The organism is Leucobacter exalbidus (genome assembly GCF_017834145.1).
Taxonomy (GTDB): Bacteria; Actinomycetota; Actinomycetes; order Actinomycetales; family Microbacteriaceae; genus Leucobacter; species Leucobacter exalbidus.
In genome coordinates, this window is the sequence record NZ_JAFIDA010000001.1 from 114,383 (window position 1) to 170,735 (window position 56,353).

57 protein-coding genes, 2 tRNA genes and 1 pseudogene (2 of these 60 cut by a window edge) are annotated in these 56,353 nt (G+C 63.4%); 32 read left to right on the plus strand and 28 right to left on the minus strand.

Annotated features, from left to right (window positions below; genetic code table 11):
* The 3 genes from JOF28_RS00540 to JOF28_RS00550 form a co-directional block, all read right to left on the minus strand.
* Nucleotides 1–78, minus strand: partial view of an NADP-dependent oxidoreductase gene (locus tag JOF28_RS00540; RefSeq protein ID WP_209703990.1) — the start only. It extends 918 nt beyond the left edge of the window; the window shows 78 of its 996 coding nt (coding positions 1–78); the start codon lies at nt 76–78; the stop codon falls past the left edge of the window.
* Nucleotides 79–161: 83 nt separating this feature from the next.
* Entirely contained in the window at nt 162–614 is a 453-nt protein-coding gene (locus tag JOF28_RS00545) for a hypothetical protein (protein WP_209703991.1), read from the minus strand.
* A 73-nt stretch (nt 615–687) separates the two neighbouring features.
* Nucleotides 688–1,452: an alpha/beta fold hydrolase gene (locus tag JOF28_RS00550; RefSeq protein ID WP_209703992.1), complete on the minus strand. Its 765-nt coding sequence runs from the start codon at nt 1,450–1,452 to the stop codon at nt 688–690.
* 73 nt (nt 1,453–1,525) lie between these two features.
* Between JOF28_RS00550 and JOF28_RS00555 the strand changes: the two genes are divergently transcribed.
* Nucleotides 1,526–2,215, plus strand: coding sequence for a helix-turn-helix transcriptional regulator (locus tag JOF28_RS00555; RefSeq protein WP_209703993.1), 690 nt, complete (start codon nt 1,526–1,528; stop codon nt 2,213–2,215).
* Between the two features lie 118 nt (nt 2,216–2,333).
* Nucleotides 2,334–2,966: an alpha/beta hydrolase gene (locus JOF28_RS00560; RefSeq protein ID WP_209703994.1), complete on the plus strand. Its 633-nt coding sequence runs from the start codon at nt 2,334–2,336 to the stop codon at nt 2,964–2,966.
* Nucleotides 2,967–3,089: 123 nt separating this feature from the next.
* On the opposite strand, the gene JOF28_RS00565 is transcribed toward JOF28_RS00560, so the two are convergent.
* The 5 genes and pseudogenes from JOF28_RS00565 to JOF28_RS00580 all read right to left on the minus strand — a co-directional run bounded on the left by JOF28_RS00565 (nt 3,090) and on the right by JOF28_RS00580 (nt 7,586).
* Nucleotides 3,090–3,713: a CueP family metal-binding protein gene (locus tag JOF28_RS00565; RefSeq protein WP_209703995.1), complete on the minus strand. Its 624-nt coding sequence runs from the start codon at nt 3,711–3,713 to the stop codon at nt 3,090–3,092.
* 107 nt (nt 3,714–3,820) lie between these two features.
* Nucleotides 3,821–4,873 (minus strand): annotated as a pseudogene (locus JOF28_RS00570) (asparaginase).
* An 81-nt stretch (nt 4,874–4,954) separates the two neighbouring features.
* Nucleotides 4,955–5,455, minus strand: coding sequence for an MFS transporter (locus JOF28_RS14760; protein WP_342452033.1), 501 nt, complete (start codon nt 5,453–5,455; stop codon nt 4,955–4,957).
* The gene (locus JOF28_RS00575) at nt 5,416–6,315 is read right to left on the minus strand and encodes an MFS transporter (protein ID WP_342452034.1); all 900 of its coding nucleotides are present in this window, start codon (nt 6,313–6,315) and stop codon (nt 5,416–5,418) included. The genes JOF28_RS14760 and JOF28_RS00575 overlap by 40 nt, the downstream gene beginning before the upstream one ends.
* Before the next feature lie 74 nt (nt 6,316–6,389).
* Nucleotides 6,390–7,586, minus strand: a complete 1,197-nt coding sequence (locus tag JOF28_RS00580) for a M20 metallopeptidase family protein (RefSeq protein WP_342452035.1) — start codon at nt 7,584–7,586, stop codon at nt 6,390–6,392.
* A gap of 112 nt (nt 7,587–7,698) precedes the next feature.
* On the opposite strand from JOF28_RS00580, the gene JOF28_RS00585 reads away from it, so the two are divergent.
* The 4 genes from JOF28_RS00585 (at nt 7,699) to JOF28_RS00600 (ending at nt 11,819) form a co-directional block, all read left to right on the plus strand.
* Nucleotides 7,699–8,691: an Lrp/AsnC family transcriptional regulator gene (locus JOF28_RS00585; protein WP_209703996.1), complete on the plus strand. Its 993-nt coding sequence runs from the start codon at nt 7,699–7,701 to the stop codon at nt 8,689–8,691.
* A gap of 95 nt (nt 8,692–8,786) precedes the next feature.
* Nucleotides 8,787–10,073: a serine hydrolase domain-containing protein gene (locus JOF28_RS00590; RefSeq protein WP_209703997.1), complete on the plus strand. Its 1,287-nt coding sequence runs from the start codon at nt 8,787–8,789 to the stop codon at nt 10,071–10,073.
* Nucleotides 10,074–10,254: 181 nt separating this feature from the next.
* Nucleotides 10,255–10,545 carry a helix-turn-helix domain-containing protein gene (locus tag JOF28_RS00595; protein WP_209703998.1) on the plus strand — a complete coding sequence of 97 codons (291 nt, stop codon included), beginning with the start codon at nt 10,255–10,257 and terminating at the stop codon, nt 10,543–10,545.
* Between the two features lie 110 nt (nt 10,546–10,655).
* Nucleotides 10,656–11,819 (plus strand): type II toxin-antitoxin system HipA family toxin, encoded by a 1,164-nt coding sequence (locus JOF28_RS00600; protein ID WP_245189810.1) that lies wholly within the window; start codon nt 10,656–10,658, stop codon nt 11,817–11,819.
* Between the two features lie 123 nt (nt 11,820–11,942).
* Here JOF28_RS00600 and JOF28_RS00605 read toward each other — a convergent pair whose 3' ends face one another.
* The 3 genes from JOF28_RS00605 to JOF28_RS00615 form a co-directional block, all read right to left on the minus strand.
* Nucleotides 11,943–12,419, minus strand: coding sequence for a hypothetical protein (locus tag JOF28_RS00605; RefSeq protein WP_209704000.1), 477 nt, complete (start codon nt 12,417–12,419; stop codon nt 11,943–11,945).
* Nucleotides 12,420–12,495: 76 nt separating this feature from the next.
* Entirely contained in the window at nt 12,496–13,041 is a 546-nt protein-coding gene (locus tag JOF28_RS00610) for a GNAT family N-acetyltransferase (RefSeq protein ID WP_209704001.1), read from the minus strand.
* Between the two features lie 65 nt (nt 13,042–13,106).
* Nucleotides 13,107–15,302: a copper-translocating P-type ATPase gene (locus JOF28_RS00615; protein ID WP_209706643.1), complete on the minus strand. Its 2,196-nt coding sequence runs from the start codon at nt 15,300–15,302 to the stop codon at nt 13,107–13,109.
* 524 nt (nt 15,303–15,826) lie between these two features.
* On the opposite strand from JOF28_RS00615, the gene JOF28_RS00620 reads away from it, so the two are divergent.
* The gene (locus JOF28_RS00620) at nt 15,827–16,459 is read left to right on the plus strand and encodes a hypothetical protein (protein ID WP_209704002.1); all 633 of its coding nucleotides are present in this window, start codon (nt 15,827–15,829) and stop codon (nt 16,457–16,459) included.
* 80 nt (nt 16,460–16,539) lie between these two features.
* On the opposite strand, the gene JOF28_RS00625 is transcribed toward JOF28_RS00620, so the two are convergent.
* The 4 genes from JOF28_RS00625 to pepN form a co-directional block, all read right to left on the minus strand.
* A tRNA-Arg gene (locus tag JOF28_RS00625) sits at nt 16,540–16,615 on the minus strand.
* A 114-nt stretch (nt 16,616–16,729) separates the two neighbouring features.
* Nucleotides 16,730–17,188, minus strand: coding sequence for a globin (locus tag JOF28_RS00630; RefSeq protein WP_209704003.1), 459 nt, complete (start codon nt 17,186–17,188; stop codon nt 16,730–16,732).
* A gap of 20 nt (nt 17,189–17,208) precedes the next feature.
* Nucleotides 17,209–18,144, minus strand: a complete 936-nt coding sequence (locus JOF28_RS00635) for a mechanosensitive ion channel family protein (RefSeq protein WP_209704004.1) — start codon at nt 18,142–18,144, stop codon at nt 17,209–17,211.
* Nucleotides 18,145–20,706: an aminopeptidase N gene (gene pepN / locus JOF28_RS00640; protein ID WP_209704005.1), complete on the minus strand. Its 2,562-nt coding sequence runs from the start codon at nt 20,704–20,706 to the stop codon at nt 18,145–18,147.
* Nucleotides 20,707–20,924: 218 nt separating this feature from the next.
* Here pepN and JOF28_RS00645 point away from each other — a divergent pair, with 218 nt between their 5' ends.
* The 3 genes from JOF28_RS00645 to JOF28_RS00655 all read left to right on the plus strand — a co-directional run bounded on the left by JOF28_RS00645 (nt 20,925) and on the right by JOF28_RS00655 (nt 23,227).
* On the plus strand, nt 20,925–21,533 hold the full coding sequence (locus tag JOF28_RS00645; protein WP_209704006.1) for a mycothiol-dependent nitroreductase Rv2466c family protein: 609 nt from the start codon (nt 20,925–20,927) through the stop codon (nt 21,531–21,533).
* Nucleotides 21,534–21,598: 65 nt separating this feature from the next.
* Nucleotides 21,599–22,090, plus strand: a complete 492-nt coding sequence (locus tag JOF28_RS00650; RefSeq protein ID WP_209704007.1) for a ribose-5-phosphate isomerase — start codon at nt 21,599–21,601, stop codon at nt 22,088–22,090.
* Nucleotides 22,091–22,222: 132 nt separating this feature from the next.
* Nucleotides 22,223–23,227 (plus strand): Fpg/Nei family DNA glycosylase, encoded by a 1,005-nt coding sequence (locus JOF28_RS00655; RefSeq protein WP_209704008.1) that lies wholly within the window; start codon nt 22,223–22,225, stop codon nt 23,225–23,227.
* A 47-nt stretch (nt 23,228–23,274) separates the two neighbouring features.
* On the opposite strand, the gene JOF28_RS00660 is transcribed toward JOF28_RS00655, so the two are convergent.
* Together JOF28_RS00660 and JOF28_RS00665 are read right to left on the minus strand one after the other, a co-directional pair.
* Nucleotides 23,275–23,934, minus strand: coding sequence for a response regulator transcription factor (locus JOF28_RS00660; RefSeq protein WP_209704009.1), 660 nt, complete (start codon nt 23,932–23,934; stop codon nt 23,275–23,277).
* A gap of 3 nt (nt 23,935–23,937) precedes the next feature.
* Complete coding sequence (locus JOF28_RS00665; protein ID WP_209704010.1) at nt 23,938–25,368, minus strand: sensor histidine kinase; 1,431 nt, start codon at nt 25,366–25,368, stop codon at nt 23,938–23,940.
* 111 nt (nt 25,369–25,479) lie between these two features.
* Here JOF28_RS00665 and JOF28_RS14405 point away from each other — a divergent pair, with 111 nt between their 5' ends.
* Nucleotides 25,480–26,697, plus strand: coding sequence for a phosphotransferase (locus JOF28_RS14405; protein ID WP_209704011.1), 1,218 nt, complete (start codon nt 25,480–25,482; stop codon nt 26,695–26,697).
* 83 nt (nt 26,698–26,780) lie between these two features.
* The gene (locus tag JOF28_RS00675; RefSeq protein WP_209704012.1) at nt 26,781–27,266 is read left to right on the plus strand and encodes a hypothetical protein; all 486 of its coding nucleotides are present in this window, start codon (nt 26,781–26,783) and stop codon (nt 27,264–27,266) included.
* A 33-nt stretch (nt 27,267–27,299) separates the two neighbouring features.
* Here the strand turns inward: JOF28_RS00675 and JOF28_RS00680 are convergent, their stop codons facing one another.
* A complete protein-coding gene (locus tag JOF28_RS00680) occupies nt 27,300–29,432 on the minus strand; it encodes a RecQ family ATP-dependent DNA helicase (protein ID WP_209704013.1) in 2,133 nt (710 codons plus the stop codon).
* Nucleotides 29,433–29,631: 199 nt separating this feature from the next.
* Here JOF28_RS00680 and rplS point away from each other — a divergent pair, with 199 nt between their 5' ends.
* From rplS to JOF28_RS00710, 6 genes are all read left to right on the plus strand, one after another.
* The gene (gene rplS, locus JOF28_RS00685; protein ID WP_209704014.1) at nt 29,632–29,979 is read left to right on the plus strand and encodes a 50S ribosomal protein L19; all 348 of its coding nucleotides are present in this window, start codon (nt 29,632–29,634) and stop codon (nt 29,977–29,979) included.
* A 158-nt stretch (nt 29,980–30,137) separates the two neighbouring features.
* Nucleotides 30,138–30,884, plus strand: a complete 747-nt coding sequence (gene lepB / locus JOF28_RS00690; RefSeq protein WP_209704015.1) for a signal peptidase I — start codon at nt 30,138–30,140, stop codon at nt 30,882–30,884.
* Complete coding sequence (locus JOF28_RS00695; RefSeq protein ID WP_209704016.1) at nt 30,884–31,537, plus strand: ribonuclease HII; 654 nt, start codon at nt 30,884–30,886, stop codon at nt 31,535–31,537. The genes lepB and JOF28_RS00695 overlap by 1 nt, the downstream gene beginning before the upstream one ends.
* Before the next feature lie 39 nt (nt 31,538–31,576).
* Entirely contained in the window at nt 31,577–32,416 is an 840-nt protein-coding gene (murI, locus tag JOF28_RS00700) for a glutamate racemase (RefSeq protein ID WP_209704017.1), read from the plus strand.
* A 93-nt stretch (nt 32,417–32,509) separates the two neighbouring features.
* Complete coding sequence (gene rph, locus JOF28_RS00705; protein ID WP_209704018.1) at nt 32,510–33,259, plus strand: ribonuclease PH; 750 nt, start codon at nt 32,510–32,512, stop codon at nt 33,257–33,259.
* Between the two features lie 2 nt (nt 33,260–33,261).
* Nucleotides 33,262–33,879 (plus strand): non-canonical purine NTP pyrophosphatase, encoded by a 618-nt coding sequence (locus JOF28_RS00710; protein WP_209704019.1) that lies wholly within the window; start codon nt 33,262–33,264, stop codon nt 33,877–33,879.
* A 171-nt stretch (nt 33,880–34,050) separates the two neighbouring features.
* On the opposite strand, the gene JOF28_RS00715 is transcribed toward JOF28_RS00710, so the two are convergent.
* Together JOF28_RS00715 and mgtE are read right to left on the minus strand one after the other, a co-directional pair.
* Nucleotides 34,051–34,644, minus strand: coding sequence for a LysE family translocator (locus JOF28_RS00715; RefSeq protein ID WP_209704020.1), 594 nt, complete (start codon nt 34,642–34,644; stop codon nt 34,051–34,053).
* Nucleotides 34,641–36,011, minus strand: coding sequence for a magnesium transporter (mgtE, locus tag JOF28_RS00720; RefSeq protein WP_209704021.1), 1,371 nt, complete (start codon nt 36,009–36,011; stop codon nt 34,641–34,643). Before mgtE ends, JOF28_RS00715 begins: the two co-directional genes overlap by 4 nt.
* Nucleotides 36,012–36,367: 356 nt before the next feature.
* Here mgtE and JOF28_RS00725 point away from each other — a divergent pair, with 356 nt between their 5' ends.
* Complete coding sequence (locus JOF28_RS00725; RefSeq protein ID WP_209704022.1) at nt 36,368–36,943, plus strand: hypothetical protein; 576 nt, start codon at nt 36,368–36,370, stop codon at nt 36,941–36,943.
* A 37-nt stretch (nt 36,944–36,980) separates the two neighbouring features.
* Here JOF28_RS00725 and JOF28_RS00730 read toward each other — a convergent pair whose 3' ends face one another.
* Nucleotides 36,981–37,961 carry a sugar-binding transcriptional regulator gene (locus tag JOF28_RS00730; protein WP_245189812.1) on the minus strand — a complete coding sequence of 327 codons (981 nt, stop codon included), beginning with the start codon at nt 37,959–37,961 and terminating at the stop codon, nt 36,981–36,983.
* Between the two features lie 122 nt (nt 37,962–38,083).
* Between JOF28_RS00730 and JOF28_RS00735 the strand changes: the two genes are divergently transcribed.
* From JOF28_RS00735 to JOF28_RS00755, 5 genes are all read left to right on the plus strand, one after another.
* Nucleotides 38,084–39,802 (plus strand): glycerol-3-phosphate dehydrogenase/oxidase, encoded by a 1,719-nt coding sequence (locus JOF28_RS00735; RefSeq protein ID WP_342452036.1) that lies wholly within the window; start codon nt 38,084–38,086, stop codon nt 39,800–39,802.
* An 11-nt stretch (nt 39,803–39,813) separates the two neighbouring features.
* Nucleotides 39,814–40,566 carry an MIP/aquaporin family protein gene (locus tag JOF28_RS00740; RefSeq protein WP_209704023.1) on the plus strand — a complete coding sequence of 251 codons (753 nt, stop codon included), beginning with the start codon at nt 39,814–39,816 and terminating at the stop codon, nt 40,564–40,566.
* A gap of 75 nt (nt 40,567–40,641) precedes the next feature.
* On the plus strand, nt 40,642–42,153 hold the full coding sequence (glpK, locus tag JOF28_RS00745; protein WP_209704024.1) for a glycerol kinase GlpK: 1,512 nt from the start codon (nt 40,642–40,644) through the stop codon (nt 42,151–42,153).
* A gap of 107 nt (nt 42,154–42,260) precedes the next feature.
* Entirely contained in the window at nt 42,261–42,527 is a 267-nt protein-coding gene (locus JOF28_RS00750) for a DUF4031 domain-containing protein (protein ID WP_209704025.1), read from the plus strand.
* A 9-nt stretch (nt 42,528–42,536) separates the two neighbouring features.
* Nucleotides 42,537–43,343: an aspartate dehydrogenase domain-containing protein gene (locus JOF28_RS00755; protein ID WP_209704026.1), complete on the plus strand. Its 807-nt coding sequence runs from the start codon at nt 42,537–42,539 to the stop codon at nt 43,341–43,343.
* A 17-nt stretch (nt 43,344–43,360) separates the two neighbouring features.
* Here JOF28_RS00755 and JOF28_RS00760 read toward each other — a convergent pair whose 3' ends face one another.
* The 5 genes from JOF28_RS00760 to JOF28_RS00780 all read right to left on the minus strand — a co-directional run bounded on the left by JOF28_RS00760 (nt 43,361) and on the right by JOF28_RS00780 (nt 47,538).
* The gene (locus JOF28_RS00760; protein ID WP_342452037.1) at nt 43,361–43,999 is read right to left on the minus strand and encodes a TetR family transcriptional regulator; all 639 of its coding nucleotides are present in this window, start codon (nt 43,997–43,999) and stop codon (nt 43,361–43,363) included.
* 194 nt (nt 44,000–44,193) lie between these two features.
* Nucleotides 44,194–45,699: a hypothetical protein gene (locus tag JOF28_RS00765; protein ID WP_209704027.1), complete on the minus strand. Its 1,506-nt coding sequence runs from the start codon at nt 45,697–45,699 to the stop codon at nt 44,194–44,196.
* Nucleotides 45,696–46,418 (minus strand): ABC transporter ATP-binding protein, encoded by a 723-nt coding sequence (locus JOF28_RS00770; RefSeq protein WP_245189813.1) that lies wholly within the window; start codon nt 46,416–46,418, stop codon nt 45,696–45,698. The genes JOF28_RS00765 and JOF28_RS00770 overlap by 4 nt, the downstream gene beginning before the upstream one ends.
* 95 nt (nt 46,419–46,513) lie before the next feature.
* Nucleotides 46,514–46,822, minus strand: a complete 309-nt coding sequence (locus tag JOF28_RS00775; RefSeq protein WP_209704028.1) for a hypothetical protein — start codon at nt 46,820–46,822, stop codon at nt 46,514–46,516.
* A gap of 86 nt (nt 46,823–46,908) precedes the next feature.
* Nucleotides 46,909–47,538 (minus strand): trimeric intracellular cation channel family protein, encoded by a 630-nt coding sequence (locus JOF28_RS00780; protein WP_209704029.1) that lies wholly within the window; start codon nt 47,536–47,538, stop codon nt 46,909–46,911.
* A 467-nt stretch (nt 47,539–48,005) separates the two neighbouring features.
* Here JOF28_RS00780 and JOF28_RS00785 point away from each other — a divergent pair, with 467 nt between their 5' ends.
* The 6 genes from JOF28_RS00785 (at nt 48,006) to JOF28_RS00810 (ending at nt 53,298) form a co-directional block, all read left to right on the plus strand.
* Nucleotides 48,006–49,424, plus strand: coding sequence for an HNH endonuclease signature motif containing protein (locus JOF28_RS00785; RefSeq protein WP_209704030.1), 1,419 nt, complete (start codon nt 48,006–48,008; stop codon nt 49,422–49,424).
* A gap of 423 nt (nt 49,425–49,847) precedes the next feature.
* Complete coding sequence (locus JOF28_RS00790; protein WP_209704031.1) at nt 49,848–50,093, plus strand: hypothetical protein; 246 nt, start codon at nt 49,848–49,850, stop codon at nt 50,091–50,093.
* A 588-nt stretch (nt 50,094–50,681) separates the two neighbouring features.
* On the plus strand, nt 50,682–50,945 hold the full coding sequence (locus tag JOF28_RS00795; protein WP_245189814.1) for a hypothetical protein: 264 nt from the start codon (nt 50,682–50,684) through the stop codon (nt 50,943–50,945).
* Nucleotides 50,942–51,145, plus strand: coding sequence for a DUF378 domain-containing protein (locus tag JOF28_RS00800; protein WP_209704032.1), 204 nt, complete (start codon nt 50,942–50,944; stop codon nt 51,143–51,145). The genes JOF28_RS00795 and JOF28_RS00800 overlap by 4 nt, the downstream gene beginning before the upstream one ends.
* Before the next feature lie 270 nt (nt 51,146–51,415).
* Nucleotides 51,416–51,934 carry a TspO/MBR family protein gene (locus JOF28_RS00805; RefSeq protein ID WP_209704033.1) on the plus strand — a complete coding sequence of 173 codons (519 nt, stop codon included), beginning with the start codon at nt 51,416–51,418 and terminating at the stop codon, nt 51,932–51,934.
* A 281-nt stretch (nt 51,935–52,215) separates the two neighbouring features.
* Nucleotides 52,216–53,298 carry an integrase core domain-containing protein gene (locus tag JOF28_RS00810; RefSeq protein WP_209704034.1) on the plus strand — a complete coding sequence of 361 codons (1,083 nt, stop codon included), beginning with the start codon at nt 52,216–52,218 and terminating at the stop codon, nt 53,296–53,298.
* A 53-nt stretch (nt 53,299–53,351) separates the two neighbouring features.
* On the opposite strand, the gene JOF28_RS00815 is transcribed toward JOF28_RS00810, so the two are convergent.
* Together JOF28_RS00815 and JOF28_RS00820 are read right to left on the minus strand one after the other, a co-directional pair.
* Nucleotides 53,352–53,433: transfer RNA gene (locus tag JOF28_RS00815), tRNA-Leu, on the minus strand.
* 32 nt (nt 53,434–53,465) lie between these two features.
* Complete coding sequence (locus JOF28_RS00820) at nt 53,466–54,272, minus strand: TIGR00645 family protein (RefSeq protein ID WP_209704035.1); 807 nt, start codon at nt 54,270–54,272, stop codon at nt 53,466–53,468.
* A 306-nt stretch (nt 54,273–54,578) separates the two neighbouring features.
* Here JOF28_RS00820 and JOF28_RS00825 point away from each other — a divergent pair, with 306 nt between their 5' ends.
* On the plus strand, nt 54,579–55,604 hold the full coding sequence (locus JOF28_RS00825; protein WP_209704036.1) for a TerC/Alx family metal homeostasis membrane protein: 1,026 nt from the start codon (nt 54,579–54,581) through the stop codon (nt 55,602–55,604).
* 210 nt (nt 55,605–55,814) lie between these two features.
* On the plus strand, nt 55,815–56,353 hold the 5' portion of the coding sequence (gene leuC, locus JOF28_RS00830) for a 3-isopropylmalate dehydratase large subunit (protein WP_209704037.1). The gene runs 979 nt beyond the window's last position; the window shows 539 of its 1,518 coding nt (coding positions 1–539); it begins with the start codon at nt 55,815–55,817; its stop codon lies beyond the right edge, outside the window.

The following is a 56,353-nucleotide window of genomic DNA, read 5'->3' on the forward strand; positions in this document are numbered from 1 at the left end:
GAGGTCGCCGACCGTGGGCTCGGCGACCTCAGTCTCGTGGAGATCACCCTTGTAGGCGTCGATGGTGAATGCGCGCATGATGGTTCCTCTGCGGTAAATGACTCGCAGCAAGCCGCGACTGTACTCATTTATGAGTATAGTCATAAATTGTGACAGCGGGGCTATTTATCAAACGGCGGCGTGACAGCCTCGCAGGTCACCTCTTCGCCGGGGCCTCCCGTCTCGGCGGCGATCTCACGCTCGCCATCGAGCAGAATGCGGCAGTGCGCCGTGACCGTGGCCGGGGGAGTCGCACTGACAGAAACCTTTGCCCCGGTGAGCGCAAGCGTGTCGGTCTGCCAGCTGGCGGTGTCTTCGGCCGCTGTCGGCTGCGCCAGGGCCTCGTCGAGGGTGACGGGCGCGACCTCGACCGCGCGGGTTTCTTGATCGAGATAGGTCACCTGCTGCAGCGGAGTTGCTGCCTCAGTGTCGGTGCTGACCTCGTAGGTCACCGCCCAGGCATCGGCGCTGGTCTTCTGAATATCTTCAATAAAGGCGCACCCGGTCAGCGCCAGCAGAGCGAGGCCACCGGTCACGACAGATGCGGCCAAACGAAGATGTGTGTTCTGGTTCATGCTCTCCAGCATGCTCGCATTGGGAAGGATCCGGATCGTGCTGCGGTACCGGGCCGTGGAACCTGGGTACGATTCATGCCCCGGCGGCCGTGGCGCCCTCAGCACCCTCGGCGCGAGCGGCGGTCTTGGCGAGAGTAGCGGCGAGATCCACGGGCCTGCTCCACATCGGCCAGTGCCCGGTAGGGAGATCCACATAGTTGAGACGAGTGAGCGTCGCGGTCTCGGCCATCATTGGGTGCCCCTCCCTCGTCATCTGTTCGAGTACCTGGGCCGGAAACGAACAGGCGATGATCGTGGAGGGCACGTGCCGACGCAGCGGATTATGTAGGGACACTGATTCGCGCATGATGCCTGCCGGCTGGGGGACCGCTCGCTGCCTGAATGTCTCGAGGTCTGCTTCGCTGAGCCCGTCGAGACTTGCGGCGAGCTCATCGAATGGCGGCAGCGCTACCTCGTGCAGCTCGGGGTCCAGCGAACCATCAAAGGCAGAGCCGTCGGCCACAGGCCCGCTGTCGACGTAGATGATGCGTGCGACCGCAGCGGGATGCCGGTCGAGTAGCAGCGAAGCCGGGGCGCCCGCACCGCTGTGCACCACGAGCGTCACTTCGGTGCCGTGTGCGTCAGCGGCGTTGACTGCCGTGAGTAGCGCTGCGGCCTGATCATCGAGGGTGCGGGTGGTGCGCTGCCGATCGAGCGGGTCGAGGCCGGGAAGAGTGACGGTGGTGACGTGATGCCCGAGGCACCGTAGCTCGCTGGCGACGGCATCCCAGGCCCAGCCGCCAAGCCAATACCCGGGAACCAGCACGAACGAGGTGAGAGCTGAGGAATGTTTCTGCATAGGTCCATAGTGGAGTGGGAGGTGGACAGCCCTATGTCACTAATCGCTTCACTATTTCTGAGATAGTGGGCATGTGAATCGAACTGAGCGCCTACACTCCCTCACCGAGTCGCTGCGGCGGGCGGGTCAGCGGGGCCGAACGGCGCAGCAGCTCGCCGACGAGTTCGAGGTCACCGTGCGTACGATCAAGCGAGACCTTGCCGCGCTCGAAGCGGGAGGCCTACCGGTGTGGGGGCGCACCGGGCCCGGCGGAGGCTACGGCCTGACAGAAATCTCGTCGCTGCCTCCCGTGAATCTCACGGCGGCGCAGGCGCTGGCTCTCAGTGCCGTGGTCGCGGCGAGCCCACAAACACCGTTCTCAGACTCGGCTCGTGCGGCTATGAGCAAGGTGTTCGATGTTATGGATCCGGCGACGCGCCTACGAGCTGCTGAGCTGTCGCAGCGAGTCTGGGTCAACGTGGGGGCCACGGTTTCGCGCCGTGTGCTCTCGGTGCTCGAGCAGGCCATCATCGACCAAACCACCGTCAACCTCACTTACCTCGACGCGAAACACCATGAGACTCAGCGCGAGGTGGAGCCCATGATCTTCGCGCTCGCCGAAGACCGGTGGCGATTGATTGCCTGGTGCCGGTTGCGTGATGAGGTGCGCTGGTTCAACCTCGAGCGTATTCAGCGGGCAACCGCCACACGCACCCCGTGCGCGGGGCATCACATCGATGAGATCGGCACCCCGCCAGATCGAGCACGCCCCGTGGGCATGTGACGACAGCGCCGAGGGGAATATTTCGCTCACCCCCTCGGTTGCAGGTGCAACGAAGACCGCGAGGCCTGCGCACTCCGCGCGGCCGCACCGCATCACTACGCCAACGAGAGAGCGCACCATGACCCTGCACGCCATCACCTCACCCAATTGGAACCTCGAGAATGATGCCCCCGTGGCCCTGTTCTTGCACGGATTTGGTTCGAATGAGCGCGATCTCGAGCCGCTCGCGCAGGTGCTCCCCGCGGGCATGCGGTGGGCCACGCTGCGGGCGCCCGTCGAGCTCGGTCCCGGATCGTACGCCTGGTTCCACATCACCTCGCCGGGCAACCCCGATCCGGCCGCCGCCGACGCCGCGACGAGCGAGATCTGGGCGTGGGTTGACGCCGAGCTGCCCGCGGGCACCGTGGTCGTGCCGATCGGGTTCTCGCAGGGCGGCCTGATGGCCTCGCAGCTTCTGCGTTCGCAGCCCGCTCGGGTCGTCGCCCCGGTGATTCTGGGAGGTTTCGTGATGGGCGGGGAGCAGCCCGCTGACGCCCAGCTGCGCGAGTCGCGCCCCGCGGTATTCAGTGGCCGTGGCGCCGAGGACCAGGTCATTACGGCGGCCGCGGTCGAGCGCACCAACGAGTGGCTCCCCGCCCACGCGACCCTTACCTCGCAGGTGTACCCGGGCCTGGCCCACGGCATCAACGGGCAAGAGCTCGCTGACGTGCAGGCATTCCTCGCCCAGCAGCTCACTGCGGTCAGCAGCTAACGGCGGCGCTGATCGGGCGATGTAGCTGCGCCGGATCAGCCGTCATAGCCAGTCTCGTGAGCCTTGGCTCAGCGGGGCTCAGCGCTGGGCAGGAGCGCGCTACCGCGTTCCTGCCCAGCGCGGTTACGTGAGCTGGAGCGTGGTGATGCAGGTCGGGTCGTCTGTGTTCATGGTTGAAACCTGCGCGGTGCCCGCCTTGCCATCAACTTCAATGGTGAGGGTGGCTTCGAGACCACGCGCAATCCAGAAGCCGACGAAGCCGTTATCGAATGTCTGCTGCACCTCATCGACGAGCACGTCGCCGGTGGCATTGTCGGTGAGCGTTACCTGTACCTCAGTGTTCGCGAGCTCGCCCAGGCACGTCGTCAGGCTGTGAAAATAGCAGTCGTGGGTCTGCGTTTCAAAGGGCGCCACCGAGATATAGACCTCATCGGCCGGCATCGCCAGCTGAGTTTCGCGCCCCTGGGTGTCGGCGAGTACGAGCGCTGCCGGCTGTACCGACGCCGTGAGATCAGTGGGCCGGTCGGCCACCGGCATGGTGTCAAGCTGCTCGATAATCTGAGCCGCGTCGAGGCCGTCAAGATTGTGATCAGCTAGGAACGCGTCGGTCGAAGACTCGGTGCTTGACGTAGTCGGTGCAGTCGTTGATGCGGGTGCAGCACAGGCCGTAAGGGTGAGCCCAGCGATGGCGAGGGCGGCGACCGCGGTGAGCAAACTTCGGGTGGAAAACGCAGAGCGACGGCTCATCAAGGCGACCTTTCGGAAGGAGTCGGGGCAAAGCAAAATCTGCGGCGCGATGGCCGCAGATTCCGCTCTGCCTCAGTCTACGATCGGCCCGCTGAGAAAGGCCGCGATCACTTCGCGCCGGTCTGGGCCGCAGCCGAGCGGGTGAGCTCCTCCAGCACGGCCGTGGCTGCTGCAGTGGCCCGCAGCTCACCGACGGGGCGCCCGCCACCGAGGATGTTGGTCGCAGGGAGTGTAGCGAGAGCGTCTGCAGGAACCCCGAGGGCGCGCAGTATTCCTGCCGAGATGGGCAGGCGCGCACGGTCGCCGCCGTCTGAAATCTTCACGGCCACGCCAATGCCCACGCCATTCACCTTGAGACCCATGAGCTGCACCGCTTCGGCGCCATCCTTCGCGACCAGACCGGGCACCGCGCGCATCATCGCCGTGACGTCTCGATCCTCGCCGCCCACCAGATCCGGGTGCGCCTGCATCGCCGCAGCCACTCGCCCCTCAGGTGACTCTGGCGCCGCAGCTACCAAACGCGCATATGACAGCGCGGTCGCACGCAGCGAATATGCGAACAGCGGGGTGCCACAGCCATCAGTCGTGGCCGCAGCAGACGATTCACCGGTCAGCTCTGCGATCGTGGATTCGATCAACTGCTGCAGGGGGTGCGCCTGATCAAGATAGTCCTCGGTGCTTCAGCCGTTGTGCGCGCACGTGGCCACCATGGCCGCGTGTTTGCCTGAACAGCTCTGCGCCAACTGCGACGGGGCGCCACCAGCTCGGAGATGTGCGTTTCTTTCTGTGGCACCGTAGGGGAGATCGACTGTGTTTCGTAACGCCGACGGGCCGTGCCCGTGCAGCGCGAGAATACGAGTCGCGCCCTCCTGATGCACCGGGGCTCCTGAATGGCTGGCGGCGCTCAACGCCAGCAAATCTTCAGGAAGCTCGAGACCGGCACGCAGCATCGCCACCAGCTGCAGCGGCTTCAATGTTGACCGCGCATACATCGGCGAGGCAATATCGCCCGCGCTCGCTAGCACCGTGCCGTGCTCATCAACGATCGCAAAAGATCCGAAATGCGTGCTCTCGATGATTGGGCCGCGCGTAGCTTCGACGAGCGGCACCGGATCAACGGGGGAGGCGAACTGATCATGGTGCGGAACGGGGTGAGACATCTCGTGCTTCTCTCTTCAGGGTGTGCTGGAACGCTGATTGGGGGTGATCGGATGGCTTCCCATCCGATCACCCCCAAGTCATTACTTCGTTGCCGAGGCGGGAGCCACGGTTTCAACGCTGGCGGTCGGGTGCAAATCGATGCCCTTCGTCTCGCGCAGGGTGTAAGCGGTGAAGGCGCCAACGATCAGTAGCAGTACGGCGTACAGACCGAAGACCGTGGGGCCTGCATCTCCGAACCACGCCGCAAAACCGGCCTGCAGGTACGCTGCCGTGCCGCCGAAGACTGCGACGCACAGCGAATACGGAATAGCGACGCCCATGGTGCGCAGTGAAGTGGGGAAGAGCTCGGGGAACACCGCGGGGGTGACGGCCGCAAGTGCGCCCACGAAGATCAGCATGACGATCATGGCACCCGCGAGGCTCCAGATGGATCCCTGGATCATCCAGGTCGCGGGGAAGTACATCACCGCAGCGCCGATGCCGCCGATGAGCAGCACCGGGCGGCGCCCGATGCGGTCAGAGAGCTTGCCCCAGGCGAGAATCACCGCGATGAAGGCAACGTTGGCGATGACGCCGGCCACAGCGCATCTGAGGGTGACATGCCCAGTACGTTGATCGCGTAGGCGGGGGTCGAGACGCTCCACACGTAGTACACGACGGTGAAGCCGACGGTCAGGCCAATGATCTGCAGTGCTGAGCGCCTGTTCTCCATGAACTCAGAGAACAAGCTCTTCTTCTCGAACGTGATCGCGGCGGTCTCAGCCTTGTTGATCTCGAAGGCCTTCGACTCGCGCATCTGCAGTCGCTGAATTAGCGCCACAACGCCGAGCACAGCGCCAACGATGAACGGGATGCGCCAACCAAACGAATTCATTTGATCAGTGGAAAGCGTGACCGTGAGGATCGCTCCGAGGAGGATGCCGATGACCGTGCCGGTGGTGCCAGAAACGTAGATCAGCGAAGCCCACAGGCCGCGCTTCTCAGCGGGCGCCATCTCAGAAAGATAAGCCTGCGCGTTGGGCGTCTCGCCGCCGTGCGCCAGGCCCTGCACCAGGCGGGCAACGAGCAGCAGCAGCGATGACCAAGCTCCCCACTGATCGAAGCTGGGGGCCAGACCGATGGCGAGCGAACCGAGCGACGCGAGTGCGACGCAGAGCGTCATTGAGGTAGTGCGGCCGACGCGGTCGCCGATCCAACCGAACAAGAACCCGCCAAACGGGCGTGCGACGAAACCGACCGCGAAGATCGCGAGGGTCGCGAGGAACGCACTCGTGGGGTCTTCGTGGCTGAACAGCTGAGCCGAGAGGTAGGTCGAGAACGTGGCATAGATTGCCCAGTCGTACCATTCGACGGCGTTGCCGGCGCCAGTACCCAGCAGGGTGCGGATCGTGTTGCGGCGCTCGGCGCCGGTACTTCTGGTGGGGGTGTTGGTAGCAGTCATGATGTCTCCTTTGACTTGGTCGGAGTGCGTGCCGATGAACGAGGGGCACGCGAGGTTTTCGTATGTAGCTAGAACTACCGGTTCAGACGATCGATGGCCAACCGGGCATACAGCGCGGCGCCATCGGTGAGAACGTCATCGGCAAAAACGGCATAGGGGGAGTGGTTGAACGCTGCCGCGTCAAGATCTGCGCCCTCGGGAGCAGCAGACAAGAAGAGGAATGCGCCGGGCACCGCATTCAGAATGCGAGAGAAATCCTCTGATGCCGCAAGCGGATGGGCCGCCGCGCGATACCGATCGTCGCCGAACAGCTCGATGGCGGTGCGCTGCGCAAACTCATGCTCGGTCACGTCGTTGATCAGCATTGGATACTGATCTTCATAGACCACATCGGCGGTCATGCCGTGTCCGATCGCAATTGATTCGAGTAGGGTTGCTAGCGCCGTTCGCAGGCGAGCTTGCGTCTTGGGGGAAAAGGAGCGCACGGTCGCTTTGAACATTGCGGTTTCAGGGATGACCGTTGCTGATGAGCCGGCCTGAATGGTGCCCACCGTGATCATGGCGTGGATCGAGGAAATCATTTCGGCGGCGACCGAGATCGGGTCCTTCGCCAGGTGCGGGGCAGAGCCGTGACCGCCGCTGCCGAGCACGGTCACGTGCAACGTGTCGGCTGCGCCCATGGCCGTTCCCGGCTTCGAGAACACCGTGCCGCCTGTTTCAAGCCCGCTCATCACGTGCATGCCGAATGAGGCATCGGGAAGGTGCCCTGAGACATTCAGAATGCCTTCACGGACCATCACTGATGCACCGTCGAGGCCCTCTTCGCCGGGTTGAAACATGAGCACGACGTCGCCGGCGAGATCTGCCTGGCGGGCGCTCAATACCTTCGCGGCACCCAACAGCATCGTGATGTGCAGGTCGTGCCCACACGCGTGCATTGCGCCGTCGATCAGCGATGCGTACGGCATGTTAGTGCTTTCTTGTACCGGGAGCGCATCCATATCAGCGCGCAGCAACACCGTTGTGGGGTTGGCGTCGTCGCGCTTGCCGCCGCGAAGTACGGCGGCGACTGACGAGAGCTCGGTGCCGAGCGTGATTTCGAATCCGAGACCGTCAAGTTCTGCCAGTACGACTTCTTGTGTGCGGGGCAAGTCCAGGCCGATTTCGGGGAACTGGTGCAGTTTGTGCCGCAGGTGCGCGAGGTCTGCCGCCATCGCTCCGGTCTCATCGAGCAAAGCCACCGTAAGGTCGGCTGAAGTTTTCGTATCCACTGGCAGCCCTTTCTGCTGTAGGTTATCCTCCATGTTTAGAGCAACCGCGTAGTCAGCGATGAATACTTAAAGAAAAATTGCTAAATGAACGCTAAATTCCAAGGAAAGCTGCATGAAACTTTCACTCAGTGAGCTCGAGCTCATCCACGCACTGCAAATCGCTCCCCGGGCCAGCTGGAAAGACCTGGGGGAAGTCTTGGGTGTGCATCCCGTGACCGTCGCCGAGCGCTGGGCTCAAATCCGTGCTGCGGGTCATGCCTGGGTGACGGGTTACCGAGGTTTTTCTCCGACCAATGGTGCGCTGGCGTTCGTGGGGTTGCAGTGTGCACACGGTACCCGCGATGCCGTGCTCGAACGAATGTGTGCCATCAGCCAGGTGAGTCACGTCGAAGAGACCACCAGAAACTGGGACTTTCGCCTCACGGTCATGGCCAATGATTGGCACGAGATTTCGCACACGGTATTTCCGCAGGTGCGGCAGGACCCCGATGTCGTGCGTACGCACCTCGCGGTGGCCACTCGAAATATTGCCCTCGGGCACGAGTGGCGGTTGGATGTTCTTGATCCGGCGCAAGAGCGTCGCCTCAAGGCCTTACATCCCGTGACGCCTCGTGATTCAGCGCCTATTCCGCATCTCGACCAGATGCTCCCGTTGCTCGCGCAGAATGGACGCGTGAGCGCGGCCGAGGTCGCAGAAGCCATCGGCGTGCATCCGACCACCGCCGCGCGATATATCCGTCTCGCGCTCGAAACCGGTGCGCTCGTGATTCGATGTGAGCTGGCGCAGCAATACTCGGGGTACCCGGTCGCCTGCGAGTGGTGGGCTCGGGTGCCGGCGGGGGAGCTGGCCGAAGCCGAGAAATATTTGCAGTCATTTCGGTCGCTGCGCTTGGCGGCGGTGACTACCGGTGATGCCAACCTGAACTTCTATATTTGGCTGCGCCACCTGGCCGAAATTGAAGAGGTCGAGCTGGGGCTGCAGCGGGCCGCGCCTGGTACGCAGATCTTGGAATCTGAGATTGGGGTACGTACGCACAAACGCATGGGCTGGCGGCTCGGGCCAGATACGACGGCGACGGGGGAGTTCACGATTCCGCGGCGTTGATGCTGGCCCCCACCTGGGCCAGCCCCGTACGTGCTGCGCGGTTGGGGACCTAGGTCCCCTGTCTCGCAGGCACGCGCGTGGGTACTCTGAGCCCCATGAGCTCTCGTCTTACATACCTCTCGTCTTCGCACCGCCGTCGAAGCGTTGGTGTGCTTGGCGCGCTCGCCTCGCTGACCATATCGCTGCTGATTGCGGGGTGCGCCGTCGCGCCAAGCACCGGCACCGCCGCGACGATCCGGGCCAATGCTGAGGAGCACGCGGAAGTCGGCGCGCTCTTGGGAGAACTCGCCTCACAAGAATTCGAAGACAAGAAGCTCACGTCGCTCGTCGCCCAGGTCATGATCGATGGCGAGTCCGTTGACACCGTGGCATACGGCGAGGCGATGACCGGGTTTCCGGTGACGGCTGAGGGTAGATTTCGCAATGGCGCCGTTGCCATCATGTACGTTGCCGCCACCATGCTTGCGATGGCTGACGCAGGCCTGATGGACATCGATGAACCGATTTCGCGCTGGCTGCCCGATCTGCCTGACGCAGATCAAGCCACACCCCGCATGCTGGCCTCGATGACCTCGGGATACCCCGACCATCTCGCGAACGCCGACTTCTTGGCCGCCCAAGCCCAGAACCCGTTTCGAGCGTGGACCGAAGACGAGCTCCTCGCTTATAGCGCCGAGAGCCAGCGGCTCTTTGCCCCGGGCGCAAACTGGGATTACTCGCACGCAGGCTACATTATTCTCGGCCACGTCCTCGAAGCCGCGGGCGATGCGCCGCTCGAAGACCTGATTTCTCAGTACGTGCTCGACCCGTTGAAACTCGAGGGCACCGTCGCAGGTGTCACCGCACACGTGCCGAGCCCGGTCGTGCATGGTTTCACCGCAGAGCGGGGGATCTTTGAAGATTCGACCTACTGGAACCCGTCATGGACCCTGCCGCACGGGGCTATCGAAACCACCACGATCGACGATATGACCACGAGCTTTGACGCGATCGTCGGCCGCGGGGAACTGCTGACGCCCGAGTCATACCAGGCACTCATTTCCACTGACCTCATCGGCTTTGGCGCCCCGCTCGAGGGCTGCCGCAGCTGCCACACCCTCACCTCGGAATGGACGTATGGGCTGGGGGTTTTCTTGCGCGATGACTGGGTGATGCAGACGCCGCTCTTTGGCGGATATCAGGCGGCTGTCGCCACGCTACCCGAGGCGCAATCGCCGATGGGAGCGGTCACGATCTCGGTGTCGATTGTGCCCGGGCCGCAGAGCTACAGCACGGCCGAGTGGGATGGCGCCCTCGCAAACTACGCAGCCAATCTAGCGACCGAACTCGGCCGGCAGATTGTGCCGCAAAACCCGCCGCCCGTGCCCACTCCGGCGCACTAATGCCGAGACATTACTACTCGGGCGACTGTGAGCGCAGCCCGCTTGAACTGCCTTGCTGGTCTCATGGAGGCGCTTTGTGTCGCCGCGCTGGCAGAGGCTATCGTTTTAGTGTTGACAGCTATAAAGGTCAGTTTCGTGCTAAAATGCCATTGTTGCCTGCCAGTTTAGAGGGAGATTTATTATGGTTCGCCGATCATCGCCTGCTCGTGAGCGTCGGCTGTTGAGCCTGGGTAAAAACATTACGTCGTGGCGGAAACTGCAAGGGATGAGCGCCGCTGAACTGGCTCGCCGGGCTCACGTGACCCGCGATACTTTGCGCGCAATCGAACACGGGACGGGTTCACCCAAGATCGAATCGCTTATGTCCGTAATTACTGCGCTTGGCTTTGCTGACCACTTTGTGTCGGGCACTGACCCATTCAAAACTGATTCAGGACGAGCTTTGGCTCTCGAAGTGATCGGTAAAAAGTGAAGCTCCACGACAGTTTGGATGTCTACGTCGACATAAACGGAAGCACTGTGAAAGCGGGGCGTTTGACGGCCTCTTTTGGTAGCGGCCGGTCGCTGGGGGGCAGTGGATTCTTGTATGACCAGAGCTACTTCCAGGCAGCGGGCGCATATGAACTCGACCCTAAGCTCACTAGAGGCAGAGGGCAGATCTACTCTGGAGAGGACCAGCGACTATTTGGAGCATTTCAGGATCTAACCCCTGACGACTGGGGCCGCCGCGTTATTGATGCTGACCTCGCTAATGCTCGACAAAATGACCGCAACATTCCGCGCTCAATTGACGAATTTGACTACCTTGCGCTGGCGGCTGACGAAACGCGGCTTGGAGCGATTCGCTTCCAATGTGATGGCGGAGGCGAGTGGCTGGGTCCCTCACAAGTTATGGATCTGAGGCACTACGGACTGGATGCATACGCTGAGGCTGCGGCGCGTCTCGAGGCACATGAAGCGACTGCGGAGGACCTTGAGCTATTGGGTGCACCTGGTACATCGGCCGGGGGAGCGCGGCCGAAAGTAAGCGTCTATATAGATGAACACCTCAGGCTCCTTAAGCTCCCATCTGAACGCGATCGCCAACGTGACGGGGAAGCCTGGGAGTACGTAGCTATCGTCCTGGCCGGTAAAGCAGGCATTAATGTGCAGCGCGGGGATCTTCTAAGAACTTCGGATGGGAAGTCTAGTCTTGCGCTACACCGCTTTGACCGTGGCCCTCACGGTGAACGCATCGGGTACATGTCGGCGGCCACGGCCATGGAGTTGGGGGAACAGGGTCATAGCGGAGTAACGTATGAAGATTTTGCTGATATTACAGATGACGTGACCGGCGGCGATCGCGCCCAGCTCAAGGATCTGTTCAAACGGGTCGCGCTAAGTGTGCTCATCTCCAACGATGATGATCACTGGAAAAACCATGGGTTTCTGCGCGCTGCAGGAGGTTGGACATTAAGCCCAGCTTTCGATATCAACCCCTCGATCGGCGGCGGAAGAATCAATTCGAGGCCGATTTCATCCACCGACGACCCGCGCCAGCGAGACATTCGAAACCTCATCGCTACCGCTGACAGCTACGCCCTCACGAGAAAGGAGGTCGGCACCGCACTGCACGAAGTGGTGGATGCTGTAACAGACTGGCCTGAGGTGGCACGGGCTGCAGGGATATCAAGCGGAGAGATCGATCTAATGGCTGCAGCATTCCCGGAGGAGCAGCAGGCTTTTGCTCTTAAAGCAGTGTCTTAGACAAGCAGCAGGAAAGATTCGCACCTGCGGCTGTTGCTGGGAAGCGTTATGGCCGCGCGCTACGAGTGGCGCAAGTTGCCAGGAATCGCATGAGCGGGGTTGTCTCCTCGATGCCATCAGTGCTCACCAATCCTTCGTGATCTCTCGGGCCACCGCGGTGAGCCCCAGGCCGTGCCCGTCCAACATCGTTTGAATGGGTGAGGCAAAGGATATTTGCAGGGCGATGAATGCGTCGATAAATGTCTCTGACGGCGCATGTGCGACGATGAATCCTGCTGGTTGATAGCCCGCGGTCTCCCGAAGCTCTGCCCCGAGATGCTCCGACACTTCATCGTGATGCTCTGCCCAGATGATGGTGGGCCCAAGTATCGACAGGTCAAGTAAATTCTCCGCTGCCGGAGCGCCAGAGATGATGTACTGGCCGTGACTCGTGCCCGCCTCTGCAACCACATACTCAGGGGACTCGAGGCCGAAACGAAAGAATCGTGTCAACCATTTCTGCACGCCGGGCCTGACGGCTACATTCATCTCCGGATCAAAAAGCACCCGTGCGGCGACAGTTGCGTCAGCATCACCAGATGGGCTGAACGTGGTATCCATGCGAAAGATGTACCATCTGCGATACGACGTACCGTTGGCGGTACGTCTATGGCTGGTGCTGTCTGTACCTGAACGCTCAGCCGATCTTGATCTGCGGCAGCGGGGGACCCTCTGGAAAATCGGACCGCGTCAGATCCATGAAGAGCGCGTCTTCCATGTGTCCGCCGGGCCGCAGCTGATAGTCGCGCAGCACTCCGATGGTCTTAAAGCCCAGTCGTTCATAGCTGCGGATAGCGCCGGTGTTATGAACATTAGGGTCAAGGGTGATCCGCGTAATACCGTCATTGAACTCGTGTCGAATGGCTAACGCCAGACTTTCCTCGCCAATTCGTTGCCCGCGAAATTGGGTTCCAAGGAAGATGTGCATGATCGTGGTGGGGTACTCGGGGTCGGTGCTGCGAAGCACCACCACTGCGCCTGCCACCGCGCCCTCCAACTCGATCACCCGGGTGGATTCTGGCTGTTCCAAGAAGTCAGCCCGCACACGAGCCTCATCAAAACCGACCCACCAAAGCGACACCTCTGGCTGCTGCAGAATCGCGAGCAGAGCCGAGACGTCGCTCTCTTGCGGATCGCGGAGAGCGACGCGGGGTCCGACGAGAACGGGCTGCTGGGAGGTCATGAAGATTCCTGTTCTGGGTTGCAGGTTGCATCGATAACCGAGTGGTCATCGGTACAATTTTGCTTTCAACGACCGAGGATCGTCTGGGTGCTGTTTGCGGGGGTGAGATCGAGACGGCGTAGTAATTGGGCATTGAGTGCGACCACAACGGTAGACAGCGACATCAAGATCGCGCCAATTGACATCGGTAATACGAAGCCGATGGGGGCGAGCACGCCAGCGGCGAGGGGGACCGAGATGAGGTTGTATCCCGCTGCCCACCACAGGTTCTGCTTCATCTTGCGGTAACTGGCCCGAGACAGTTCGATCACCGACAGCACCGAGCGCGGGTCAGAACTCGCGAGGATCACCCCCGCCGAGGCAATCGCCACATCAGTGCCGGCGCCAATAGCGATACCGACATTAGCCTGAGCGAGAGCCGGGGCGTCATTCACGCCGTCACCCACCATTGCGACTTGCTTACCTTCGGTCTGTAGCTCAACGATTTTCGCAGCTTTGTCCTCGGGGCGAACGCCGGCGAACACTCGATCGATGCCCAGCTCTTTACTGACGGCTTGAGCGACAGCGTCGGCGTCGCCCGTGATCATGACCACTTCGACGCCGAGTTTGTGCAGAGCATCGACGGCGTCGCGAGACTCGGGCCGAATTTCATCGGCAAGCTTGAGCCCACCGATAACCACCCCATCCTGGATGACGTGGAGAATAATTGCTCCTTCGCCCCGCCAGGTTTCAGCCGCATCGATTTCGAAGACGCCCTCTTCATGGAGGAGGTGTGGCCCGCCGACGCGAATCTTTTCGCCGTGAACGGTTGCGGTGACACCGACGGCCGGAGACGAAGAAAACCCCGTAGCTTGTGCAATCGTGAGGTTACGATCCTGCGCGGCGCGCACGATGGCCTGCGCAAGTGGGTGCTCGCTGTCGGCCTCGGCAGCAGCCGCGAGTGCGAGCACCATTTCGGGTGTGCGATCACCGACAGCCGCGACACCGGTAACGGTTGGTTCGCCCTTGGTGAGGGTGCCGGTTTTGTCGAACAAGACAGCGTCGATGGTGCGCATGCTCTCGAGGGCAAGCCGGTCTTTGATGAGCACGCCACCGCGTGCAGCGCGCTCGGTAGCAATCGAGACGACGAGGGGGATGGCGAGCCCGAGCGCATGGGGGCAGGCAATAACGAGGACGGTGATCGTGCGGATGACGGCGGCGTCAGGGCTGCCGACCGCCGACCATACGATCGCGGTGATCGCGGCCGCGGCCAGCGCAAACCAGAACAGCCAGCCCGCAGCTTTGTCGGCGATTCGTTGCGCTCGAGAAGTGGAATTCTGGGCTTCGGTGACGAGCCTCTGAATACCTGCGAGGGTGGTGTCATCACCGATGGCGGCAACCTCTACTCGCAGACCTGAATCAGTGGCGACCGTACCGGCGGTGACGGTATCGCCGATGCTGCGAACAACAGTGCGGGATTCGCCAGTGACCATGGACTCATCCATGTCAGCGCGCCCGTCGACGATTGTTCCGTCGGCGGGTACGCTTCCGCCCGGGCGAACCACGACCACGTCACCCACGGCAAGGTCTGTCGGTGCGACCTTCACAATGAGGTCGCCTTCGACGCGCTCTGCTTCATCGGGTAGCAGTGCTGCGAGTGAATCAAGTGCGGTGGTGGTCTGAGCGAGCGAACGCATCTCGATCCAATGCCCGAGCAGCATGATTACTACCAGCAGGGCGAGCTCCCACCAGAACTCGAGTTCGTGATGAAGTAGGCCAAGTGTTGCGCCCCAAGAGGCAAGAAAAGCAACTGTAATCCCAAGCGCAATGAGCAGCATCATCCCGGGTTTGCGGGCGCGAATCTCGCTGACTGCTCCGGAAAGGAATGGTCGCCCTCCCCACACATACGTCACCGTTCCGAGGACGGGTGCGATTAGATTTGCCCCAGGGAACGAGGGGAGGGTATAGCCGAGCAACATCGCAAACATGCCTGAGAACCCGACGACCGGAATAGCGATGATCAGGTTGATCCAAAACAGCTTTCGGAACTGCGCAACGTGATCAGCGCCGTGCCCCGCGTGTCCACCGTGGCCGCCGTGGCCAGCATGGTCGTCATGCGCGTCATCGTCGCTCAGATGCCCCGAGTGCTCCGCATGCAGTGCGTGCTCGTGCGGGGAATGATCGATTCTGGTGTGATCAATGGGCGCAGGAGCTATGGAGTGCTCGTGTGATCCGGTCGTTGCACCAGCGTCGTGGGCAGTGTGATGGGCTGCTGACGGCATGTGATCTGCGTGCGGGTCTTTCAACGGGAGCTCCTCTGTGCCTGGCCGTTGTCAGGACCAGGCGGTGTGTGCGTAAGCATCGGGATTGCGGCAGCTGCCGTTCTCACGGCCTTCGTGCGCGTCTTCATGCTCGGTGCCCAACGGATATCTTCTTGACTCATTTGAGAGCATGAAGCTCGCAGGTTCCGCAGGTTATTCCGTGGTCATGCCATATTCAATTGTGAACATCATGCTGCCCGTACATGGGTCTATCTCATAGGGGCGTTACGGCTGATCATATACCCCCGGGTGGTATGCCCTCAAGGGTGCCCCAAATGGGTGGTAGTCAGGTGAAATGGCCAAACTGGCGGGTACGCAACGAAAGGAGCGGTGTTGAGAAGCGTGTGGCTTCGGAAGGGGAAACGCTAGGGGCCAGTTCATAACTTTTACCTGGCTTTCTCATTGTGCCTACTTGAGTCACTTAAGAGTCTTGGTAGGCTGCGGGGAATCATCCGACCGTGCAACACCACCGGAAATGAGGCGCTGTGAACAAGAAATATCGTGCATTGTCGAGGATTTTTCTAGTGGCGGGAGCACTTCTGCTTGGAGGCTCGCTCAGCGGATGCATCGCGATCGGCTCGGTCTCACAAACCACGACCGAAGACGGCGGATCATCGAGCAGCGCAGAGCGCGAGATCACACCAGCTCCGGTGCCGCGCGAATCAAAGCAAGACGAAGCCCGGCCTGAGGTGCAGCAGAAGGTGACCGAGTCGAACTGTCTGGACGGAACTGAGCGCCGCCGCTTACAGCTGAACGGCTCACAAGACTCTGCGGTTTGGGTGGGGGATATCGTTGAACCTCATGGCGCAAGCTATCGCCTCAGAACAGTACTCAAAGATGACGGCTGCTTGATTTCTGGTTCCTTCGAATACCAAGGTTTGAACTGCAGCGGCATTTGGGAGGCACCCAAGATTGTCGAAATGAGTGAGCCGAGCAACGAACCACAAACGATTAGGGTGCACTTCGTGGAGCGTGTGAATCACAACCCCGATGGTGCGTGCGCCGATGTGGCTGAGGTCTCGATTCTTAGCGGGCCAGGCGGTATGTTCTATTCCTCGACTTGGGCGCGAGACGACGGCGAAGTAACCGCATCGCGTACGCTCTTGCAGCCTGAATAGGGATACGGGGCGAATTGCTCCCTGAGAAACACGAAACCGCGACACACATCAACGTGTCGCGGTTTCGTGTTTCGTGAATCTGGTGCCCCCGGCTGGATTCGAACCAGCGACCGACAGATTAGAAGGCTGTTGCTCTATCCCCTGAGCTACGAAGGCAATATCTCCAGCGTACTATGCGCGCGCGGTGCCGCGATACAGGCGCGGCACTCGCGCGATTCGGGGAGCTGATGCCTGATGATCCGGATCACACACCAGCCGCCCCACCCCGCCTTATTCGAGCTTGTTCACCAGAGACTGCGCTGCGCGGTCGATGTAATCGCGGAAGGCGGCGTCGTGGATGGGGGCGAGTGCTACCTCGTCGAGCGCGGCATTCATGTGGAAGAGCCACCGGTCGCGCGCCGCCGGCGTGATGGGAAACACGTTGTGGCGCATGCGCAGCCTCGGGTGGCCGCGCTTCGCCGAGTACGTTTTGGGCCCGCCCCAATACTGCTCGAAGAACGCGCGCAGGCGCCAGATCGCGCCCTCCCAATCGTCTTCGGGGTACATGGGCGCCATGATCGGGTCTTCGCGCACGCCGTCGTAGAACTTGCGCACGAGCCGCTCGAACGTGTCGGTGCCACCCACCTGTGCCCACAGCGACGCGGGGTCGACGGGGGTGGGCTCTTGCGGAGCCTCGCGGTCAAACACCTGCGGGGTGGTTGATGCCGCGGTGATGTGAATCTCAGGCATGTTTGCCTCCTTGCTGTGCATTAGGCCGCCCCACCGGGGAAGTCGGGCATTTTGTCTGCGAGCTTGATGTCGTTCTTGGCGAACTCGCGCATCAGGGCCGAGCGCAGGGCGCGCTGCACCGCCCACTGGGCCTCGGGCCGGGTGCGCATCGCGAGGCGCAGGGTGGCACGGTCGCCGAATGCGCTCTCGACGCCCCACACCTCGGGCTCGCCCGTCACCTTGCGTGCGATGTCGTGGTCGGTGAGCAGCGACTTGGCAGCGGTCATCGCGGCCTCTTCGACCTTCGCCATATCGTTGTCGGTTGAGACGGTCATATCGAGCACCGCGCGGCCCCAGCCCTGCGACGCATTGCCGAGGGTGAGGATCTCGCCGTTGCGCACGAACCACAGGGTGCCATCGAGCGCGCGCACCTGGGTGACGCGAATGCCCACGTCTTCGACGGTGCCATTGATCTCGCCGACCGTGATGACGTCGCCCACGCCCAGCTGATCCTCAAACACCATGAAGATGCCGTTCAAGATATCTTTCACGATGTTCTGCGCGCCAAAGGCGAGGCCGGCCGCGACGATACCGGCCGAGGTGAGCAGGGCGGCGAGGTCGACGCCGAGCTGACCCAAAATGAGGATCAGCGCGACGACGACGACCGCCCAGGTAATGACCGCACGCCCGACGGTGCCGAGCGTGCGGGTGCGCTGCACCGCGCGCGCCTTGATGTACGTCGAGACGTGAATCTCAGACGTCGTATCAACGTCTTGCGCCTTCTTCACCCCGCGCACGATCTGGGTCACTGCGCGCATCAGCAGCCTGCGCAGCACCCAGTTGATGGCGATCGCCGCGACGATGATGATGATCACGGTGATGGGGGTTTGGAACGTCACGAAGAAGTCACTCACCGCGTTACTTGCGACGGTGGCGACGGTGACCTCCTCAGTGACCTCTTCGGTGACGTCGTCCATTTATGCCTCTGCGTCGACCTTCTGTGCGTTGATGGCGCGATCGACGCCGGCGAGCAGCTCGATCACGAGGCGACGTAGCGCGGGGGCCGCATCCTCGTTCGCGGCGAGCCAGTCACGCGACGCGGTGGCGAGGGCGTCACCTGCGAGCGGCGACGGGTAGAAGCCCTCGACGAGCTCTTCGACGATCGCGTGGCTGCGTGAGTTCCACACGGGCACGAGGGCCGCGAAGAACTGTGGCACGAACGGGGCGAGCAGCGAGCGATCGTGCACGTTCGTGAAGCCGAGGCCCGTGGCGCGCACAATGGCGTTGGGCTGATCGCTGGCCTCGAAGACCGATGCCCACGCTGCCTGCTTACCCGCTGCCGTCGGGATCGCGGCGCGTGCGTGCGCCGCGGCCTGGTTGCCGGTCGCGGTGCGATCTGACTCCTGGCGTGTAGCGATCTCGGTCTCGCCTGCGCGGCCGCCCGCGACGAGCGCGAACAGCAGCTCCCAGCCGAGGTCGGTGTCGAGGGTGAGACCCTCAAGCGCCTGCGAACCGTCGAACAGGGCCTGCACGGCGTCAAGCTGCGCGGGCGTCGACGCGAGGTGCGTGAAGATCTTCACGAACTGGAACTGACGATCTGATCCGGCCTCGGCTCGCTGCGCCAGTGCCCACAGGGCGTCTGCGGTGCGTTCGATCGCGGCCTGCTGGCGCTCGGGCGCGACGTAGCTTGCCGCCGACTGCACGAGCTGGTTCAGCAGCGTGCGCAGCGTCGTCGACGCATCCTCGTGCTCAATGTGCGCGAGCACGATGTCGATGAAACGCGATGCGGGCATCTCGCCGTCGCGCGTCGCATCCCACAGCGTGCCCCACACGAGCGCGCGGGCGAGCGAATCACTCATGCTGCCCAGGTGCTCGGCGACGGTCGCGAGCGACCGCTCATCGAGCCGGATCTTCGCATACGTGAGATCGTCGTCGTTGAGCAGCAGCAGATCGGGCTGCGCGAGACCCACGAGCTCAGCGATCTCGGTGCGGGGGCCATCGATGTCGACCTCAACGCGGTGCGTGCGGGTGAGTGCGCCATCTGCGACCGAGTAGAGGCCGAGTGCGATGCGGTGCGGGCGAATGGTGGGGTAGTCAGCAGCTGCGGTCTGATCGATCGCGAAGCTGTCGTACGTGCCATCTGCGGCGAGCGTGAACGAGGCGCGCAGCGTGTTGACGCCGGCGGTCTCGAGCCACTTCTTCGACCACTCGGTGAGGTCGCGGCCGCTCTGCGCGGTGAGCTCGCTGAGCAGATCGGGCAGCTCGGTGTTGGCGTGGTGGTGCTTCACGAAGTAGTCGTGCACACCGCGCATGAAGGGCTCGCGGCCCACCCAGGCGACGAGCTGCTTGAGCACCGATGCGCCCTTGGCGTAGGTGATGCCGTCGAAGTTGACGAGCACGTCCTCGAGATCCCTGATGGGGGCCACGATGGGGTGAGTGGAGGGCAACTGATCCTGACGGTAGGCCCACGACTTCTCAGACGCGGCGAACGTCGTCCAGCAGCCCGACCACTCGGTAGCCTCGGCGACGCCCAGCGTCGACATGTACTCGGCGAACGACTCGTTCAGCCACAGATCGTTCCACCAGCGCATGGTGACGAGGTCACCAAACCACATGTGGGCGAGCTCGTGGAGGATCGTGACGACGCGGCGCTCACGCATCGCGTCGGTGACCTGGCTGCGGAACACGTATGCCTCGGTGAAGGTTACCGCGCCCACGTTCTCCATTGCGCCCATGTTGTACTCGGGCACGAACAGCTGGTCGTACTTATCGAACGGGTAGGGGTAGTTGAACTCGTTCTCGAAGAACGCGAAACCCTCGCGAGTCTTCTCGAAGACGTAGTCGGCGTCAAGATGCGGGGCGAGCGACTCGCGGCAGAAGACACCGAGGGGGATGATGCGGCCATCGGTGCTCGTAAGCTCGCTGCGCACCTCGTGGTACGGGCCAGCAATGAGCGCCGTGATGTAGCTCGACATGATGGGGGTGGGCTCGAACGCCCAGGTGGCGAGCACCTCGCCGTCACGCTCGCCGGCCGCGGTGGGCTCGGGGGTTGGCTGGTTCGAGACCATCTTCCAACGTGCCGGGGCCGTCACGGTGAACTGGAACGTCGCCTTCAGATCAGGCTGCTCGAACACGGGGAACATGCGGCGCGAATCGGGCACCTCAAACTGCGAGTAGAGGTACACCTCGCCGTCGGCGGGATCCACGAACCGGTGCAGGCCCTCGCCCGTGTTCATGTAGCGCTGCGTTGACACGATGCGCAACGTGTTCTCGGCGGCGAGACCATCGAGCGCGATCCGGGAATCAGCGAACGCCGCAGCGGCATCAACCGCAGTGCCGTTCAGCTCGATGAGCTCCACCGAATCAGCAATCAAATCAATAAACGTCGAGGCGCCCGGGGTGCCCGAGAAGCGCACCGTCGTGTCGGCGGCGAACGTTTCGGGGCCAGTCATGAGATCGAGCACGATCTCGTAGGTGTGGGTGGCGACGACCGCGGCGCGCTCCTGCGCTTCAATGCGAGTGAGGTTCGTTCCTGGCACAGCTGCTCCTATCGAAAGCACAAAAACTGAGAATATATGCCCAGCCTATGCCTGTTCCCTATCCTTCTGCCGAGCTTGCTGCCCCAGCGGGGCGCGTCCCAATACATTTGGTTGCTCTTATGGTGGGGGCCACGCACGCCGGCACCCATGTTGTGCCCACGGCAGAACAAGCCACACAGATCGAGACTCTCTTCCCCATCCCGAGGTAGTGTGAAACCATGACCGAGAATGCACCCACCGTAGAGTTTTGGTTCGACCCGATTTGCCCCTGGTGCTGGATGACCAGCCGCTGGGCCACTGAGGTATCGCAGGCACGCGACTTCACCATCACCTGGCACCCCGTCAGCCTCGCCATCCTGAACGAGGGCAAGGACATGGGTAGCCACGCCGAAGGCCAGCGTCAGGGCCAGCGCATGGGCCGCGTCGCCGTCGCCGCAGAACGCGCACACGGCAGCGACATTGTCGGCCGCCTCTACACCGAATTCGGCACCCGCATCCACCCCGGTGGCCGCACCGACTTCGACGCACTGATCGCCGAGGCGCTCGCCGCAGTGAACCTGCCGGCCGAGCTCGCGCAGGCTGCCGATGATGAGTCGTTTGATGCCGAGCTGCGCGCCAACACCGATCACGCGATCAAGATCGCTGGCCCCGATGTGGGTGTGCCGGTGATCTCGATTGATGGTGTGGCATTCTTTGGCCCCGTCGTCACCCCGGCGCCCACGGGCGAGACCGCGTTGCAGCTGTGGGACGGCATTCGTGCCGCCGCCAGCGTGCCCGGATTCTACGAGATCAAGCGCGGCCGCACCGTCGGCCCGCAGTTCTCCTAAGCGATTTCCACACCCGAGGTCTCTGGGAGCTGTTTCGGCCCAGAGACTTCGGTAGGATCGGCAACATGCGTATTCACGTTGCGACCGACCATGCCGGACTCGAATTCAGCCAGCAGCTGCAGCAGCATCTGCGCGATGCTGGCCACGAAGTGATTGATCACGGCCCAGCCGAGTATGACGCCCTCGACGATTACCCGTCGTTCTGCATTAACGCGGCCCTGGGGGTTGCCCGCGACGAACGCGACGGCATCGAAGCCCTGGGCGTCGTGTTTGGCGGTTCGGGTAACGGCGAGCAGATGGCCGCCAACAAGGTCGCCGGTATTCGCGCCGCCCTCGTGTGGAACGACTCGACCGCCCAGCTCGCCCGCGAGCACAACAACGCCAACGTGATCTCGATCGGTGCGCGTCAGCACGAAGTTGCCGACGCCATTCGATTCATCGATCTGTTCGTGCAGGAGCCGTTCCCCGGTGACGAGCGTCACGTGCGCCGCATCAACCAGCTCGGTGAGTACGAGACCACCGGTGCGATTGCCGGTAAGCAGGTCGACGCGCTCTAAGCGCACGCCCCAGGCGTGCACGAGCCGTGGCCTCACGGTCACGGCAAGCAACGCCAAGTTTTTCTGTCGCGGCGCTCAATGTTGAACATTGGGCGCCGCGCTCGATTTTCACCATCTACACCAGAGGACATCATGCCTGAGGGCCACTCCGTACATCGCATTGCGCGCCAGTTCGCCGTGAACTTTGTGGGCACGTCGCCCGAGGTGACGAGCCCGCAGGGCCGCTTTGCGCAGGGAGCGGCGCTGATCAGCGGCCGCGAGATGATCGATGCGCGCGCTGTCGGCAAGCAGATGTTTCTCGAATTCACGGGCGGCCACTGGTTGCGCGTGCACCTGGGCATTTACGGCGCCTGGGATTTCGCGGGCGAGGTGCAGGTGGCCCCGTCCATTCAGATTCACGGGTACACCCCCGGGCACTCGAAGTTGGGGCAAACGGGGGAGCACTCGCGGCCCAGCGGCGCCCGCCCGCTCGATGCTGAAGCCGAAGACTCGGTGACGTCGATTGGGGCGCCCCGCCGCACCCGTGTGCGCATGGCCGAGCACGATAAGCAGTCAGACGCGTCATCGACGTTTCCGCCCGATCCGGTGGGCCAGGTGCGCGTGCGCCTGCTCAACGATGCCGTGTGCGCCGATCTGCGCGGCCCGACCGCCTGCGAGGTGCTCACCCCCGAGCAGGTGGACGCGGTCATCATGAAGCTGGGGCCCGACCCTGCCAACGCCAACACCGATGCAGAAAAGCAGCGCTTCGTTGAGCGTGTCAGCAAAAAGAAGACGCCCATTGGCCTCGTGCTGATGGATCAGTCAGTGGTCGCAGGCATCGGCAACGTCTACCGGGCCGAAATGCTGTTTCGTGCCGAGATCAACCCGCACACCCCGTCAAACACGCTCGACCGCACCGTGCTTGAGGCGCTGTGGGACGACTGGGCATATCTGCTCGAGATCGGCATCACGGTGGGTCAGATGATGACCATCGACGGGCTGACCGGCGAGGATTACCAAAAGGCGCTCGTTGAGCGCGATGAACGCCACTGGGTGTACAAGCTCGAGGGCACCCCGTGTAAGCGGTGCGGGGCGAACATTCTGCTCGAGGAGTTTGGGGCGCGCAAGCTGTACTGGTGCGCCGGCTGCCAGCACTGAGGCGGGCGAATAGGTGCGCCGACGAGCCAGCCCAGGTGATGTGCGCCCTAGGTAATGAGTCGGTAGCCCATGCCGCGCAGCGTTTCGATGCGCCCGGGGCCGAGCTTCTGACGCAGGTAGCCCACGTACACGTCGACGATATTTGATCCGGGATCGAAATCGTACCCCCAGACGCGGCTCAGCAGCTGCTCGCGGCTGAGTACCTGGCCAGCGTTGCGCACGAGTTCTTCGGCAAGTGCGAACTCGCGGGCTGAGAGCTCGACGACCCGATCTGACACGTGGGCGCGGCGGGTGCGCAGGTCAAGGCGCACGTCGCCGGCCTGGGCGTCGGGAGTGCCCGCTGCATCGTCGGGGCGAATGCGTGCCCGAATGCGCGCGAGCAGCTCATCGAAATGGAAGGGCTTGCCCAGGTAGTCGTCGGCGCCGCCGTCGAACCCGGTGATGGTGTCTTGCAGCTCGGTGCGGGCGGTGAGCATGATGATGGGGAGGCGGGAGCCCGATCCGCGCAGCTGCTCGAGCACCTGAAACCCGTCGAGCCCGGGCATATTGACATCGAGCACCAGCAGATCGAACTCGTCGGTCAGCGCGAGATGTAACGCGTCGGTGCCGTTCGCCACGACGCGGGTTGCGAAGCCAGCGGCGCGAAGGCCCTTCTCCACGAACCCCGAAATGCGGGGCTCGTCGTCGGCGATGAGGATGGAAGGCACAGATTACGCTCCTGGGGTGTTGGGGTCGCCGATAGGGACCGTGATGGTGAAGATTGCGCCGCCATCGGCAGCGTCAGAAACCTCGACTTCGCCGCTGTGGGCGCGTGCGATGACCTGCACAATGTTGAGACCGAGGCCGCTTCCCGCACGATTGCCCGCACCGGCACCGCGGGCGAAGCGCTCGAAGATGAGGGTCTTTGAGGCGTCGTCGATGCCGGGGCCATGATCCCGCACCCACAGGTGCAGCGTCCGCGCATCGCAGCGGCTGCCGATCTCAATAGCGCCGCCGCCGTGCGTCACCGCGTTTTGTGCAAGCTGCAACATCGCCTGCGTGATGCGCGCGGAGTCGAGCAGCGCGACGACTTCGGCCACCTCGCCCAGCTGCACCGTCGCGCCGTCGACGGCGGCCGCTTTTCTCGCAATGAGCCGCACGAGATCTGAGGAGTCGACCGGCACGAGATGCACCGGGCTCGGGCCGTGCAGAGCCGCGGCAGACGAGAGATCTTGCACCAACTGGCCCATGCGCTGCAGCTCATCCATCACCAGCTCGCGAGTGTCGCGCGCATCGGTGGGGTCGGTGGGATCCATCAGCTCGATATGGCCGCGCACGATGGTGATGGGGGTCTTCAATTCGTGCCCGACATCGCTGAGCAGCTGCCGTTGCGAATCGAGCGCGCCGTCAAGACGATCGAACATCTCGTTCATTGTTTCTGCGAGCTCGGCCACGTCATCGTTGCCGACGATGGGAAGCCGTTCGTCGAGGGAACGGGCCGACACCCGCTCAGCCGTCTCGCGCATGTGGCGCAGCGGGCGCAGCAGTCGGGTCGCGACGATGGTGCCCGTCGCGGCGACCACCGCGAGCACGATGATCGACACGATGATGAACATGCGGGCGGCCTCATTGAACTCGGCGAGTTCGGCTTCGGTGTCGTACACCAAGACGAAAACCACCTCGGCGGGGTCAGCTGAGCCCGCGATCGAGATCGGAGCGGCGAGGTATTGCCAGATCACCCCTTGCTCGGCATATGTGCCGATCGTGGGGCCGTCGGTGTGCCGTGCGCGCTCGACATGGTCGGCGAAGTCGTGTGCGTCGCGCAGATCGAGGTCGAGCTGAATACCGGGCACCGTGATGATGCGCCCCTCGGCCATTCCGAGCGCGCCGGTATTGTCATCGGGGCTCATGCGCTCGACGACCGCGGTGAGCGCGGCCCGTGACGAATCCCAATCGGCGGTGGTGCCGGGCCCCTCCTCGACGATATAACGGGCGGAGTCGAGGTTTGCAGTCAACCGCACATCGAGCTGCTCCAAGATGCGATGCCGCTCGACCATATAGACCGAGACTCCCACGGCCGTGAGGCCGAACGCGGTGACGAGGGTGATCATCGACACGATGCGCGTGCGCACCGAAAACGCGGGCCCGCGGCGGGAAGGCATAGGTCTGGTCTCGGGGGTCACCCCTCCAGTATCGCGGCAGTGCGCAGTGCACGCCGTGAACATAAGAGAAATCTCATTCGCCAGTGCGAGCTTTCGTGATGCAATGGAGAGGTGAGTGATTTAGATACCGTCGCAGAACGCGAGCTGCTCGCCGAAGCGCTCGAGGTGGCCGCGGCGTCAGTGACGCTGGTGTCGCGCGAGCCCCTGGGTGCCGGATCGGTGGTCGGTTTCGACGTCGCGCAGCAGCCGGGCAGCGACCCGCTGCGCTATTACGTCGATACCTCGAAGGTTGTGGTCGAGACCGAAACGGGAATGGTGCTCGGAGAAGGCGCTGCCCCTGAGGCGCGCATCTGGCTGCACCCTGCAGACCCGCACCTCTCGGTGCTGCCCGCGCTCGCGTTTCACGACGCCGCCGAACAGCTTCTCGCCCGGCTCGGCATCACAGACGCCCAGCCTCCGGTGTTTGTGGCCTATCGCCCGGGGCGCCGCGCTGTACTGTTCGCGGAGGCGACAGCCAAGCGAGTGTGGATGAAGGTCGTACAGGCGCGTCGCGTCGAGCGCATCGTCGAGATGCACGCAGCGTGCGCGCGCGCCGGGCTGCCCGTCCCCGCCACGCTCGGGTGGTCGCCGGCAGGGGTGATTCTGCTCGAGAATGCGGCCGGCACGCCCGTTGCCGATGCGCCGTGGCAACCAGGCCCGCTGCTGGATCGGGTGGACGAGTTGCGTACCCGGATCGCGCAGGTCGACATATCAAGGCCGGTGCGCGGTGTGGCCGAGCGGTTGGACTGGTACGAGCAGCGGCTGATCGGGCGGCCCGCCGTTGCCGACGTTGCCATCGGTGCCGACGTCACCGACGTCGCCGACATCGCCCGGCGCGTGCGCGATCTGCTCGCGGCCGGGGGAGCGGGCCGAACGCCGCGGGTGGTGCACGGCGATCTGCACTTCGGGCAACTCTTTCTCGACGGCGACGCTGTGAGCGGTCTCATCGACATCGACACGATGGGGGTCGGCGACGAGGCAGAAGACCCCGCGGCGTTTCTTGCGCACGCGACGGTGAGCGCGCTCTTAACGCCGATCGGGCATCGCGCTCGCGTGTGGGAGCTCGCCGATCTGGGGTGCGACCGGTGGGCTCCGGATCAGGCCGTGCGCGCCCTCTTTGCCGTGCACATGCTCGGCCACGCACTGGCGGCAGCCGACACCGATGACGAGGCGCTCGTACAGACGTTGTTGCGTGCTGCTCGTGCGGTGCTTGACGGCGGCGCACCGTCAGAATGCCAGTCACCCGCTGACTCTAAGAAACCTCTCACGGTGTCTTACTTCTCGGCTTAGCGGGGACCTGGAGTATTGAACATGTCAGCAAATGGAACCCTGAGATCTGCTGGCACACCAACCAAAACTTTGAGGAGAGCACCATGAGCAATATGAACAAGAAGAAGTGGATCGTTTACGGGGCGACCGGCGCGATGGGTCTTGCTTTGTTCGCCGGCGGCGCGGTTGCCGCGGCCAATGCGCTCGATCTTCGCACCGATGCCGGGCAGATCGTGCCCGGTGGTGTGTTGACGGGAACCGACGCTTCGGTGAGTGACCCGGGCACCGTCACGGCAAACTTTGCGACGAACACGGTGTCATCGGCGAGTGCCTCGACTGCGGTCTCTGCGCCCACCTCGAATAGCGCGGTGTCTGCGGTGTCCTCCGCAACGGTGGTCTCGGCAGCGTCATCACCGGCAGCGTCGTCACCGGCGACGTCCACTCCGGCCGCTGATTCGGCTCCCTCTGCAGTCTCAGCCCCCTCCGCAGTCTCGGCGCCCTCTACAGTTTCTGTTCCCTCCGCAGTGTCGGTGCAGTCTGCCCCGAGCGTCGCCTCGATCGCCTCGGTCGCCTCGGCCGCATCGCTCTAGCCTCCACTGCGGGGGCGGGCCGGTGACCTGCGCTTACCCCACGCTGGCGAGCGCGAACGGCAGCACCGCAGGGGCACCCGCGCGCAGCAGCTCGCGTGCCGCCACCGTGAGGCTCCATCTGCTGTCGACGAGATCGTCGACCAGCAAGATGGGGCCGGGTGCGTTTGCAAGCACCTGCGCGAGTGCCTCTGGCACGCTGAAGCGATCCCACACCGACGCGAGTCTGAAGGCGCTGTTGCCGCCGGGCCCGGTGACGGGCCGCGTGGGGTCCACCTCGAGCGTGCCCAGGAAGGGCAGCTTGCCCCGCTCAGAAATAGCGGCGGCGGTCGAGGCCACCAGCTGCGGGCGTGTGAGCGAGGGCATCGCCACGACGCCCACGGGGCGCTCGGCCCACGGCCAATCGCGCAGCGTCGCAATCACGCCCTCCATGAGGCGCGCGTCGATGGGAGCATCGGGCGCCCCCGTGGCGAACCGCTCGCGCAGGGCGCCGCCCCAGCCCAAATCGGTGAGCCTGGCCACGGCGCGGCCGGCCAGCGCGCGCTCGCCAACGGCGATGCGGCCGCGCACCGACAGGCCGCGCTTATCGGCGCCCGTGGGCCACATGCCGCGCGGCTCGATGGGCACACCCGTGCGGTCGAGGCGGCCAGCGGCCTGGGCGGTCGCCTCGCGAGACACCTCGGTCGGGTACCACGGCCCGGCGCACACGTCACACCGGCCGCACGGTGCGGCCGCCGGGTCATCGAGTTCGCGCTGCAGAATTTCCATGCGGCAGATGGCGCCGCGCTCATACTCGAGCATGGCCTGCTGCTCGGCAACCCGGGCCTCGGCGATGCGCGTGTAGCGTTCGGCGTCGTAATGCCACGGCGCGCCCGTCGACACCCAGCCGCCCTTCACGCGCCGCACGGCACCGTCAACATCGAGCACCTTGAGCAGCAGCTCGAGTTGGGTGCGGCGCAGATCGACGCGGGCCTCGAGGGCGGGGGTCGAGAGCGGGGCGCTGCCAAGTGCGGCGATGACGGCCTGCGCGCGATCCGGATCAGGCATGGATGCCGTCGCAAAGTAGCGCCAAATCTCGGCGTCCTCGCGACCCGGCAACAGCAGTACATCGGCGTGGTCGGTGGCGCGGCCGGCGCGGCCCACCTGCTGGTAGTACGCGACGGGGGAGGACGGGGCGCCCAGGTGCACCACGAACCCCAGGTCGGGTTTATCGAAGCCCATGCCCAGCGCGCTCGTCGCGACGAGCGCCTTCACCTCGTTGGCCTTGAGCGCCTGCTCGAGCCGCTCACGCTCTTCAGGGTCGGTGCGGCCGGTGTAAGAGGCCACCTCGAGACCCGCATCGCGCAGCATCGCCGCGGTGTCCTCCGCGGCAGACACGGTGAGCGCATACACAATGCCGCTGCCGGGCAGCCCGCCCAGGTGCGCGGCCAGCCACGCGAGGCGGTCGCGGGCCGACGGCAGCACCAGGCTGCCGAGCCTGAGCGAGGTGCGGGCGAGCGAGCCGCGCAGCGTCAGTACGTCGCTTCCCAGCTGCTCGACCACGTCGGCGACGACGCGGCCGTTTGCGGTCGCGGTGGTCGCGAGCACCGGGATCGTGCGGTCGATGTCGCCCAGCAGCGTGGCGATGCGGCGGTAGTCGGGGCGGAAGTCGTGCCCCCAGTCAGAGATGCAGTGCGCCTCATCGATCACGAGCAGCCCCATGCGGGCGAGCAAGCCAGGCAGCTGCTGCTCACGAAACTCGGGGTTGTTGAGCCGTTCGGGCGAGACCAGCAGCACGTCGATCTCGTCGGCGGCGAGCTTTTCGGTGATGCCCGACCACTCGTCGGCCGTCGCTGAGTTAATGGCCGCCGCGCGCACCCCGGCGCGAGCCGCGGCCTCCACCTGATCGCGCATCAGGGCAAGGAGCGGGGAGACAAGCAGCGTGGGGCCGGCGCCGCGCTGCCGCAGCAACCCGGTGGCAACGAAGTACACCGCAGACTTGCCCCAACCGGTGCGCTGCACGACGAGGGCGCGGCGGCGATCATCAACGAGCGCACTGATCGCCTCGAACTGTCCGGGGTGAAACTGTGCGTCTGCGCGGCCCGTGAGCTTCTGCAGCAGCGCCGTCGCATCAGCCCGCGTGTCGCCGGTGGGGGTGTGGGAGAGGGGATTGGCTGCCTGAGAATCCATACTGATGATCATGCCAGTGACCGCTGACACACGGGGCGAAACCCGGGAGTTTCGCGCAGAGCCCGCGCGTGTGTCATAATTGAATCTTGTGCCACGGTGCGGCACTGCCGTAAGGGTCCGCACATACCGTGTGCCAAATACCCAAGTACTTTTCGAAATCCGCGATCCCGACTTACGGCGGGCGCAGAGAGAGACAATCATGCAGAAGCTCGACTACGTCGACGCCGCGTCACTTCGCAGTGACATCCCCGAATTCCGTGCTGGCGATACCGTTAAGGTACACGTCAACATCGTCGAGGGTAGCCGCTCACGTGTACAGGTATTCCAGGGCGTCGTAATCGCTCGCCACGGCGAGGGTGTTCGCGAGACCTTCACCGTTCGCAAGATCAGCTTCCAGGTTGGCGTGGAGCGTAAGTTCCCCGTGCACTCGCCCGTACTCGAGAAGATCGAGGTCATCACCCGCGGTGATGTTCGTCGTGCGAAGCTCTACTACCTGCGCGAGCTCACCGGTAAGAAGGCAAAGATCAAGGAGAAGCGCGACCGCTAAGTCACGCTTTTTCTGCAGGATGTTTTCAACACACCTGTGACAATCTCAGGCTCCCATCTCGAAAAGGTGGGAGCCTGAGGTGTCTCCCCACTTAATTTGGGTGGGGGTTTAGTATGGTGCGCCACCTCACCGATGGCGCCCCTCACCAAGGAGCAGCCATGAGTGAAGCCGCCAACCAGCCGTCAAAGAAATCGCGCGGCGGCGGAGTGCTGGGGTTCATACGTGACCTGCTCGTGATTCTCGTCGTCGCCTTTGTGGTGTCGTTCTTGCTGAAAACGTTTCTGGTGCGCAGCTTCTACATTCCGTCAGTTTCGATGGAAGAGACGCTGAAGGTCAACGACCGCATTCTGGTAAACCAGCTGGTGCCCGATGTGATCAGTGTGAAGCGCGGCAACATCGTGGTGTTCAAGGATCCGGGTGGATGGCTCTACCCGACTGCCACCCAGCCGCCCAAGGGCGCTGAAAAGGTGCTGCAGTCAGTGGGCCTTGCCGCCGATACCAGCAGCGAGTACGTCGTCAAGCGCGTGATCGGCGTGGGCGGCGACCGCGTGCAGTGCTGTGATGCGCAGGGCCGCATTATGGTGAACGGTGTGCCGATCAACGAGCCCTACATCGTGATCCCCGAGGGCGAAACTCGCGCCTCAAAGATTGACTTCGACGTCACCGTACCCGAGGGCTCGGTGTGGGTGATGGGCGATAACCGGTACCAGAGCAAGGACTCACGCTACAACCAAGACCAGCCGGGCAAGGGCTTCGTGCCACTCGACGAGGTCGTCGGTCGCGCCTTTGTCATCAACTGGCCGCTGAACCACTTCACCTGGCTGGGCGTGCCCGAGGGCACCTTCACCGGGGTAGAGCAGGCCAAGCAGGCTGGCAGCGCCGCGCACGAAACCGTGGCGCAGTAATGCGGCCGCTGAAGGCCGACCCCGCGAAAGACCCCACGCTCGATTACGAACGTGAACTGTGGGCTGCGGGCGCCCCCGTCGTGATCGGCATTGATGAGGTGGGGCGTGGCGCCGTCGCCGGCCCCGTGGCCGTGGGCGCGCATGCCGTGCTCCCCAGCATCACCGATATTCCGGCGGGGCTGCGAGATTCCAAACTCTTGAGCGAGGCACGACGCACGTTTGTGGCGCCGCTGCTCACCGAATGGGGCGTGGGGGCGGTGGGTTACGCCAGCGCCGCCGAAATCGATGAGCGCGGCATCACCGCCACGCTCGGCGAAGCTGCACGTCGCGCGCTGCTCTCACTGCACGAACAGGGCGTCGATGTCACGCACGCGGTCATCATTCTCGATGGCTCACAAGACTGGCTCACCCCGGTATTGAAGGCGCCGCTCGATATTCGCACCCGCATCGGTGCCGACCGACTCTGCGCGAGTGTGGCCGCGGCATCGGTGGGGGCGAAGGTCGCCCGAGATCAGCTGATGTGCGATGCCGACGAGGCACACCCCGAGTATGCCTGGGCGTCGAATAAGGGCTACGGCTCGGCGGCGCACTACGCCGGCATCGCCGCCCACGGCCTCACCGAGTTGCACCGCCACACCTGGATCAAAGCGTGATTCGCCGAGCGCACCACACGAGCGCGGTAGGCTTACCGGGTGAGTAAACGCAGTATTTCCCCCGAGGCGCCGATCGGCGTCTTCGATTCGGGGGTCGGGGGACTGACCGTCGCGCGCGCGATCAGGGATCAGTTGCCCAGCGAATCCATGATCTACGTCGGTGATACCGAGCGCACGCCCTATGGCCCGCGTCCCATCGCCGAGGTGCGTAGATTTGCGCTCGAGATTCTCGATGACCTCGTAGCGCAGGGCGTCAAAATGCTCGTCATCGCCTGCAACACGGCCTCGGCCGCGGTGCTGCGTGACGCGCGTGAACGGTACGACGTTCCCGTCGTTGAGGTGATCGGCCCGACCGTGCGCAGCGCGGCATCGATCACCCGCAATGGCCGGGTCGGCCTGATCGGCACACAGGGCACGATTCAATCGCGCGCCTATGACGACCTGTTCGCGATGCGCCCAGAGATTCACCTCAGCTCGGCCGCGGCCCCCAAGTTCGTTGAGCTCGTTGAGGCCGGCGAAACGAGCGGCCCCGAGGTGCACCGCGTGGCCGAGGAATATCTGGCCCCGCTGATGGCCCAGGGCATCGATACCCTCGTGCTCGGCTGCACGCACTACCCCTTCTTGCGCGGCGCCATCAAACAGGTGGTCGGCCCCGATGTGGCACTCGTCTCAAGTGACATTGAAACGGCAAACCAGGTGTTTAGCGTGCTCACCGAGCTGCAGCTGCTGCGCCCCGCGGCCAGCGGCGATCCCGTGCTGCGCTATGAGGCTACCGGCCCCGACACGAGCGGTTTCGTTGATCTCGCCCGCCGCATGCTGGGCATCGGTATCGACACGGTCGATCTCGTGCACACGGGCACGATCACCCTGCCGCGCTAACCCCACACACTTTCCCATCTCACGGCGCCCCACGCTCTGGCATGTCGAGCCACGCGCGCCGTATCGTAGACATCACTAACACCGAGGAGACCCATGTCTGAGTTCACCCGCGCCGACGGGCGCACCGTAGGACAGATGCGCCCCGTAACGATCGAACGCGGCTGGAGCGCGCAGGCCGAGGGCAGCGCGCTGATCTCGTTCGGCAACACCCGCGTGCTGTGCACCGCCTCGTTCACGCCCGGCGTGCCCCGCTGGCTCAAGGGCCAGGGCACCGGCTGGGTGACCGCCGAGTACTCGATGCTGCCCCGCTCCACCAACGAGCGCATGCAGCGCGAATCGGTGAAGGGCAAGATCGGTGGCCGCACGCACGAGATCTCACGGCTCATCGGCCGCAGCCTGCGCGCCATCATCGACACGAAGGCGCTGGGCGAAAACACCATCGTCATCGACTGCGACGTGCTGCAGGCAGACGGCGGCACCCGCACCGCATCGATCACGGGCGCCTATGTGGCGCTCGCTGACGCGATCGAGTGGGCACGCGCCGAAGGCCACCTGCCCCGCAAGGCGCAGCCGCTGAAGGATTCGGTTGCGGCCGTGTCGGTGGGCATCGTCGGCAGCACCGCGGTGAGCGATCTCGCGTACATCGAGGATTCGCGTGCCGAAACCGATATGAACGTCGTTGTCACCGGATCGGGTGACTTCGTTGAGGTGCAGGGCACCGCCGAGGGCGTGCCGTTCAAGCGCGCCGAGCTCGACGTGCTGCTCGACCTCGCCCTCGCGAGCACCGCCGAGCTGACGCAGCTGCAGCGCGATGTGCTTGCGGGCGAAACGGCGGGAGCCTAAGCATGCGCCAGGTCGTACTCGCGTCACACAACGCACACAAGCTCGAGGAGCTGCGCCGCATTTTGGGGCCGCAGATTCCCGGCATCGAACTCATCGGTTACGACGGGCCTGAGCCCGTCGAGAACGGGCTGAGCTTCGAAGAGAACGCGCTGATCAAGGCGCGTGCGGCGGCGGCCCACACCGGCCTCCCCGCGATCGCCGACGACTCGGGCATCACCGTGGGCGTGCTTGGCGGCAGCCCCGGGATCTTCTCGGCCCGCTGGGGCGGCCCGGCGCGCAAGGACCAGGCGAACGTCGACCTGCTGCTGTGGCAGCTCACCGACGTCGCTGACGAACACCGTCAGGCCGGTTTCGTGTGCGCCGCGGCCCTCGTGATCCCTGGCGACCCCGAGGTGCTGGGCCAGCCTGCCACTGAGATCTGTGAGCTCGGCGTCTGGGAGGGCACCCTGCTGCGCGAGCGCGCCGGTGAGGGCGGCTTCGGCTACGACCCCATCTTCCAGCCCGCGGGCATGACCCGCTCGGCGGCCGAACTCTCGGCGACTGAGAAGGATCAGTTCTCGCACCGCACGAACGCATTCACCGCGCTGGCGCCCGAGATTCTCTCGCGCCTCGGCGAGTAACGCGTAAAGACTCGAATACGGCGATGGGCCGTGCGCCACTGCGGCGCACGGCCCATCGCCGTTTTATGTGCTGCGATCCCAGCATCGCTGTGCTGTGCCGCACTGAGCCGAGCTGGCCCGCCGCCTACGCGAGCAGCGACCGCACGGCCTCGAAGGTGATGGCCGCGGCGATCACGATGAACAGCAGGCCGGCGACGACGTCGAACCGGGGGCCGCGCGCCCAAACCAGGCCCGAAACTTCGCGCCAGAGGCCGCCACGGCGACCCCCACAAACCAGGCGAGACCCGAGACCACCATCGCGACGATGATGGCGAGCTGGGTGCCGAAACTGGCGTGCGGCGGCAAAAACTGGCTGAGCAGCGCGGTAAAAAAGATCAGCGCCTTCGGGTTCGCGAGGTTCGTGGTGAGCCCGAGCCAGAAGGGACGTGCGGCGCGAGAGGGGGCGAGATCGGGGGATCCGGATCGTGCCGCGCGAAGCTGCGCCAGCCCGCCCCGCAAGCTCATGACACCGAGGTAGGCGAGCACGATTGAGCCCGCGATCTGAATCACGGGCAGAATGGCGGGCACCGCCGCCAGCAGCACGCCCATGCCGAGCACGGATGCCACGACCCACACCAGGTTGCCGGCCATGATGCCGCATGCGGCGAGCACGGCCGCGCGGCGCTCGCGCACCGCCAGCCGCAGCAGCAAGAACACATCGGGGCCGGGCATCGCCACGGCGGCGATCCACGCGATCGCGAGCCCGCCCCAGGCCGCGCCGGTCACAGGCCGAGCACCGCGCGCGCGATCATGAAGTAAATGATCAAGCCGGTGGCGTCAACGAACGTTGAGATGAACGGGTTCGAGAACACGGCGGGATCGACCTTCACCGCGCGAGCGAGCAGCGGCATGCCGCCGCCCACGACCGCTGCGACGGTGCAGATGGCGAGCAGTGTGAGGCCGATCACCGCGCCGATCTGTAGCGAGTAGGCGATCGAGGCGATGCCGAAGCCCAGCGCCCCGAGCATTAGGCCGAGGGTGGCGCCCGTGCGCAGTTCGCGGGTGAGCACCCGCATCAGATCTTTGGGGCGCACGTCACCGAGCGCGAGGGCGCGGGTGACGGTGGTGGCGGCCTGGTTGCCGGTGTTGCCGCCGGTGCCGATCAGTAGCGGCACAAACAGCGCGAGCACGGTGACCTGCTCGAGGGTGGCCTCGAACACCTCCAGCACCTGCACGGTGAGCGTCGCGCCGATCGCGAGCACCAGCAGCCACACCACGCGTGACTTCACGAGCGAGAACACGGGGGTTGACAGGTAGGGGCGGCGTAGCGGCTCGGTGCCGCCCTGGCGGGCCGCATCCTCGCTTTCCTCGTGCTCGAGGATGCGCACGGCGTCATCGATCGTGAGCATGCCCACGAGGCGCTGTTCGCTATCGACAATGGGCATCGCGAGCAGCGTGAGGTCGGTGACGCGGCGGGCCGCGATCTCGGCCTCCTCGACGGCCTCGGCCGAATGCGGGTCGCTCATCAGCGTTGAGATCAGGGCGTCGCTGTCGGCCCCCAGCAGCTCGCGCAGGCTGGTGATGCCCACGAGCCTGCGGGCGTCGTTGAGCACGGGGATCGTGTACACCGTTTCGGCGTCAGCAAGACCCGCACGCACCCGCTCGAGGGTCTCGGCCACCGTGTAGCTCTTGCGGGTCGACACGTACTCGGGGGTCATGCGTCGGCCGACGCTGCCCTGCGGGTATCCCAGCAGGGCAGCCGTGCTGGCGCGCTCGGCCTCGGGGAGGCCGCGCAGCAGCCGGGTCGCGAGCGCCGCGGGCACCTCGTCGACGAGCCAGGCCCGGTCATCGGGGTCGAGCTCGGCAAAGATGCGGGTGACCTCGGCGTCTTGCAGCCCGTGCAGCAGATCACTCTGCAGCGTGGGGTCGAGCAGCTCAAACACCTCAAGGGCGCGCGCCTTCGTCAACAGGCGGTAGAGCACCGCCCGCTCTTTCGACGACACCCGCTCGAACGCGAGCACCACATCGGGCACGGGCAACTGGCCGAGCTGCTCGGTGAGCGCGGGCAGATCGCGGGCACTCAAATGGCGTTCGACCAGCTCGATCGTGTCATCGATGGGCGTGGGGATGGGCTGGGGCTGCGTGTGATTCATGAGGCACCGCTTCGGTGGGGCCAGCCATGCGTGCTGGCAAATGGGTCACGCGGAACTTCCCGCATGAATTTCTCAAGAATGCCGAGCCCCTAAGGCTCGCCCAAACGCGCTGTGATTACTAGCGTGTCAGGGCTGAAGGGGGAGTGGGACCCGGCTGGAAACTGCAACTATCGCTGGGCACGATCTCACCTCGCTTCAATAGGCCTGACACGGCGGCACACGCCGCTACAGCAACGACGCTACCAGGGGCCGCTGACATGCACCAAATGCGTAGGAGGGTTCGCACAGGCTGCGCGGGGCATAGATTACGCGTGTGTGCAATGATGGCTGAATATTCGTGAGGGATGGAGCAGAAAATGGCCGCACCAGCTGTGCCCGAGGGTGGCCAAATTCCCATTCGTCCCCAAGCCCCGTCCCCGCGCACCACCGATGTGCCGATGGCATTCACCGGCCCCGAATACGGGCGCGGAATGCTGTGGACGCTGCTGATCTTTAACGTCGGGTTTCCCGTGTCGATGTTGTTGTGGGGCTTGCTCGACATGCTGCTATCGGATGGACTATCTGCGGCAGTCGCCACCGATTACGGATCGATGGGGGTGTCGATGATCGCCATGGTGATGATCTGCGCACCGATCTCGGCCGGAGTGGCCGTGACCTACGGGGGAGCCGCGGCTTACGGGCTTGGCAGGCTACTGCAACGTGACGGGCGGCGCTGGCTACACCGCATCGCATTTGCCGCGCTTGGAACGCTCACGGGCGCCATGACAACCTGGCTCTTCGGGCTCACCGCGAACATGCACTGGACAGATTTTGCGGCCATGCTGCCTGCGATACTCATGACCGCGGTGAGCGTGTGGGCGGGGTGGGAGATCACGAGCCGCAAGGCGCTGCGCAGTGATGCGCGCGAGCGCGAGGCGGCAGCGAGGCTGTGATCCGGCAGCGAGGCTATGATCCGGATCAAAAGCCCCGTTAGCGGCCGCGCCCCGTATGCCAGGCGTACACCGCGCGGGCCAGCACCTCGTCGACGACGAGCTCGGTGATGAGGCCGGCGGCGAGGGCGCCGCGCAGGCTGTCGCGTTTGGACGAGCTCGATACGACGCACAGGCGGTGCGGAATCTCGCGGATGGCATCGAGCGAGGGGCCGCTCGAGCGCTCGTTGAGGTCGATGCCGTCGTCGCTGCCGTCTGCGCGATAGAACACGGTCGCGCAGTCGCCCACGATGCCGTAGTTTTTCACCTTGGCGCGGTCGGCCCGGTCGAGGTAACCGCCCGAGTAGACGTGCGAGGGGAGTTCGGCGCGGGGGGATCCGAGGCCGAACATGAAGACCCCGGCGCGTGCCTGCTGCTCGAGCACCGCGTGCACGCTGCGCTCACGCCACATGGCCTGTTTCGTTGCGGGGTCATCAAAGAGCGCGGGCACTGGGAATTCGTGCACGGCCATCTGAAAGGCCGTGGCAAAGCGGCCCAAAAGCTCGCCGGCGTAGGCGACGCCCGTGGTGCGCAGGTTGACTGCGCCGTTCATCTGCACGATGTGTGAATCGTGGGTGGGCTTCGCCTGTAGGTGGCTCGCGACGGCCGAGAGGGTCGAGCCCCAGGCCACCCCGATCGTGAGCTGCGACTGCACCGCCTGCGTGAGCACCGCCGCGGCCGTGTGGGCCGTGCGATCGAGCCGTTCGAGCTTAGTGGCCCGCGACGGCGCCCGCACCACGTGCGCGGTGACGCCAAAGGTGTTGGCGAACCAGGCCTCGAGTTCGTTCTGGGCGGCCTCGGGGGAATGGATCGTGATCTCGACGAGCCCGCTCTCGCGCGCGAAGGTTAATAGCCGGGAAACAGAGGAGCGCGACACCTTGAGTTCTTGTGCGATCGCCTCCATAGTGAGGTCTTGGTGGTAGTAGAGCCGTGAGGCCCACAGGGCCTGTTCGGCGCGTGACGTGCGTGACTGCGGTGACAATTTGGCTCCAAACGGGTGCAGACACGGTGTTTCTGCACATATGTTCAACTAGTTTGCACCCATGACCACATCGGGGACAAGCTGGGTGAGTAAAAGGGTCAGTAAACAATCAAGGGGAAACCGTGTCGCAAGAACAGCTTTCGAGCGCCGCAGGCCGCATTGCCGGTCTCACGGGCCGACCGAACGCGCGTGTGCTCGTCGTCGGTGGCGGTATTAATGGCATCGCAACCTTCCGCGATCTCGCACTGCAGGGTGTCGACGTGACACTCGTTGAACGCGGTGACTTCGTATCGGGCGCTTCGTCTGCTTCGAGCCACATGGTGCACGGTGGCATTCGCTACCTCGAGAACGGTGAATTCCGTCTCGTGAAGGAGTCGGTCACCGAGCGCAACGGACTGCTGCGCATCGCGCCGCACTACGTGAAGCCCCTTGAGACCACGATCCCGATCTACAAGACGTTCTCGGGTATCCTCTCGGCACCGTTCCGCCTGCTCGTGACCCACGGTCGCGGCAAGCCCAACGAGCGCGGCGCCTTCCTCATCAAAATCGGCCTGATGATGTACGACACCTTCTCACGCGACGGCGGCCAGGTGCCCAAGCACCGCTTCCTCGGTAAGAAGCGTGCGCTCGCCGAGCTGCCCGACATTAACCCGGGCCTGAAGTACACGGCAACGTACTACGACGCGTCGATGCACGACCCCGAGCGCCTCGCGCTCGACGTACTGTTCGACGGCCTGGCCGCTGGCAGCCACGCACGCGCGTTCAACTACGTCTCAGCCGTCGGCAACGCCGAAGGTGGAGCACATCTGCGCGACGAAGTGACCGGCGAAGAGTTTGACTTTGCAGCTGACCTCATCGTCAACACGAGTGGCCCCTGGACCGACCTCACTAACGAGGCTCTCGGCGACAGCACCCACTACATGGGCGGCACCAAGGGCTCGCACGTCGTGCTCGACCACCCCGAGCTGCTCGCCGCCACCCGTGGCCGCGAAATCTTCTTCGAGCACTCAGACGGCCGCATCGTGCTGATCTACCCGCTCAAGGACCGCGTACTCGTGGGCACCACCGACATCAACGCAGACCCGCGCGAAGCGACCGTCTGCACCGATGATGAGGTGGAGTACTTCTTCGATCTCGTGAAGCACGTCTTCCCCAAGATCGAGATCAAGCCCTCTGACATCGTCTACTCGTTCTCGGGCATTCGCCCGCTGCCGACACACGACGACACGGCCCCCGGTTTTGTGTCACGCGACTACCGAATCGTCGATGGCAAGGCGGGCGCCACGCCCACCCTCAGCCTCGTCGGTGGAAAGTGGACCACTTTCCGCGCCCTCGCTGAGCACCTTTCCACCGAGGTCATGGACCGCATCGGCGGCAAGCGCACGGTCGATACGACCCACCTCGCCATCGGCGGCGGTCGCGACTTCCCGACCACCGACGATGCACGGCGCCTGTGGGTAACCTCCAACGCCGATGGTCGCGATACCGCCCTCGTTGAAAGTTTCCTCACACGGTATGGCACTCGTGCGGTTCAGGTGCTAGACGCTCTGTCCGAGCAGCCGACCGAACTTCGACACGCCCGAGGCTATTACGCCGAGGAAATTGCACACCTGACGCGCACCGAGCAGATCGTGCACCTTGACGATCTTTTGAAGCGCCGTACTTCACTGGCATTCTGCGGCCACATGACCGTCGAATTGTTTGAGGAATTGGCTTCCATTCTCGCCGCCGAGCTCGGCTGGACCGAGGAAGAGCGCGCGGCTGAGATCGCACGTGCTACTCACATTCTCGTTGACGCACACCGCATCGAACTTGGAAAGACGGGGCTTACCTCCATATAGGGTAAGTCTCCATGGAAACCGTAAACCTAGGTCTATATTTCACTTCTGAGTTCGTGGGCACCGCGTTGCTCGCACTCTTCGGCTGTGGTGTAGTCGCCAACGTTGCCCTGGCAAAAACCAAGGGCAACGCTGGCGGTTTCGCCATGGTCACCTGGGGCTGGGGCTTCGCCGTCTTCATCGGCGTGCTTGCCTCGGCCTACTCGGGTGGCATTCTCAACCCGGCAGTAGCCCTCGGTCTGCTCATCAGCGGTGGCATCACCGGCACCATGTTCGCAATCGCAGTTGTCGCCGAGGTTCTCGGCGCAATTGTGGGCGCGATCTTGTGCTGGGTGACCTACCGCAAACACTTCGATGAGGAGCCCGATGCTGGCGCCAAGCTTGGCGTTTTTGCAACCGGCCCTGCAATCCGTTCATACGGCGCAAACCTCACCACCGAGATCATCGGTACGTTCACCCTCGTGTTCATCGTCTTCGCATTTGCTGACTACGGCGACATTCAGGTGGGTGTGCCCGGCGGCCTCGGCCCGCTGACCGCTCTGCCCGTTGCCTTCCTCGTGGTCGGTATCGGTATGTCGCTCGGCGGCCCCACCGGCTACGCCATTAACCCTGCTCGTGACCTCGGCCCCCGTATCGCTCACGCCATTCTGCCCATCAAGGGCAAGGGTGCAAGCGACTGGGGCTACGCCTGGGTTCCGGTTGTTGGCCCGCTCGTCGGCGGCGCCCTTGCAGCATTTGCTGCGCCGGTACTGTTGGGTCTCGTTTAACACGTCTACGCTGAGGACACACCTCTGCGCATCATTCACAAATTCCACTGACTTTCACTTTGAAGGAGCAGCATCGTGGCTGAATACATTATTTCCATCGATCAGGGCACGACATCGTCGCGTGCCATGATCTTCGATCGCGGCGGCAACATCATCTCCGTCGGTCAGAAAGAGCATGAGCAGATCATGCCCCAGGCAGGTTGGGTCGAGCACGACGCCACCGAGATCTGGCAGAACGTACAAGAGGTCATTGGTATCGCGTTGGGGCGTGCCGACCTCACCCGCCACGACATCGAGTCGATTGGCATCACCAACCAGCGCGAGACCGCTGTGGTGTGGGATCGCCGTACCGGCAAGCCCGTATACAACGCCATCGTGTGGCAGGACACCCGCACGCAAGACATCGTTGACCGCCTCGCGGCCGACGGTGGCGTCGACCGGTTCAAGGGTATCGTTGGCCTGCCGCTCGCTACCTACTTCTCGGGCACCAAGATCGCTTGGATCCTCGAGAACGTTGACGGCGTTCGCGCAGACGCAGAGGCCGGCCACCTGCTGTTCGGTACGACCGACAGCTGGGTGCTGTGGAACCTCACCGGCGGTGTTGAGGGCGGCGTGCACGTCACCGACGTCACCAACGCATCGCGCACCCTGTTCATGGATCTCGAGACGCTGACCTGGCGCGACGACATCCTCGACATCTTCAACGTGCCGCGCTCGATGATGCCCGAGATTCGCTCATCATCTGAGATCTACGGCTACGCCGAAGACTCCTCGCTGCTGCGTGAGACGCCCATTTCGGGCATCCTGGGCGACCAGCAGGCGGCCACGTTCGGCCAGGCGGCATTCCGCCAGGGCGAAAGCAAGAACACCTACGGCACCGGCTGCTTCTTGATCTTCAACACCGGCGAAGAGATCGTTCACTCCAAGAACGGCCTGCTCACCACCGTTGGCTTCAAGCTCGGCGACGAGCCCGCGCACTACGCACTCGAGGGCTCGATTGCCGTCACCGGTTCACTGATTCAGTGGTTGCGTGACCAGCTCGGCATCATCGAGAGCGCTCCCGCTGTTGAAGAGCTCGCCAGCTCGGTAGAAGACAACGGCGGCGTGTACTTCGTGCCCGCGTTCTCGGGTCTGTTTGCACCGTACTGGCGCCCCGACGCTCGCGGCGCCATTGTGGGCCTGACGCGCTACGTCAACAAGGGCCACATCGCCCGCGCCGCGCTTGAGGCTGTTGCCTTCCAGACGCGCGACGTGCTCGACGCCGTGAACGCTGACGCTGGCGTTGAGCTCACCGAGCTCAAGGTCGACGGCGGCATGGTGGCCAACCAGGCCCTCATGCAGTTCCAGGCTGACGTGCTGGGCGTGCCCGTGGTACGGCCGGTTGTTGCCGAGACCACCGCGCTGGGTGCTGCGTACGCAGCCGGCCTCGCGGTTGGTTTCTGGAAGAACCTCGACGACCTGCGCGCCAACTGGCAGGAGCAGCAGCGCTGGGAGCCCGCCATGACGACCGAGACCCGCGAGCGCAAGCTGCGCCAGTGGCACAAGGCCGTTTCGAAGTCGATGGACTGGGTAGACGAAGACGTATAACCCGTCACCGCCTGCGCGGTAACACGATCGCCGCTGCGGCCCGCAATTCGGGGCGCAGCGGCGATCTGCGTATAACAAAGCTGTCTATATAAGTAGGGACCCCGCTCATGACCGTGCTGATCGATGCCGCACAGTGGCCCGCCCACGGCCGGTTGTGGGCGCACCTCGTCAGCGACTTGTCACTCGAGGAGCTGCACACCTTCGCCCGCGCCAACGGCATTCCCGACCGCGGATTCGACCTCGACCACTACGACGTGCCCGATGACATGCACGTGCGGCTCGTGGCGGCGGGGGCGACCCCGGTGACCGGCCGCGAACTGGTGCGCCGCCTCATCGCCTCGGGCCTGCGCATTCCCGCGCGCGATCGTGTCTAAGGTGGAAGCATGAGTGCTGATGTGATCACCCGCGTCACCGTGTTGGGCTACGGCGCGATCGGGTCGGCGGTCGCCGACGAACTTGCGGCCGGTGGGGTGCCCGGCGCCCAGCTGATGGGGGTGGTGATGCGGGATCCGGATCGCGCGATCGCCAGCCCGCACCGCGTGCTCAGCCTCGATGCGGCCATCGCTCACAGTGACCTGATTGTGGAGTGCGCGACGGGCGCAGCGTTGCGCGCCGCTGGCCCGAAGATCATTGCGGCCGGGGTATCGTTGCTGCCCGCGTCGCTGGGGGCGCTGGCCGATGCATCGCTGCGTTACACCCTGCTGCGCGACGGGCCGGGGCGCTGCTATCTCACCGCCGGGGCCATTGGCGGGCTCGACCTGCTGGGGGCGGCCGCACGCTCGGGCGGTCTGACGCACGTGTCGCTGACGTCCACCAAACTGGCCCGTACCCTGGTGCAGCCGTGGATGACGGCGGCCGAGGGTGAGCAGCTGCGCACCACGCAGACTCCCATCGAACTGTTTGACGGTACCGTGCACGAAGCGATCAGCCGGTTTCCGGCCTCACTGAACGTGGGCGTTGCCCTCGCCGCCGCCACTGACATGTGGGATGCGGTGCGGGTGCGGTTGGTGGCTGATCCGGGGGCGCAATTGACCCATCATCGCATTCAGGCCACTGGCACCGCCGGAGATTACGACTTCTCGATCACCAATAAGCCGCTCGCGCAGACGCCCACGTCGAGCGGGGTGGTGCCGGCGGCGTTGCTGCGGGGCATCGCGCACATCGCGCGCCCCACGGCCGTCTTCGTGTAGCGGCGGGGCGTGCCCGGCTATTCGAGCTCGGGCAGCAGCCCTGCGTAGCGGGTCAGCACCTCGTCGGCGTGCGCCTCAACATCGGGGATGCCCGCGGCCGCCAGCGACATTCTGAGAAACCGCAGCGGTCTGGTTTCGGGCGGATTATTGCGCGCGTAGCGACTGAACAGCGACCTGCCGAGGCTCGTTAGCAGCAGCATTTCAGCGGCATCGAGCGGTGAGATATGCGGGTCGAGTTTGTGCTGGGCATCGCACACCTCGAAGGCATCTTGGCTGAGCCGCAGCCACTCTTGAATGAGTAGCTCAGAACCCATAATCGGCGACGACTTATCGCCAAAGAGTGACATGCCGGCGGCGTGCTGTAGCGACTGTGTGCGCCAGTGAGTCATCAGCATGAAGTAGAGCAGCAGGCGGTGGGATCCGCTGTCGGGGTACTCGGCGCGCGAGAAGGCATCGGCCTGGCTCGTGGCCGCGCGCGAGACGGCGAGGAAGTAGGTGGCGAAGTCTTCTTTGGTGCGAAAGTGGTAGGTCAGGGCGCCCTTGGTGAGGCCCAAACGCTTGGCAATGGCCGACAGCGATGCGCCGGCGTAGCTGCGAGCGATGAACTCGTGCGCGGCTGCGTCGGCAATCATTGACTTCGTTGCGGCGGCAGCCACGGTTCCCCCATCTGAATAACGACTTGATGTGCAGAGCGTCGCGAACGGGCGCTCTGAATCGCCAAGCCTATATGAACGCTAGTCATTTCGTGGAGATATTGCTAGGGGCAAAGGTGGGCCGGTGCTGTGGGGCGTGTGCGCGCTGCTGCTTCGCGCTGGTGCCTCGCGCTGCTGCGGTGAGCTGACGCCGTGCATTAGCGCCGCGAGCGCCAGCGCGCCGCGATGAGGGCGGCCACGGCCGCGCCCACGACGGCGGCGATGAGCGGTGCCTGCGGGAGTAACGCCGCAGCCCACCCGCTCACCAGCACAAGGGCCAGATCGAATCCGACCCAGATCACCCACGTCACGATACTGAGATCGCCCACGGGGCTACCGATGGGCGTGAGCAGCAACGGCGGCAAATGCCCGCGCAGCGAGGTGGCCACCCGCACACCGAGCACAGCTCCGCAAAGAAACACCGCGCTCGCTAGTGAATATAGGGGAGAGGCGCTGCCCGCAACAGTACCCACCACGCTGCCCACCACAGGGCACAGTGTCGCGGTCGTGATGAGCGTGCCAACTAGCGTGACCAATGGAAACAGTGCGTGGTACGCGATGAGCCTGGCATCACTCACCCCAAACAGCGGCATGTCAGACACGGCATCGGCCGCATAGATGAGCCCCTGCGCCAGTACCCGAGACGCTGCGTAGAGCAGCAGGGCCGCGGTCATCGGCATCACCCACGCGGGCATGCCGAGGATGACCGGGGCGGCGAGCAGCGCCCCGGCGGTGGCCGTGGCGGTGAGCGCCATCAGTAGCCGGCCCGGGGTGCGCATGGCCCCCACGGCATCGCGCACGAAGAACACCCAGGTGAGGTGGGTGCTGAGGCGCACCGCCCGCATATGACGCCCCAAACGAGGGTTACGTTGATAGAGCGTGCTGACCGCCGGCAGATCAAACGAGTAAATCAGGGCGGTGGCGGTGGCCCACTGTGCCGATTGATGGGCAAGGTCGTGCAGCGTCAGGCGATTGAGTAGGGCGGGGAGGATCGCATACAACAGCAGGGCGCATGCGGCCATGCTGATCACGACGACGGGTGCAGACCAGCCATTCACCGCGATGGCCGCGGTGCCTGGGAATGCCGTGCTGAGTACCACGCCGCCCAGCAGACCAAGGGCCACGAATGGCACCGCCACCGGGAATGCCTGCCCGCCCAGCCACACGAGCGGCAGGCTCAATCCGGCACATAAAGCTCCGCTCACCAGCCACGCGACGCCTGCAAGTGTGATGGCGCCGTGGCCCAGCAGCATGGCTCCGAGGCACAGGGCGAGACCCGCGCCCGTGGCGCCAGCGATGATCGAGGTGGCGATGATCCGGCGTCGAAATATGGTCATTTTGCTGTGTGGGCTCGTACCCCATGCGTGGACCAGAAAGGGAGGGAGAAAGGCGGGCCCGCGTATGCGCCCGAGCAGCAGCGCCCCCGTGCACAGCAGCGCGAGCATCGAAGCGGCGGCGAGATACGCGTCAGGGGCGACACCTGCCGTGATTAGTGCGACGCCGGCGGGGCTTGAAGCGCCCAGCCACAGGGCGCGAGCCAGCGGGACGACGCAGATGACGGTGAGTAAGACGGCAGCGTAGACGGTGTGGGCCCGGTCTCCGGCGGACACCGGGCGGCGGGCACGCCAGATCTTGCGGGCGGCGGCAAGCTCGTGGCGGTTCATGCTGCGGCCTCGAGTGTGAGTGAGTGATCTGCGAGCTGCCGGGTCAATCGCTCACTGTGCGTGGCGACCACAATCGCGGCGCCTTGGGCGCGGCGAGCCAGTAACGCCTGGGCAATCATGTCAACGCGGCCGGGGTCTAACCGCTGCTCGGGTTCATCGAGCAGCAACAGCCGCGACGGCCGCACCAGCACGAAGGCGAGCGCGAACAGTTGCGTCTGGCCCGAGGACAGTTCGTGGGGGTATCGGGTGGCGAGCGCCGTGAGCTTTAACTCGGCAAGCACCTGCTCGGCGGCCAGCTGGGCCCGCCGCGGTTCGGGGTGCCAGGTGGCCGAGATTAGCGCCACGTGGTCAAAGACCGTGAGGTCTGATGCCATCGGTGGCAGCCCGATGAGCGCAGCCACTCGGCGACGAAACGCGGCATCGCGTTCGCTGGGGCTCTCACCGCACACCTGCACGGTTCCCGAGGTGGGGATGGTGTGCCCCGCCAACAGTTTCAGCAGCGTGGTTTTGCCGGCGCCATTTTCGCCGCGCACCGCCATGATCTGCCCGGCATGAACCTGGCACGAAACCGGCGCTAGTAGAGGGGTCTGATCGGCGGTGACGCTCGCCTGCCTCAGCTCAGCAACGGCGGTGGTGGGGGTATTCAGGGGCGGCGGCGCAGGTGATTCGCCTGGCCGGCGAAAGAGCGGTAGCCGACGTGCGCGGTGTTTGGCATGCAAAATGAACTCAATTCTCGCGAGTGCTGACGGAACAGTACGTGCCCGAAGAGACAGTGCGAGAACAGGGTTAGAACATTACAGACGCCACCGGTCGCTTATCTGAGGGCACACCGGTGCGTCGTGGGCGCGCGAGGCTGCGCACTCCCAGCGGTGACGGGGGCGCTCAGCGTGAATCGTGGCGGCTGTGACACCGGCCGCGCATGCGGCAATGTGCCTGCGATGCCATCGGTGATGACGCGCAAGACGCGCTGCGTGAGCGCGGCCACTAGCGGTGCGGCCGACAGCAGCACTAGTGCTAGGAGAGTGAGGGCAGCAGGAAGCGGAATGCCCGGCTCAAAGGGGATCACTCCGACGCTCAGCATCAGCGCGACGAAGCGCACGTATGCCCATGATTTCTTCTGCATACGTGCGCTCCTCTCTGAAATAGCTTGCTGCGCTGGTGGGTTACAGGCTAGCAAACGACGGTACTGTCGCCGCGGGGTTGGGCGGCTTAAGCGGTGACCTTGCGAGGCTTCGGCAGGTTCCATCCGCGTGCGTGCGAGGTGAGCCTGAGCGCAATCGCGAGAATACCGCCGATGATTGACGCAATCAGCATGTCGCCGGTGAGGCGGGTGATCACGGTTGCGACGCTCGCTCCCAAGATGGCAGACACGGCGTACATATCGCGGGTGAGCACGCCAGGAACATCATTGATTAGCATGTCTCGAATTACGCCACCGCCGATCGATACGATCGTGCCGACGAAAATACAGGTCATGATGTCGAAGCCTGCTTCTGTGGCGATTGCGGCGCCGTATGCCGAAAAGATGCCGAGCCCGAACCCGTCGAAGACCAGCTCAAAGCGACGAATCTTGGTGAGGCTGGGGTGAATGAAGAACACGACGAACGAGCCCACCAGTGCCGTCGTCCAGTACGGCCACACCATGAACGAAACTGGCGGGTGGACTCCGAGAATCACGTCGCGAATAATACCGCCGCCGATGCCGGTGGCGACACCGACTACAAGCACGCCCAGAATATCGAGGTTGTGTCGCACACCGACGAGAGCGCCAGAAATGGCGAACGCCAAAATGCCGGCGATCCACATTGCCTCAAAGATTGAGGTCGCAAGTTCAGTCATGGCATTAAGCGTAGAAGAAAACTAGGGGTGCTCATGACCACGGCGCGGAATTCGTGTGCTGAACTGCCTATGATCTCGGGGTGAGCCCATGGTAATTCTTCCAGTGAGTCGGCATTCGAACACTGTAGCAAGAAGGGAGAGGGTCAGCGGGGGCGACCATTGGGTCAACGCCCGTGTGCGTTGGCGAAACGTTGAAAACGGTTGCGGGTGGTCGGTCGAGCGGTCGAACGAACGAACGAACGAACGAACGGGCGGTCGTCATGGGGCTTCGTGGTGGCTCGCGCCATGTTTGCTCGAGTGGTTCTGCTTTGAGTCCGCAAATCACGAGATGTTCACTGGGATACGCCCCTTTCAGATGCGTAGCGGATATCTGAATTTCTGAGTGCCTGCCGCACTTATTCCGTGTAATCTTGCGGTAGAACGCCCCATCGAAGTGCTTTGTCGGTGGTCCCTGAGACAATGTTTACATGAAGTTCTCACTGCTGGAACCACCGACGGAGTTGCTCGCTGCACTCGATAACGTCGTGTCTGGAATCCAGGCAGTGCGGGCGCAAATCAGTTCCCTACAGGCGGCTGAAGCACTTCTCCTGCAGGCGGGGTCAACGATTGCGGAGGGGATCGCGCAGTGCATTCCCCACGGGGTGCAGTCGGGTCGTTCGCTCGCGAAGAGCCAAGCGATGGCTTACCGCATGGTCCACACCGATATCGGGGCGGCGGTACACGAATCGGATCGTACGGTGGCCGCGAAAATGGAACGCGCGACTGACCTCATCACTGACTACCCGGGAACGTATCGGGCGTTGGCGGCGGGCCGGGTATCTGAAGGTCATGTGCGCGCGATCGTGGACGCGGGCGTCATCATTACTGATGCGAAGCGTCGTGAGAAGTATGAGCGGGAAGCGTTGCAGTTGGCGGAGGCGGAGACGGTGGGGCGGGTGCGCCCGCTCGTGAAGGAACTTGCTGAGCGGTGTGCTGAGGTGACGATTGATGAGCGTCACGAGCGGGCGTGTGCGGGCCGTAACGTGATGGTGATTGATCGGGAAGACGGGATGGCTGATCTGATCGCGCATCTCCCCGCGGCTCTCGCGCATGGCATTAAAGACCGGGTCGATCAGCTCTCGCACCACATCATCGCGCACCGAAACACCGAAACCTTCGGCGACCAGGCGGGCCAGGGTGGTGCTGGGGGAGAAGCCGCGGCACCCGAGGACGGTGTGAGCGAATCCGGGGAGACAAGATCTCCCGAGATTGTGGATACCCGCACCACGGATCAGCTGCGTGCCGATCTGTTGTGTGACATGTTGTTGGTGAGTGATCCCTTGAAGACGATGACGACGGGCACCCCGATGGGTGGTATCACGGCGCGGGTGCAGGTGATCGTGCCGATCACCCGACTGACGGGAACCACCGCAGGGACAGGAACTGCGACAGGAACTGCGACAGGAACCGCGACCGGGACCACGACCGCGACCGAAGAAGCGGCGGGAAGCAGTAGGGGTCACCCGGCTTCGCTTGCGGGTTACGGTCCCATTGATACTGATACCGCGAAAGACCTGGCCTGCGCGACCAGCAGCTGGGAGCAGGTGAAGGTGGATGCCGAGACGGGCACCATCATCACCGTGGATACCTACCGGCCCTCGGCGGAGTTGCGAAGGTTTCTGGGGGCGAGGGATCAGCATTGCAGGTTCTTTGGGTGTCGTATGCCGTTACGAAAATGCGACATCGACCACACCATTGACGCGGCCCTGGGCGGGGCAACGAGCAGTGACAATTTGGGCCACATCTGTCGCCGACACCACACCCTCAAACACGCCACTCCCGTGGGAAGTTATCCAAGACAAGAATGGTGTGTATACGTGGACGAGTCCCACCGGGCGGAAATATGAAGACATACCCGAGAGCGCGGTGAGATTCAGACCAGATCCCCCGGGTGAGGGGACGGATGGGCCCGAAGCCCCGGACGGGCCGCCCCCTGATCAACCACCTGGAGCAGAGCAACCACTCTCAACAGAAGCAACTGAAACAACAGGCGTGACTGAGCGGCCCCGGGCAGAGCGGGTCTCAGCGGAATCTGTGTGGGGGCCAGGCTGGGACAAGCCTTTCGTGCCGCGCACCTCGGCAAAGAACACAGGGAGCGACTCCTCCGAGAGTGACTCAACAGAGAGTCGCTCCACCCCGAGCGACTCCATCAAGAATCGCTCTACCGAGAACGAACGCACTGATTCCCCTCCAGATTGGTGCGATGACGAACCCTTCTAGGGCAGGTGGAGTGGCAGGGGTAAGAGACAGGTGACGGCTAGGCTTCAGCCATGGATAATTACCTTCCGATGAGTGGTTTCTGGTTCACGCTCGCATTGGTCAACGCCGGCCTTGCGGAGCAAAAGGATCGGTCTCGGTGGAGCTGGTTCCTCATCAGTCTGCTCGTCGGGCCGCTCGCGACCTTGATGATTGTCGCGTGGGATCGCCCTGATCCAGACCGAGAACGCCTCGTACTCAACCTTCCGTGGACCCGATTGGATCGCAAAGAAGCGGATTCGCAGTCCCGCACGGAGTGAGGGGAGTAATCGGTCCACGCCGTAGGTAGTTTCGGCGGACCGCTCTGGGCATGATGAGTAGCCTATTCGCGGAGAGGAATGCGAGAGTGTCGCGCTCATCCTCGGTTTCCGCCGGGCTGTTCCACTCAATGAGCTCGGATGCGAGCTCCACAGAGCTCCGTACCTGCCCGATGTTGAGACACTCAGGCCACATCGCGAGGTGGAAGTCTGGCTTCTGCCATGAGTAGATCCGTGCAAGCTTGAGAGCGTCATCGACGCAGCGGGAGGTGACGGCGATTCGCCCCACCTCGGCCACTAAATCCTCGTACTCACGCATGATCTAACCCTAATTGCTACTTCGAGCGATATGGATTCGGTGCGGGGGAATGGTCTTGTGTTGGGACGCAGTCATGGGCGTCCCTTCTCGGATGAACGTAAGCTTCGGTGCTCGAGAAAGCACCCAAAATTCGTCATTTTCGTTTCGAGTACTCACAATTTCTTCCTTCCAGTTTTGTGCCGGGTTATCAAAACCCAACAGAATTCAGATAGCCCATTGCCTGCCCACAAATCAGCCCGCACACTGGTGAACCCAAGGCAAAAGGAGGAACCATGAACATGAAGAAAGAAGTAAAGAAAGCAGCCGCAGCGACCGCATGGAACCCAATGCGCCAGCTCAACAAATGGGGAGTGCGCAGTAACCACGCCTACACCGCCGGATTGATATCTGTCGGAATCTCATTCACTTCTTGGATGATCTCCCGCGGCAAAAACGATTCGAAAGCACAGTCAGACCGGTGGGGGCTCTTCATCGGAGAATGGGCACCCACTTTCTTCGCTCTCGGCGTCGGTCTCAAAATGGAGGAAGAATCGTGAACGCACTTTTCATCATCACGAAACTCCTCCTCATCGTGGGCGGACTGAACTGGGGTCTCGTGGGGGCCTTCCAGTTCAACCTCGTCGACGCAATATTTGGTGAGGGATCTGTCGGATCCAACGTTGTCTACATCGTGGTGGGAATTGCTGCGATCATCACCATTTTTGACCTGTTCCGATCTCGGACTGTCGCCGAGTAAGGCTCAGTGAGGTCCGTCGGCATGTACGCTTGGCGGGCCTCACTGCCTCCGGGGAAAGGCGTGTTCCCTGCTTGTGTTACGACACACAGTCCAAACGATAGGCATCGGTTTCCTGCGGGTACGTTTACCTCTCACCGTTGTCGATCATTTTGTAGATGTTCGCGAGTGGTTCCTTCGTTGAATCAGTCACCGCTGTTCCCTTCGCCCAGCGGCCCCTTCGGGGCCACTCGAATTTGCCGAACTAGCAAACCCAACTCAGGAGGTAGCCAAATGAACACTCGCCCACCAGCAGCCCGCCAGATCGTTATCGGTGTCGTGCTGCTTGTAGTTGTCGCGATGATCGCGTTCCTCGGGTCACTCGCTTCCATGCCTCACACCGACGGCTGGTATGCAGTCGCGGCGAAGGTGGATTGGAGCCCACCGAACTCCGTATTCGGGCCAGCCTGGTCGATCCTGTATTTCTTGATCGCCGTCGCTGGCTGGATGATTTGGCGCAACGGATGGCGTGAAAACCAGCCCAATGCCGCACAGAAAACCCTCACGATCTACACCGTGCAGCTCGCCCTCAACGCGATCTGGACACCCATCTTCTTCGCCGGATATCCACTCATTGGGGAACCGGCATGGTGGATCGCACTCGTCGTGATCATCGCGCTCATCTTGTGCGTGATTTGGCTTGCAGTGTCGGCATGGAAATGGTCGAAGCCCGCATCACTGCTCATGATCCCGTACGTGCTGTGGCTGGTCTTCGCGAGCAGCCTCAACGCAGGTGTCATTGCTTTGAACTAGAGCCTTCTGCGTTTCGGTACCTCAACGCAGGTGTTTATCCACGCCATGATCCTGAACGACAGCCCCACAAAAGCGGCATCGCCAGGGGATAGGCAAACGAGAGCTGGTTCTCGCCCCGAGCGCAGAAAGGCCCCGACTTTCCTTCTAAACAAAGGGAAGTCGGGGCCTAACATTTAGTACGCGAGATGGTGTGTGGTTTCAGGACATAGTGGACGCCTGTCCCCAGACATCGTGGACACACCCCCTTGCCCATCCGCGCATGTCTCAGGACATAGTGGACAGTGCACCGCAACCCACTCCTCATCCTCGCTATCACTGTGCAAGGCCTCAGCTACCGCGACGCCGCCTTCGCTCCCCAATCCCGAGCACCACATACCTCCCCGCACCAGACCGCCCCTGAGATACGCGACCGTATTCTCGCGCTTCGCGAGTCCCTCACCGTTGAGGGCAGCGATGCCGGCGCCGACACGATCTGCGCCTATCTCGCCCGAGAAGACATTGTTGTTTCGCGCACCACGGTCTGGCGTGTGCTGCAGCGCGCGCACCACATCACCCCGCAACCCCAGAAACGACCACGGTCATCATGGAAGAGATTCGAAGCCTCGCAACCCAACGAGATGTGGCAGTCTGACTTCACGCACTGGCAACTCACTAGCGGCCAGGAAGTCGAGATTGTGGGCTGGCTTGATGACCATGCCCGGTTCCTCACGCACCTCACCGTCCATCACCGGGTGACCGGCAAAATCGTGGTCGAGACATTCACCACGGCGGCACAAACACACGGGTTTCCCGCGTCAACATTGACCGATAACGGGATGGTCTACACCGCCAGGCTGGCGCGCGGGGGACGTCAGGCCGGCCTCAACGCGTTCGAAACGTTACTCAGAATCGAGGGCATTACCCAGAAGAACGGACGCCCGTATAAGCCGACCACGCAAGGCAAGATCGAACGGTTCTGGCAGACACTCAAAAAGTATTTGGCTCAGCACCCCGCCGACACGATCGCTGATCTGCAAAACGTTTTGGACCAGTTTCGTGAGTTCTATAACGAACAGCGGCCACACCGGGCACTGGGGCGCAAAACGCCGGCGTTTGCGTATGCGTTGATCCCGAAAGCCAGCCCCGCGAAACCATCATCGCCAGCGTTATGGCAAGTGAGGTACGACATTGTCGATGCCAACGGGAGTATCACGCTCCGATATGCCGGCAAGCTACGCCACCTGGGCATCGGGAGAGGGTATGCCCGCACGGAAGTGATTTGTCTCGTGAACGGCGACCACGCGACCGTGATCACGCATACCGGGGAAGTCTTGGGCGAATACACGATCGATACCCAAAAGAACTACCAAAAGAAAAACACCTGAACCCACGTTTCCGTGGGTTCAGGTGTCCATGATGTCCTGAGACATCACAATAGTACGCGAGATGGGACTTGAACCCACACGTCCGAAGACACTGGATCCTAAATCCAGCGCGTCTGCCAATTCCGCCACTCGCGCGAACGGCCAGCCAAAGCTGACCGAGAACCAGCTTAGCGGTTCTTTTGCTCAGGCACTATTTCTGCGCCCTCGGGGAGTCGTGTACCCGCCGGCATGCGCACCGTGACGTATCCGTCATCAGTAACAGCAGGGGAGGCGTGGGCAGGCGTGGCGACGGGGGCATCAGCCTGTGCCGACGGACTGCTCAGCAGCTCAGCCTCGATCGACGACGCGGTGAACTGCTCGCCGGGGTGAGACGGGCCGTGATGGCTCATCTTGTCGATCAGCGCCAGCGCAATTGCCGAAACAATGAACGCGAGGTGGATCATGACCTCCCAGAACACACCCTCTGCCGAATAGAGGATCTTGCCGTCGGCACCAATCACGAGCCCGTTCTCATCCATGCGGCCGACCTCGATGAAGGTCTTCAGCAGGTGGATCGACGAGATCGAGATGATCGACACGGCGAGCTTGATCTTCAGCAGGTTGGTATTGACGTGCGAGAGCCACTCGGGCTCGTCGTGGTGACCCTGCACGCGAATCTTCGACACGAAGGTTTCGTAGCCGCCAATGATCACCATGATCAAAAGGTTCGCGATCATGACGATGTCAATGAGGGCGAGCACACTCAGCATTACGTCTGTTTCGTCGATGTGGCCTGAGAGGATGACGTTCTCAACGAGGTGCCAAAGCTCAACAAAGAACAGCACTACATACACAGCCTGCGCAATGATCAGGCCGAGGTACAGCGGAGCCTGCAACCAGCGGCTCGCAAAAACAAAGCCTGCAAGCGTGCGCGAAGCGATTCCCGGCCCACGCTCTGCGCTGCGCGTGATCGGGGCTTGATGGGTGCGGTTCACTCGGTCTCCCAATGAGGTCAATCTGTCGATGGTCAAAACTGAGCTTCATCGTACCGGTCGCCGCGCCCAAAATTCTGATTGCCCGCGCGGCTTCAGCGCCCCGGCGTATACTAATCGACGCGAAGGGGAGTATCCCATCTTCGCCCGTGTCGTCAATACGTAGCGCGCCGACCGCGCTGCCGGTGCGGGCGCGACGCAATTCGGCATCACTGCCGCGGGCCTCAGGGCTCGCGAATGATCCGGATCCGTGTCGGGGAGAGACTTTCGGTACTTGGCGCACCCGCCCACCGAAAGAAAGTGATCCTCGTGACATCTGTTTTACCGATTGGGTTTGAAATCGGATCGATGGTGGTGCTCGTTGGCATCCTGTTAGTCGACCTGCTGCTGATCGTGCGCAAGCCCCACGCGCCGTCGATGCGCGAAGCGAGCCTGTGGGTCGGGTTCTACGTGGCGCTCGCCCTGGCGTTCGCAGGCTGCATCTTCCTGCTCGGCGATGTGCAGCACGGCACCGAGTTCTTGGCCGGCTGGCTCACCGAGTACAGCCTGTCGATTGACAACCTGTTTGTCTTCGTGCTGATTCTGGCCGCGTTTAAGGTTCCGACGGCGTACCAGCAGCGCGCTCTGATGGTGGGCATCGTGCTCGCCCTGATCTTCCGTGGCGTCTTTATCTTGCTCGGTGCCGCGCTCATCGAGCGCTTCATCTGGATCTTTTTCATCTTTGGTGCGTGGCTGATCTGGACTGCCTGGCAGCAGGTCAAGCCGGGCGGCGAAGAAACCGCCGGCGACAGCTGGCTGATTCGCCAGGTCAAGAAGGTTATGCCCATCACCGACGACTACGACGGCGGCAAGATGCGCACCATGGTCGACGGCAAGCGCATGTGGACCCCCTTCATTCTGGTGTTCGTGTCTCTCGGCACCACCGACCTCCTGTTCGCGCTCGACTCGATCCCCGCGATCTTCGGCATCACGCAGAGCCCGTTCATCGTCTTTACCGCGAACGTGTTCGCCCTGATGGGTCTGCGTCAGCTCTACTTCTTGCTCGGCGGCCTGCTTGAACGCCTCGAATACCTGAAGTACGGCATCGCCTTCATCCTCGCGTTCATTGGCGTGAAGCTGGTCTTCCACGCCCTCCACGAAAACGAACTGCCGTTCATCAACGGCGGCGAGCACGTCACCTGGGTGCCCGATATCAGCACCATCACGTCGCTGCTCGTGATCCTCGGCGCAATGACCATTGCTACCGTGGCCAGCCTCATCAAGGCGAACCGCGAGGCAAAGGCGAAGGGCGAGCACCTGCACCTGGGCGCAGCAGAAATGCACGAAGACGCGTAACCCTGCGCGTGCTTGAGCTTGGCCCCGTCGCCCGGTGTTAGACTCGTCAAATGCGATCGTGGCGAGTGCTTCTTCACCGCCGCGACGGGGCTTAACCCATTTGGTCACCCGTCGCGGAGTTCAATTATGGCCGAACTTACCGCGCAGGGACCGAATAATTTCGCGCAGCGCAGCGTTAGAGAAGACGCACAGACCGAAAGAGAAGCACGCATGAGTGAGCAGAACGTTCAGAGCAACGCGGGCACGGGCACGGCCCGAACCCTCGCTGAGAAGTTGTGGGATGATCACGTTGTAGTCAAGGGGGAGGACGGGCAGCCCGACCTCATCTACATCGACCTCCACCTCATCCACGAGGTGACGAGCCCGCAGGCCTTCGATGGCCTGCGCGTGATGGATCGGCCGCTGCGCCGTGTCGATCTGATGATCGCGACCGAGGATCACAACACCCCGACCCTCAACATCACCAAGCAGATCGAAGACCCGACGAGCCGCCTGCAGATTGAAACTCTGCGCGACAACGTCAAGGAGTTCGGCGTGCGTTCGCACCCGCTCGGTGACAAAGAGCAGGGCATCGTTCACGTGGTGGGCCCGCAGCTGGGGCTGTCGATGCCCGGCATCACCGTGGTGTGCGGCGACAGCCACACATCGACCCACGGTGCGTTTGGTGCGCTCGCGTTCGGCATCGGCACGAGTGAGGTCGAGCACGTCATGGCGACGCAGACTCTGCCGTTGAAGCCGTTCAAGACGAT

What these genes read in the sequence shown, in the direction of transcription:
- JOF28_RS00550 (WP_209703992.1), bottom strand. Translation starts at nt 1,452, where the DNA reads ATGCAGAAACATTCCTCAGCTCTCACCTCGTTCGTGCTGGTTCCCGGG.
- JOF28_RS00790 (WP_209704031.1), top strand. Translation starts at nt 49,848, where the DNA reads ATGGATAATTACCTTCCGATGAGTGGTTTCTGGTTCACGCTCGCATTG.
- JOF28_RS00785 (WP_209704030.1), top strand. Translation starts at nt 48,006, where the DNA reads ATGAAGTTCTCACTGCTGGAACCACCGACGGAGTTGCTCGCTGCACTC.
- JOF28_RS00635 (WP_209704004.1), bottom strand. Translation starts at nt 18,144, where the DNA reads ATGGACGACGTCACCGAAGAGGTCACTGAGGAGGTCACCGTCGCCACC.
- JOF28_RS00775 (WP_209704028.1), bottom strand. Translation starts at nt 46,822, where the DNA reads ATGCAGAAGAAATCATGGGCATACGTGCGCTTCGTCGCGCTGATGCTG.
- JOF28_RS00725 (WP_209704022.1), top strand. Translation starts at nt 36,368, where the DNA reads ATGGCCGCACCAGCTGTGCCCGAGGGTGGCCAAATTCCCATTCGTCCC.
- JOF28_RS00560 (WP_209703994.1), top strand. Translation starts at nt 2,334, where the DNA reads ATGACCCTGCACGCCATCACCTCACCCAATTGGAACCTCGAGAATGAT.
- JOF28_RS00655 (WP_209704008.1), top strand. Translation starts at nt 22,223, where the DNA reads ATGCCTGAGGGCCACTCCGTACATCGCATTGCGCGCCAGTTCGCCGTG.
- JOF28_RS00650 (WP_209704007.1), top strand. Translation starts at nt 21,599, where the DNA reads ATGCGTATTCACGTTGCGACCGACCATGCCGGACTCGAATTCAGCCAG.
- JOF28_RS00665 (WP_209704010.1), bottom strand. Translation starts at nt 25,368, where the DNA reads ATGCCTTCCCGCCGCGGGCCCGCGTTTTCGGTGCGCACGCGCATCGTG.
- JOF28_RS00605 (WP_209704000.1), bottom strand. Translation starts at nt 12,419, where the DNA reads ATGGATACCACGTTCAGCCCATCTGGTGATGCTGACGCAACTGTCGCC.
- JOF28_RS00645 (WP_209704006.1), top strand. Translation starts at nt 20,925, where the DNA reads ATGACCGAGAATGCACCCACCGTAGAGTTTTGGTTCGACCCGATTTGC.
- JOF28_RS00780 (WP_209704029.1), bottom strand. Translation starts at nt 47,538, where the DNA reads ATGACTGAACTTGCGACCTCAATCTTTGAGGCAATGTGGATCGCCGGC.
- lepB (WP_209704015.1), top strand. Translation starts at nt 30,138, where the DNA reads ATGAGTGAAGCCGCCAACCAGCCGTCAAAGAAATCGCGCGGCGGCGGA.
- JOF28_RS00615 (WP_209706643.1), bottom strand. Translation starts at nt 15,302, where the DNA reads ATGCCGTCAGCAGCCCATCACACTGCCCACGACGCTGGTGCAACGACC.
- JOF28_RS00695 (WP_209704016.1), top strand. Translation starts at nt 30,884, where the DNA reads ATGCGGCCGCTGAAGGCCGACCCCGCGAAAGACCCCACGCTCGATTAC.
- JOF28_RS00565 (WP_209703995.1), bottom strand. Translation starts at nt 3,713, where the DNA reads ATGAGCCGTCGCTCTGCGTTTTCCACCCGAAGTTTGCTCACCGCGGTC.
- JOF28_RS00740 (WP_209704023.1), top strand. Translation starts at nt 39,814, where the DNA reads ATGGAAACCGTAAACCTAGGTCTATATTTCACTTCTGAGTTCGTGGGC.
- JOF28_RS00630 (WP_209704003.1), bottom strand. Translation starts at nt 17,188, where the DNA reads ATGCCTGAGATTCACATCACCGCGGCATCAACCACCCCGCAGGTGTTT.
- JOF28_RS00765 (WP_209704027.1), bottom strand. Translation starts at nt 45,699, where the DNA reads ATGAACCGCCACGAGCTTGCCGCCGCCCGCAAGATCTGGCGTGCCCGC.
- JOF28_RS00585 (WP_209703996.1), top strand. Translation starts at nt 7,699, where the DNA reads ATGAAACTTTCACTCAGTGAGCTCGAGCTCATCCACGCACTGCAAATC.
- JOF28_RS00680 (WP_209704013.1), bottom strand. Translation starts at nt 29,432, where the DNA reads ATGGATTCTCAGGCAGCCAATCCCCTCTCCCACACCCCCACCGGCGAC.
- JOF28_RS00675 (WP_209704012.1), top strand. Translation starts at nt 26,781, where the DNA reads ATGAGCAATATGAACAAGAAGAAGTGGATCGTTTACGGGGCGACCGGC.
- JOF28_RS00750 (WP_209704025.1), top strand. Translation starts at nt 42,261, where the DNA reads ATGACCGTGCTGATCGATGCCGCACAGTGGCCCGCCCACGGCCGGTTG.
- JOF28_RS00575 (WP_342452034.1), bottom strand. Translation starts at nt 6,315, where the DNA reads ATGACTGCTACCAACACCCCCACCAGAAGTACCGGCGCCGAGCGCCGC.
- JOF28_RS00710 (WP_209704019.1), top strand. Translation starts at nt 33,262, where the DNA reads ATGCGCCAGGTCGTACTCGCGTCACACAACGCACACAAGCTCGAGGAG.
- mgtE (WP_209704021.1), bottom strand. Translation starts at nt 36,011, where the DNA reads ATGAATCACACGCAGCCCCAGCCCATCCCCACGCCCATCGATGACACG.
- JOF28_RS00590 (WP_209703997.1), top strand. Translation starts at nt 8,787, where the DNA reads ATGAGCTCTCGTCTTACATACCTCTCGTCTTCGCACCGCCGTCGAAGC.
- JOF28_RS00755 (WP_209704026.1), top strand. Translation starts at nt 42,537, where the DNA reads ATGAGTGCTGATGTGATCACCCGCGTCACCGTGTTGGGCTACGGCGCG.
- rph (WP_209704018.1), top strand. Translation starts at nt 32,510, where the DNA reads ATGTCTGAGTTCACCCGCGCCGACGGGCGCACCGTAGGACAGATGCGC.
- JOF28_RS00545 (WP_209703991.1), bottom strand. Translation starts at nt 614, where the DNA reads ATGAACCAGAACACACATCTTCGTTTGGCCGCATCTGTCGTGACCGGT.
- JOF28_RS00805 (WP_209704033.1), top strand. Translation starts at nt 51,416, where the DNA reads ATGAACACTCGCCCACCAGCAGCCCGCCAGATCGTTATCGGTGTCGTG.
- rplS (WP_209704014.1), top strand. Translation starts at nt 29,632, where the DNA reads ATGCAGAAGCTCGACTACGTCGACGCCGCGTCACTTCGCAGTGACATC.
- JOF28_RS00795 (WP_245189814.1), top strand. Translation starts at nt 50,682, where the DNA reads ATGAACATGAAGAAAGAAGTAAAGAAAGCAGCCGCAGCGACCGCATGG.
- JOF28_RS00595 (WP_209703998.1), top strand. Translation starts at nt 10,255, where the DNA reads ATGGTTCGCCGATCATCGCCTGCTCGTGAGCGTCGGCTGTTGAGCCTG.
- JOF28_RS00610 (WP_209704001.1), bottom strand. Translation starts at nt 13,041, where the DNA reads ATGACCTCCCAGCAGCCCGTTCTCGTCGGACCCCGCGTCGCTCTCCGC.